Source organism: Maribacter orientalis (genome assembly GCF_900109345.1).
Classification (GTDB): Bacteria; Bacteroidota; Bacteroidia; order Flavobacteriales; family Flavobacteriaceae; genus Maribacter; species Maribacter orientalis.
In genome coordinates, this window is record NZ_FNZN01000002.1 from 576,715 (window position 1) to 634,385 (window position 57,671).

Here is a 57,671-nt window from a genome sequence, read left to right on the forward strand (position 1 = left end):
GTTCGTAAAAAAAACTGCAATACCAAACTGACAGAATCAAATAAAAATAAAGACTTGTTCGAACTCATACGAAGAGCTGTAGATTGGCTTAAAAAAAATCAATACAATACGGTCATAGTAAAGTGGGAAACAAAAGCATGGGGTGAAATTCCTGCTGATTTTGGTAGGAAATAAATTTGAGTTAAATTCTGATAATGATTATTCTTGAAAATTGTTTTCTTATTCATATTGCAAAACGCCCTTTTTGCTGTGCACTATTTTTGTTTTTGTTTTTTCTCAATTCAATAGGTCAAGAAAATTCGGTTTCAGACTCAATAAAAAATGAGATATTAGCAAAATATAATAGATTTGAAACAATTCCTGTAAAACCTCTCCTACAAGCTAAATTTGATTCCCTTTTAATAGAGTTAGGAATTGAGAAGAAAATTTCTTTTGCCACTACAAAGGAACCCTTATTTGAATACATTTGGATGGTTGCAAGTAATCAAAATGACTATAAATTGGTAACTATTCCAAATAAACCACCTTCTTTCATTTTCAATAAAACTGATTCTAATTTTAATGCATTGAATTTTTTACATGCTATTGGGCATCATGTAAACAATGATGGAGTTGGGAATACAATATACATAGAGGAAAAAGAATTAGCAGCAAATAGCTTTGCTGGTTATTTTATGAATAAAATGGGCTATAGTAAGAATACTTATACCTTATATCTTAAAAGCGACGAAAAACATATAGAACCAGCAATAGCACTTAATCATATAGACCAAAATCTGCTAAATTCTGCTTTTAAAGATGGTTGGGAAACATACGCAATAGAACAAAGTCTTTATGTCGATGAGAATAGCCTTGAAATTTATAAAGCCAATAAAAAGTATGTGGACTCGCTAATTCTTTTTGCAGAAAAAAATTTTGACACTGATTATTTAGTAAGTGCTAATCATTACTCTAAAGCGTATCAGTATAGCAACGGTAAAAAAATATCAACCTTATATAATGCATATGATCAATTTTTAAAAGCGAAAGAGCTTGATAAGGCGCTATTGTATGCCAATTTACTTTTTAAAAATGGTGCTAGGTTTTTAGACATCAAAAGCTATAAACAATTATTCAATGATATAGCAATGATCTATGAAATTAAAAGAGATTATGAAAATGCTCTAAAATTTCTAGACATTGCCCATACTTTAGATATTAAGAATACAAATCTATTAGATAGAAAGTCTTTAATTATCAGTAGGCAATCTAACCCAGAAGCACTAATCAACACATTAATCGAACGCATTAAAATTGGATCAGTATCAACAGATTTATATTACAAATTAGCTGGTGCATATAAAGCTAACAAACAACCATTAGAAGCAATAAAATACTACAAAAGGATTTTAGCGATGTCCCCAAGACATATAAATGCTAGATTAGAACTAGCCAAGCTTTATATTGAAGAAGGGGTTGACATAGTCAATATTCTAAATTCAACTGATTTGTCTAAAAACCCAAGTTTAGATATTAAAAAATCAATAAAAACTAAAAAAACCTTATGGGATAATGCAAAAAATGTTCTTAAAGAAGGGTTAAAAACAAATCCAAAAAACCCATACTTAAAACAAGAACTGAAAAATTTAAAAACCTTAAAACCAACAAAACCTATAACCTTACATTACAATTTATAGTAATGAATATATAAAAGAACCTTTTATTCAATATAGAAAAAGCCAATAATAGATATGCCAATATGATGTTTATTTCCTTTATCAAATCCGTATATTTGCAGCTTAAATTTTTTACATTTTTATGGACAAACTTTTAATAGTTGGAACTGTAGCTTTTGACGCCATTGAAACACCATTTGGTAAAACAGATAAGATATTGGGTGGTGCAGCGACCTTTATAGGATTGGCAGCTTCACAATTTGATGTAGATTCAGCCATTATCTCTGTGGTAGGTGATGATTTTCCCCAAGAATATTTAGATTTATTGACTGATAGAAAAATCGATATATCTGCCCTTGAAATTGTAAAAGGAGGTAAAACTTTTTTCTGGAAAGGGTTATATCATAATGATTTAAATACCAGAGACACCTTAGCAACAGAATTAAACGTACTGGCAGACTTCAAACCTGTAGTTCCAGAAAGTTACAATGATGCCGAGGTTGTCATGTTGGGTAATCTTCACCCAATTGTTCAATTAGATGTAATTAATCAACTAAAAAAGCGACCAAGAATTATCATCTTGGATACCATGAATTTTTGGATGGACAATGCTTTAAATGATTTAATGGAGGTTATTAAACAAATAGATGTTTTAACCATTAATGATGAGGAAGCCAGACAGTTGACTGGAGAGTACTCATTAGTTAAAGCTGCCCAAAAAATATTTACAATGGGCCCTAAATATGTAGTAATAAAAAAAGGAGAACATGGAGCTTTATTATTTCATGAAGACCAAATCTTTTTTGCCCCTGCACTTCCTTTAGAGGAGGTTTTTGACCCTACCGGAGCCGGTGACACATTCGCAGGAGGATTTGCGGGATATTTAGCTGCCAGTGAGGATAGTTCTTTTGAAAATATGAAGAAAGCTGTTATTCATGGGTCTAATTTAGCTTCGTTCAGTGTTGAAAAATTCGGCACGGAAAGAATGCTCCAATTAAATCATAAGGAAATTACAGAAAGACTGCATCAGTTTAAAAGATTGACCCAGTTTGATATTGAATTACAATAAACCCCTAGCCCCAAATTATTGGGGTTTTTTTAATACCAAAAAGTAATGAGTGACGCTATTAAGCATGAATGTGGTATTTCAGTAATACGGCTATTAAAGCCATTAGAGTATTACAAAGAAAAGTACGGAACAGCATTTTATGGTGTAAATAAAATGTATTTGATGATGGAAAAGCAGCACAATCGAGGTCAAGATGGTGCAGGTTTCGCAAGCATTAAATTAGATGTAAAAGCAGGCGAGCGATACATGAGCCGTGTTCGTTCTTGCCAACAGCAACCAATACAGGATATTTTTGCCCAAATCAATGATCGCATTAATAACGAGCTCAAAGAACATCCTGAATACGAAGATGATGTTGCATTGCAAAAAAAGTACATTCCTTATATAGGTGAATTACTTTTAGGACATGTACGGTATGGTACTTTTGGCAAGAACAGCATTGAAAGTGTTCACCCCTTTATAAGGCAGAACAATTGGATGCACCGTAACCTTATTGTTGCTGGTAACTTCAACATGACCAACGTACATGAATTGTTCGACAATTTAATTCAGTTAGGACAGCATCCTAAAGAAATGGCTGATACCGTCACTGTGATGGAGAAAATCGGTCACTTTTTAGATGATGCAGTTGCCAAACTATACAAACAAATAAAAAAAGAAGGTTATACAAAACAACAAGCGTCTCCTATCATTGCCGAGCGTTTAAAGGTTTATAAAATATTACGAAGAGCTGCAAAGAATTTTGATGGTGGCTATGCTATGGCTGGTTTGTTAGGTCATGGGGATGCTTTCGTATTACGAGATCCAAGCGGAATTAGACCAGCTTATTATTATAAAGATGATGAGGTTGTCGTAGTTGCATCAGAAAGACCTGCTATACAAACAGTATTCAACGTGCCTTATGAGGAGGTAAAAGAACTTGATCCAGGTGCAGCCATCATAATTAAGAAAAATGGAACTAGTTCTATTAAACAAATTCTTGAGCCAAAAGAACGAAAAGCATGTTCTTTTGAACGCATCTATTTCTCTAGAGGTAGTGACAAAGAAATTTATCAAGAGAGAAAAGCCTTAGGTAAATTAGTTTTTCCTCAAATTCTAGAAGCTATTGATGAAGATATCAAGAATACGGTATTTTCATATATCCCAAATACAGCAGAAACTTCTTTTTACGGAATGGTAAAAGAGGCACAAAACTATTTGAACAAGAAAAAAGAAGAACAAATACTAGAATTAGGACCAAAAATTACGGGCGAGCAATTACATGAAATATTAGAGGTTCGACCACGTATTGAAAAAGTTGCCATTAAGGATGCCAAACTACGAACCTTTATAACACAAGACAGCAGTAGAGACGATTTAGTTGCGCATGTTTATGACATATCATATGGTTCTGTAAATAAAGGTGACAATCTCGTAATCATAGATGATAGTATTGTTAGAGGCACGACCCTTAAAAAAAGTATTTTAAGAATATTAGACCGACTATCACCAAAGAAGATAGTCGTTGTTTCCTCTGCGCCTCAAATCAGGTACCCAGATTGTTATGGTATTGATATGGCCAAATTAGAAGACTTTATTGCATTCAAGGCAGCTTTAGCATTACATGAAGACCATAATTCAATGCACATTGTCGAAGAGATTTATAAAAAATGTTTGACTCAGGTACAGAGTAAGGACAAAGATGTAGTGAATTATGTAAAGGATTTCTATGCGCCATTTTCTGCGAAACAGATTTCAAAGAAAATAGGAGAGCTATTGAGTCCGGACGGTATTAATGCTGAAGTAACTATAATCTATCAGACAATTTCGAGCTTACACAAAGCTTGTCCTAAAAATTTAGGAGATTGGTATTTTACTGGAAACTACCCCACCCCGGGTGGAAATAGGGTTGTTAACAGAGCTTTCATAAATTTTTATGAAGGAAATAACGAACGAGCATATTAAATAAATCTTCGATGAAATACCTAAGTTTTACGCATTTCATCGTCAAAAAATGTATTTCACCGATAGAATAGTCGAATTGAACTAACCAGCTTTACTTTTAAACTTACCATAGCATAAGTAGGTTAAGTTCATGGTAAGATTTGGGGCAAAAAAGGTGGAGGTTTCTCCACCTTTTTTATTTTTTACATTTTCCTAAAAACAATACTCTTTCACATAATTACTCTTGTTTGTTCTCTTAAACGTTATTACAGGAAGTTTAACCATTACCTTTTATATTCATCATATACAGCCTTACTTTTGAAGAACCATAGCATAAGTAGGTTAAGTTCATGGTAAGATTTGGGGAAAAAGACGGGGCTATGCTCCGTCTTTTTATTTTGCACCTTATTTAGAAAAAAAATAATTGAACTTAGAGCAATAATAGTATTACAACCAATGTTCGGGGAGTTGAACGGAAAGCTTTCTCTAAAACCTAAACTACACATATATTTGAAGGACCATAGCATAAGTAGGTTAAGTTCATGGTAAGATTTGGGGAAAAGACGGGGCTATGCTCCGTCTTTTTATTTTACGCCTCCTTAGCTTCTCTTATCCAAAAAGAATATTCAATAAAAACCATATAGTATTACAACCGTTGTTCAGGAAGTTCAACGGAAACCTTGCATAAAAACATCAACTACCTATATATTAGCAGGACCATAGCATAAGTAGGTTAAGTTCATGGTAAGATTTGGGGAAAAAGACGGGGCTATGCTCCGTCTTTTTATTTTATACCAATCGGGTTATCTACCCACACATAAGCTATATTAATAACTACCTGAAATTCAACTTTTACTAAATTAAAGTTATTTTTTTCTTAAAATTTCTTTTTTTATTTACTCAATACCAGTAATTTAGTCTTGCCATAGCATAAGTAGGTTAAGTTTATGGTAAGATTTGGGACGAAAAGGGTGGAGACTTCTCCGCCCTTTTCTATTTTAAACCAAAAAAACCACTCAAGATTAATTCTTAAGTGGTTTCCTATAAAGACCGTAAGGTACTTTTCCTCTAAATACTATTTGTTACTTGCATAAAGTTTAGACACTTCATCCCAATTGATGATGTTGAAAAATGCTTCAATATAATCAGGTCTTCTATTTTGATAATGAAGGTAGTAAGCGTGTTCCCATACATCTATACCTAAAATTGGGTGACCACCACATCCTACGCCAGGCATAAGTGAGTTATCTTGGTTAGGTGTAGAACATACTTCTACTTTACCGCCTTTATGAACGCATAACCATGCCCAACCAGAACCAAATCTAGTTCCTGCTGCTGTAGTAAACTTATCTTTAAATGCATCAAAAGAACCAAAGGCACTATCAATAGCTGTAGCCAATTCGCCACTTGGCTTACCTCCGCCGTTTGGTGATAAAATTGTCCAGAATAAAGAGTGGTTGTAAAAACCACCACCGTTATTTCTAACAGCTGCATTATTCATATCTAAACCAGTTAAGATATCTTCAATTGATTTTCCTTCAAGATCAGTACCTTCTATAGCGGCATTTAACTTGGTAGTATATCCGTTATGATGTTTTGTATGATGTATTTCCATTGTCCTCGCATCTATATGTGGCTCAAGAGCATCATATGCGTAAGGCAATTTCGGTAGTTGAAAAGCCATAATTTGTTTGTTTTTAAATTAATATTAATTGTCTATCAAAGTTACGAGTTTTAACATATATATTCATCTAATAATTTGTTAAGAACTGTACAGGAATCCTTAATTTGCAGTAAAAATCAGTGTCTAGTAATTCTTTTACCATATATAATGCTTCAGCAGGATCTGGCAAAACCTATGCCCTTGCCAAAGTGTACTTGAAAATACTACTAGCATCTCCTCAAAATTTTAGAAAAATATTGGCTATAACGTTTACCAATAAAGCGGTGAATGAAATGAAGCATCGTATCTTAAATAGCCTTTACGAGTTTTCAATAACAACATCTTTAGAAGAAGCATCTCCTTTATTTAACGACCTAATTAATGAGACGCAGTTTACTTTTGAAGACCTACCTTCTTTAAGCAAACTTAGATTAAAACAAATATTACACAACTACGCATTTTTTGATATTTCTACTATTGATAAATTTACACATAGACTTATACGAACATTTGCGAAGGACTTAAAAATTCCACAAAATTTTGAAGTTATTCTTGACAAAGATTTATTATTACACGAAGCAGTAGAACGCGTTATTGGCAAAGCTGGAATAGAAGCAGAATACACTAAGATTCTTTTAGAATTTTCTAGAGAAAAAATCGCAGATGACAGAAGTTGGGATATAAGTTATGATTTGTTGAAAATTGGTAACTTATTATTTGACGAGAACAATTCAGCTCATATAATAGAGATACAATCTAAAACATTAGTAGATTTCTTAAACCTAAGGGATAAGAATAAAGAAACTATTAAAAACAATAAAAGACAAATAATAGAGCTTGCTAATGAAATTTTAAACCTGTTAAATTCTAATAACTTAGAATTTAAACATTTCAGTGGTAGTTATTTTCCAAAATTTATTCTAAAAATCTCAAAAGGTGAATTAATTTCAAATTTTTCAGCCGCATGGAATCAAAATTTTGAAACTACTAGTCCTTATAATAAATCAGCTCCAACAGAGATTAAATTAAATATTGATAATATACATGCCGAGCTGAGTAATTTATTTAACTCAATTAAGGACCTTATCAAAAGAACATCTTACTTACTAAATATCAATAGAAACATTGTCCCTTTCGCTCTTTTAAATGCCATTCAAAAAGAATTAAAAATAATTCAGGAAGAAAAAGATCAACTATCTATATCTGAATTCAACACCTTGATAGCAAAAGAGATTAAAGATCAGCCCGCACCTTTCATTTATGAAAGACTAGGTGAGAAGTATCGACACTATTTTATAGATGAATTTCAAGATACTTCTCAAATGCAATGGGAAAATCTTATCCCATTAATTGGTAATGCCATGGAAGGTGAAGATGAGTCGGGCAATATAGGGTCTCTATTTTTAGTAGGTGACCCTAAACAAGCTATCTACAGATGGCGTGGTGGTAAGGCAGAACAATTTCTCGAATTGGCAACACATCAAAATCATCCGTTTACTATAAAATCGGAGCTAGTAACGTTGCCCAAAAACTATAGAAGTAATGCCGAAATCATCAATTTCAACAATAATTTTTTTCAAAGCATAAGTCCGTTTTTAGAAAACACATTATATCAAGAGTTTTTTCAAAATGGTAATCAGCAAGAAGTAAACCAAAAAGAAGGCGGGTATGTCAACCTAACTTTATTAGAAGAAGAGAATGACGAGCAATATGCTTTAGAAACCTTAGCGGCTATTAGTAGATGTTTAGCACAAGGCTATACCTATAGTGATATTTGTATTATTATTAGAAAAAAGAAACACGGCTCAGTACTAGCTAATTTTCTAATGCAAAATGAAATTCCTGTTGTTTCTCCAGACTCTTTATTATTAAATGGGAGTCCTAAAGCTATTTTTCTGGTTCAGCTCATACGCTACATGGTTCAGCCAACTGAGCTAGAGATTCAATTTGAAATACTTAATTTTTTATCTGAAGAAAAAGAAGATAGACACGCATATATTTTTGAAAATTTAAACCACCTCGATACCCATTTACTAGAGGAATACGGCTTTGATTCCTCAAAATTGAGACAGGCTTCAGTTTTTGACGGACTCGCTTATGCCATTAAAATCTTTGATCTCATACCTAACTCAGACGCACATCTTTCTGCATTTATGGATTTGGTTTTTGATGTTGAGCAAAAATATGGTTCAGATATGCAATCGTTTTTGGACTATTGGGATAAAAAAGGGAATTCGTCAAGCATCAGTACCCCAGAGAATTTAGACTCTGTACAGATTATGACTATTCATAAATCTAAAGGATTAGAATTTCCTGTGGTCATATTCCCATATGCCAATTCAAATGTTTTTGAAGAAATTGACCCGAAGCTATGGCTACCGGTAGATAAAGAAGAATTTCTTGGGTTTTCAGAAGTATTGATAAATAAAAAACAAGAAGTAAAGGAGTATGGTGAGCTTGAATCACTGCTATACGAACTTGATCATCAAAAATTACAATTAGACGCCTTTAATCTTTTATATGTAGTACTCACAAGAGCGGTAAATGTATTATTCATTATAAGCTCAAATAATCTTGATAGAAAAGGTGATCATAACCCAAACTATTATTCAGGATTGTTTATTCATTTTCTAAAGAGTATAGGAATATACGAACAAGACAAATTAGAGTATGATTTTGGTGAATTGAAAAGTGTTGACAAAAAACCATCTTCAAGCATTATTCAAAATAATATACCTTATATATATACTAACAAAGATCGACCTGATTTTAAAATTGTAGCCTTAGCCGGAATTTTATGGGATGAAGGTTTAGATGTTGCCGTTAATCAAGGTAATGTGATTCATACTATTTTAGGGGCTATTTACACAACGGCCGATTTGGAAAGAGCTCTTCAAATGGCCATTCAAAAAGGATTCATCAAAGACCAGGAAAAGGAAGAAATAAAAAAAATCGTTAAAAAAGTTATTTACCATCAAGATTTAAATCATTTTTACGAAACCGGCATTGAAGTGTTGAACGAACGAGATTTATTAATGGCCAATGGAACCATTCAAAGACCAGACAGAGTGATTATTAAAGACAACCATGCCACTATAATTGATTATAAAACAGGTGATCGAAATACTAAATATCACAATCAACTGAATACCTATGCCGAGAGCTTTTCAAATATGGGATACATAATTGACCACAAAATCATTGTGTATATTAATACAGAAATACAATTAGAATATTTATAAGTAATTATGTACGGAAAAATAAAGGAACACTTACAGCAAGAAATCGAGTCTATTAAAAATGACGGTCTTTTTAAGGAAGAAAGAATAATCGTTTCACCACAAGATGCAGTTATTAAAATCAACACAGGGCAAGAAGTTATTAACTTTTGTGCGAATAACTATTTAGGGCTTTCATCTCACCCAGATGTTATACAAGCCGCTAAAGATACTATGGACACCCATGGTTTCGGAATGTCTTCAGTAAGATTTATTTGTGGAACACAGGATATTCACAAAACCCTCGAAAAAAAAATAGCGCATTTCTACGAAACAGAAGACACCATATTGTATGCGGCAGCGTTTGATGCTAATGCCGGTGTTTTTGAGCCATTACTATCCGCTGAAGATGCAATAATTTCGGACTCACTGAACCATGCTTCTATTATAGATGGTGTACGCTTATGTAAAGCTAAACGATATCGATATGCAAATAGCGATATGAAAGATCTTGAGGAGCAACTTAAAAAAGCGAATGAAGACGGAGCTAGATTTAAAATCATCGTAACTGACGGCGTATTCTCTATGGATGGTATTGTAGCCCCATTAGATAAAATATGTGATTTGGCGGATAAATACGATGCATTAGTGATGATAGATGAATGTCATGCGGCAGGTTTTATAGGTGATAAAGGAAGAGGCACCTTAGAAGAAAAAAATGTTATGGGTAGAATAGACATCATTACCGGTACCTTAGGTAAGGCCTTAGGCGGTGCAATGGGCGGTTACACTACTGGTAAAAAAGAAATTATAACTATACTGAGACAGCGTTCTAGACCTTATCTATTTTCAAACTCTTTGGCGCCAGCCATTGTTGGCGCATCTATAAAGGTGTTTGATATGCTAGAAAACGATACATCTCTGCGCGATAAACTTCAAGAAAATACAGAATACTTCAAAAAAGGTATCAAAGAAGCAGGTTTTGATATCGTAGATGGAGACTCTGCAATTGTCCCTGTAATGCTCTATGACGCAAAATTATCACAAGAAATGGCAAATAAGTTACTTGAAAGGGGCATTTATGTTATTGGTTTTTTCTATCCTGTAGTACCAAAAGGGAAAGCACGAATAAGAGTTCAACTATCAGCAGCCCATTCAAAGGAACATATAGACACCGCTATTAAAGCCTTTACAGAAGTTGGCAAAGAACTGAAAATCGTTTAAACGCGCTTTTTAATCTATTAAATGCGTTAAAAAAAATAGGAAATTGATTTTGTTAATAATATTTAACAAGTTACATTTGCACTTAATAAACACTTAAACTTAAAAATTTGAACATGAAACATCTTAGCAAATTATTGGTTGTTGCCCTACTTGTAGTAGGTATCAACAGCATACAAGCGCAAGACGAGAATAACCCTTGGCAAGTGCAATTCGGGGTTAATGCCGTTGACGTATATCCTACTGGGGATGTAAGTTCTTTCGGTAATGAATTCTTCAATGTGAACGATCACTGGAATATTTTACCTTCTATTTCTTACGTAGCAGTATCTAAAAGTGTAGGAGATGGCTTCTCTGTTGGAGCAAGAGGTTCTCTTAACAAAATCAGTAAATTAGGTGACGTTAGCGTTGATGATTTATCTTATTATGCTATAGATGGTACAATAAAATATGATTTCATCAAAAGAAATACTGTAATTGATCCTTTCGTTGAGATTGGTGGTGGTTATACTTGGGTTGACGAAATCGGAGCTGGAACTGCAAATGGAGGTCTTGGACTTAACATTTGGTTCTCAGAAAACATAGGTCTTACATTACAATCTACTTATAAGCATGCTTTTGAAGATTACGGTATAAAACATTTCCAACACTTAGCTGGTATTTCAGTTAAATTTGGCGGTACTGATACTGACGGTGATGGTATCTACGATAAAGATGATGCTTGTCCTGAAGTTGCTGGTCTTGAAGCATTCAACGGTTGTCCTGATGCTGATGGCGATGGAATCGAAGATAGTAAGGATGCTTGTCCTAACGAAGCTGGTTCTAAAGAAATGAACGGTTGTCCTGATGCAGATGGCGATGGTGTTGCTGATAAAGATGATGCTTGTCCTAACGAAGCTGGTCTTCCTGCTTTAGCTGGATGTCCTGATGCTGATGGCGACGGTGTTGCTGATAAAGATGATGCTTGTCCTTCTGAAGCTGGTCCTGCTGAAAACAAAGGTTGTCCTTGGGCTGATAAAGATGGTGACGGAGTACTTGACAAAGATGATCAATGTCCAGATGTTGCTGGTACAGTAGCTAACGCTGGTTGTCCTGAAGTAACTGCTGAAGTTCAAAAACAATTGAACGATTATGCTAGAACTATCTTATTTGATACAGGTAAATCTTCTATCAAAGCTGAGTCTACTTCAGTAATGGTTGATATTATCACTATTCTTAAAGAATATCCAAACGCTAAATTTACAGTTGAAGGTCATACTGATAGTGTAGGTAGCGAAAAATTAAATCAAAGTCTTTCTGAGTCAAGAGCTCTTTCTGTAAAAGAATTCTTAGTTGACAAAGGAATTGAGGAATTCAGATTATCTGCAGTTGGTTACGGTGAGTCTAAGCCTATCGCAACAAACAACACTAGAGCTGGAAGAACTCAAAACAGAAGGGTAGAAATTAACTTAGTAAAATAAGTTTAAAACAAACCTAAGTGTTTTAATAAATAAAAGCTCCGCAATATGCGGAGCTTTTCTATTTTTACACTATGCAGAGTTTTATACAAGATGTAGTAAATGACATATTAAGAAATAACCAGGACACAGGTAAAATTATCTTTATTTTGCCCAGTAAACGCGCTGGTGTATTTCTTAAAAAAATAGTATCCCGATCACTCGCGAAAACGGTACTTGCACCTGAAATTTACAGTATTGAAGATTTTATTGAAAAGGTCTCTAACCTTGTAACCGCAAATACGACCACCCAACTTTTTGAGCTCTATAATGCTTATTTAAATGTTGGTGATTACGAAAAAGAATCTTTCGATTCATTTCTAAAATGGGGACAAATTCTTTTGCAAGATTTTAATGAAGTAGATAGATATTTAGTTGACGCCTCTACCCTTTATAAAAATATAGAGGCAATACAAGAAGTCAATCATTGGTCTTTGAATCCTGAAAATTCCGAAATGATTGAAAATTACCTTCATTTCTGGAGGTATTTAGAAGATATCTATAACCAATTTAATTCCAATCTAATTAAACAAGGTCTAGGCCATCAAGGTCTCATTTATAAAACATCGGTATCGGAATTACCCAACTACCTTAAGACTATACATAAAAAACATATTTTCCTTGGTTTTAATGCTCTGAATACTGCAGAAAGTATTCTTATACAAACCATACTAGAAAAGACCGATGCCAGTATCTATTGGGACATCGACCCTTATTTCTTAAAAGATAATATTCACGATGCAGGTTATTTTATAAGAAACTATCAAAATACCTGGAAAGTTCTAAAAGGAAAAACCCTTAACGGACTAACCACCCACTATAATACTGAAAAGCATATTGAAATTATAGGTGTGCCCAAGAATATATCTCAGGTAAATTATGTAGGTAATTTACTTTACAAAATTCAAAATGAACATCCTGAATCTCTTAGTAATTCAGCAATAATATTGGGCAATGAAGAATTATTAAACCCTTTATTAAATTCAATTCCTTCTAATATTTCGGCTACCAATATTACTATGGGGCAAAAACTAGAATCGACACCATTAGCTAGTTTTTTCACTAACCTCATAGACTTTCATGAACAAAAAATAGAGAAAGGATGGTTTTACAAAAACCTATTAAACTTGCTCACGCATTCCTATGCCGTATTACTATTTGATGCTAATGAGGTGTCTGCCGAGGCATTAATAACCAAAATAAAATTAAATAATTGGTCTTATATCTCAAGTTCTCAAATTGAAGATTTAATACCAACAAATGCTACAGTATCATTATTGTTTAAGGAAACTAACAACAATCCGATCAACTTAATTGATAACTTCCTAGTACTTATTCAATCTATTAGAACAATAGAAATAGTAAAAAACAATACCCTATTACTAGAACAGCTTTATAAATTTTATACCATATTTAATCAGCTTAAAGATTTATGCGCAACTTTTTCTTATATCAACAATCTTAAAAGTTTCAAGCAGCTATTCAAGCAGCTACTAAGTACTGAAACATTAGACTTTCAAGGTAACCCAATAGAAGGAATTCAAATTATGGGAATGCTAGAAAGTAGATTGCTCGATTTTGAAACTATTATCATAACCTCAGTGAACGAAGGTGTTTTACCTTCTGGTAAATCTAACAATTCATTCATACCCTTTGACCTTAAAATTAAAAATGGTCTACCCACATATAAAGAAAAAGACGCTGTTTACACCTACCATTTTTACCGATTGTTACAGAGGGCTAAGAACGTATATATTTTATATAATACTGAACCTGATGCCTTAGAGGGTGGCGAAAAAAGCAGGCTGATTACACAACTACTTACGGATGAAAATAGAACGGATATTACAGAGTATATTGCTACCCCTCAAATACAATCTTTTACTAAAAAAAATGAAACGATTTTTAAAACCAAAAGCTTAGTTGCATTAATTCAAGAAAAGGCTAAAAAAGGATTTTCGCCAAGTTCTTTAAGCAACTACATTAGAAATCCAATAGATTTTTACAAACAAAACCTATTACATATTAACGATGTTTTACAAGTTGAGGAAACTCTTGCCCCAAATACTTTTGGCACCATCGTACATGACAGTTTAGAAGAACTTTATGCACCATTAGTTGGAATAAACCTTACTGTTGAGCTTTTAAATGGCATTAAAAAGAATATACCACAAATAGTATCACTTAACTTTGAAAAGACGTACAAAGAGGGAAATATCAGCTCTGGGAAAAACTATATTTCTTTTCATGTTATTCTTAAATACATACAAACCTTTATTGATGCCGAAATATCTGCATTGAATGACCATAGCATTAAAATAATAGCTTTGGAGCAGTCCTTATCCGTACCACTCCAAATAAGCGGATTGGATTTTCCTATCATCCTAAAAGGTAAACTAGACCGTATAGACGAATTTGATGGAATTACCCGTATCATTGATTATAAAACAGGAAAAGTAGAGAGACGTAATGTGGAAATTATGGATTGGGACATTCTTACCGAAGAATATCAGTATAGCAAAGCTTTTCAATTGCTATGTTATGGATTAATGTATTTTAAAACAAATCCAAAAGAAAATCTATCTATTCAGGCTGGAATTATCTCATTGAAAAATTTTGCTGAAGGCACGTTGCTTTTCGCTCAAAAAGAATCTGCCCGAGGAACCAAAAATCACATCATAAACAATGAGGTAATTTCTGATTTCGAGCAGATTCTTGGTCAGCTGATTACAGAAATCTGTAATGCTGATATTCCCTTTACCGAAAAAGAAGTGTAAAGTTATTTTTTATCCGGTCGAGAAGGCCTCACTTCTATCTTACTTGGTAAGGTTCTTTCGTTCATTTGTAATAGGTCAAGTACCAATTCACCAATATCTTCTGGTTGAATTTTCCATGCGTCTTTTTCATCCGGTTCATTGTGGTTAAAATGCGTGGCCACAGAACCTGGCATAATGGTAGATACCTTAATTCCATACTGTCTTAAATCTAACATCGCCGCTTGTGTAAAGCCCACAACCCCAAATTTAGAGGCATTGTAACCCGCCCCTTGCGCAAAGAAATTGGTACCTGCCAAACTAGCCAACGTAATGTAATACCCCTCAGTTTTCTTTAAAGCTTCTACAGAGGCTTTAAGCGTATGAAAAACACCGTTTAAGTTGGTATTTATCATTTGGTGCCATTCCTCATCTGTCATTTTATCAATCGGCGCAAAATTACCTACACCTGCATTTGCCAAAACAACATCTAATTGGCCCCATTTTTCGATAATTTTTGAAACGGCATTCTTTTCATCTGTCATCTTAGATACATCGGAAACAATTCCTAAAACAGCATCATTATTAAAATCCTTTAGCGCCTGATCTACACTTTTCTGCGATCTGCCACTAATGGCAACTCTCATACCCTGATTTAACAATGTTTGCGCTACTGCAAAACCAATACCCTTAGTGCCTCCTGTAATGTAGGCGACCTTATTTTTCAAATCTTTCATCGTTCAATTTTTAAAATTATCACAAGTTACCAATAATCTGATTTTATTGTTGTCTATATACATTAAGATTTAACGGTTTCAATTTGTTATATTTAACGGTTACTTAATCAACCTCAACAACATGAACAAAATACTTATTTGGTCTATTACCGTAGCCCTAGCTGGCTTTTTATTTGGATTTGATACCGTTGTAATTTCAGGAGCGGATAAACAACTGCAGGCCCTGTGGCAGAGTTCTGATTCATTTCATGGTTGGGTGGTGATTTCAAGTGCTTTGTGGGGTACCGTTTTGGGTGCTTTGTTTGCCGGTTTTCCTACCAATAAATTCGGTCGAAAAAATACCTTAATATGGATTGGTATTTTATTCAGCGTATCTGCCATCGGATCAGCGCTTGCCAATGACCCGATTACATTTGCTATTTTTAGATTTATTGGTGGTATTGGCGTTGGTGTTTCTACTATTGCAGCTCCTGCATATATTTCTGAAATTTCACCTGCGGACAAACGAGGCAAACTCGTCGGTTTCTATCAATTCAGTTTGGTATTCGGTATTCTTATCGCCTTCCTATCTAATTATATGCTTAGCGGATTAGGGGAAAACGCATGGCGGTGGATGGTTGGTGTAGAAGGCATACCTGCCGTTATATATACCTTGTTCGTACTTACCGTACCAAAAAGTCCAAGATGGTTGATAACTCAGGGCAGAATTGATGAAGCTAAAAAGGTATTGAGATTAATTGACCCAGATCAAGATGTGGATGCTGTGGTCGATATAATCCAACAAGACGATAAAAACAACGTAAAAGGAGAGTCTATTTTTATGAAGAAATATCGCTTTCCGCTTATGCTAGCTTTTCTTATTGCTTTTTTTAATCAGGTTTCCGGTATTAACGCATTTTTATATTATGCACCCCGTATTTTTGAAGAAGCGGGCTTGGGTGAAAGTACCGCATTATTAAGCAGCGTGGGCATTGGCGTTACGAATATGCTTTTTACTTTGTTAGGCATTAACCTCATCGACAAATTAGGGCGAAAGCAATTAATGTATATTGGCTCCGTGGGGTATATTGTGTCGTTATCACTTGTAGCATGCGCATTCTTTTTTCAGTGGGAAGGTATGGCAGTGCCTATCTTCTTGTTCATATTTATTGCTGCCCATGCTATTGGACAAGGAAGTGTTATTTGGGTATTTATATCTGAAATATTCCCTAACCACTTACGTGGAAGCGGGCAAGCATTTGGTTGCTCCGTACACTGGATCTTGGCGGCAGCTATCCCAGCGGCAGTTCCCTTTTTATTCTCCACTATTGGCGCAGGTACCGTTTTCCTGTTTTTTGCAGTTATGATGGTTTTACAGCTCTTATGGGTGCATTTTATAATGCCAGAAACCAAAGGGGTATCGTTAGAGGAATTGAGTAAAAAATTGATAAAGTAGTAATACTAAAAGCTAAAGTCCTTTAAAATGTTAGGGAGAAGTATGTTTAAGAACCAGTCAACAAGATAAAACTAATTGTCAATATCAAATTACTGGAAAATGTAAAAAATTCTATTGAAATAATAATGCAGCTACTTTAAATCTGGTAAAGCAAATGCCATCACAGAACCTGACGGATTCTCATTGGTACCACCAACGGAAAGGGCAATGTATTGTTTACCATCTACCGAATATGAACACACATTAGCATTATTTGCGGCAGGCAATTCTGTTTCCCAAACCAACTTCCCCGTTTTCTTGTTAAAGGCCCATAATTTTTTATCGGCTGCGCCACTAATAAACACTAAACCCCCAGCGGTTACCATAGGGCCAGACCTCGCCATTAATCCAGTATCTGGAGCACCTTTTTCCTGTAATTTTTCATCATTGCCCAATGGTATTTGCCATTCATATTCACCTGTAGAAAGGTTTAGCGCATTTAAGGTATTCCATGGGGCTTTTAGGGCAGGGTTGCCACTAGGGTCGCTCCACGTTCTATAGGCTGTACTATTCATGTAGCGCACGGGTACTTCTTCACTTTTTATATCTTGTGGCACTTCTATTAAGGGCTCTTCTTTGTCATACAAAAATGCCATAACCCCCCTTTCTTCACGTGGGGTGAGCACCCCTTTAAAACCTGGCATTTGTCCGCCACCTTGGCGAATTTTTAAAAGTGTTTCATGTTCTTCTACCTTTCCCTTTAAGCCTGAAAGTGCAGGAAAAGTTGGGGGAACACCTTCCATTTCGGTTCCGTGACAGGTGGCACAGTATTTTTTATAGGCGGCACGACCATACTCATAACGTGTACTATTATCTGCTGCAAAATGTGCATTGGCATCTACAATGGTCTGTATTTCTGGTAGGTTATTTCCTCTTATGTATAAATACGATGAATTTGGGTCAAAGGCGGCACCGCCCCAATTGACTCCTCCGCGCGTAGCAGGTATCGATAAGGTTCCTTTTAAATCTGGCGGAGTGAACAAACCTTCATACCTGACCGACCTAAATGTTTTTAAAATAGAATCGTAATCTTGTTCTGTAAAATAATTGAGGTCTTCTTCGGTCATGGACTGCTTTACAAAAGGCTTAGGTTTGGTGGGGAATGGTTGTGTTTTGTATGCTATTTCTCCCGGAAGGTGAGACTCTGGAACCTCACGTTCTTCTACAGGAAAAATAGGTTCGCCTGTATCACGGTTCAGCACAAAAATGAATCCGTGTTTGGTCGCTTGGGCCACGGCATCTATTTCTTTTCCATCTTGCTTTAACGTTACAAGATTTGGCGGACAGGGCAGATCATAATCCCAAATATCATGATGCACCGTTTGAAAATGCCATTTATACTGCCCTGTGGCAGCATCTAATGCCAATACGCTATTACCATAGAGATTAGCGCCTTCCCTATCGGCACCATAAAAATCAAAAGTTGGCGAGCCTAATGCCAGAAACACCATTCCGCGTTCGCTATCAATGCTCATACCTGCCCAGCAATTGGCTCCACCGGCATATTTATACGCATCGGGAGGCCATGTTTCGTATCCTGGTTCTCCCGGATGGGGAATGGTATGAAATGTCCAAGCCAATTCACCGGTTTTTATGTTGTAAGCGCGAATATCCCCTGGCGGAGAACCATAAAAATCAGGTAATCTTGAACCAACGATAATTAGGTCCTTATAGATGCTACCAGGTGTGGTAAGTGCCACGGAGATTTTGTTTGGGTCATCACGTACACCTACATTAAGATTTACTTTTCCATTTTCCCCAAACGTAGTTATCAATTTTCCTGTGGTGGCATCGATCGCCATTAAAAAATTACGTGCCGAATATAGAATACGTTTGTCATCACCATTTTCCCAATAGGTTACTCCTCTACTGGTGGCACTTGGTTCTCCTTTTTCCAAAGGATTGAACGACCATATCTTTTCACCTGTTTTTGCATTAATGGCATAAACCGTTTGCTTAGCAGAATTGGCGTATAGAATTCCATCAACAATAATCGGGTTGCTTTGACTAGTAACTGGGTCAGCACCATCGGGTAAATCAGTGGTTTGAAATGTCCATACATTTTGTAATTGGTTTACATTCGAAGCATTTATTTGCGATAAAGGGGAATAACTTGAACTTGCCGCATCGCCTTGGTAAGTCATCCAAGTTCTGCCTTGCTTTATTTTTTCTTTGGAATTGGTACAACCCACCGACCCCAATAATCCTATTAGTAAAAGTATACCAATGTAACCATTGCATTGTTTCATATAATGTGGTCATCAAGATGTTGGTTTATAGCGTTTAATTTTATTTAAACTAGCTATTGTTCGAAGGATTGTTTAGAAATGGTTGGTGATAATATCGTTCTCCGGTTGCTTTATACATTGCATTGGCGACCGCGGCAAATGTGGGTGGAAAAGAAGGTTCTCCCAACCCCGTTGGGTCTATATCACTTTTTACAAAATGAATGTCAATCTCCTTTGGTGCTTCGGTCATACGTATCATTCGATAGCTATCGAAATTACTTTTTTGGGGTACACCTTCCTTAAAGGTCTGTTCACCATATAAGGCATTTCCAATGCCATCTACAATGCCTCCTTCACACAAATTGATAGCAGCATCAGGATTTATTACAATCCCACAATCAATGGCACAGGTAACTTTTTTAATAACCGGTTTGTCATTTTCCCATTTCATATCCAATACTTGAGCGGCATATGAATTATGACAGAAATACGCTGATACTCCTCTAGATAGTCCTTCAAAGTTCTCATCCCAATTCGATTTTTCCTTCACTAATTTTAAAACTCCTGCATAACGTTCGGCATCATAATCATTTCGTTCTCCAACGGGATTGTTTTTTGCTTGTTCTAACAACTCCAATCTAAAATCGATAGGATCTTTTCCTGTGGCTTCTGCCACTTCATCTAAAAAAGACTGTTCTGCACTTGCCATAAAATTAGAGCGTGGTGCTCTAAAAGAACCTATAGTAATGTTAGAATTTATTTCCCAGCTTTCTGCCAAATAATTAGCAACGGCTCCAGCAGGAAATCTATCTGCATACAAAGGACTCTCAGGTATTCCTCCTGCGTTTACATGAAACGCGGTAATATTATGATCTGCATCGAGCGCAGCCCTATACTTTACTTGATAAGCGGCCCGATAAATACCACCGGTCATGTCATCTTCACGTGAATAGACCAATTTTATGGGTGCTTTCACCTTTTGTGAAATTATTGCCGCTTCAATTAACCAATGTGCATAAGACCTACGTCCATAGCCACCACCCAAACGGGTCATTTGAATGTCTATGTTTTCAATGGGCATACCCAATCGTTCCGAAATGGCGTGCTCTGTAAGTTCTGGTTTTTGTAACGGTCCTTTAAGTTCTGCTTTGTCTGCCGTAACATTAGCGAAAAAGTTCATAGGCTCCATGCAGTTGTGAGCCAAAAATGGTGCTGTGTAGATGCGTTCAACAATTTTAGTGGCATTTCTAAAAGCCCTTTCCGGATTACCGTCTTTACGAACTTCCTTTGCTTTTTTAGATGTCATAGCAGCCATCATAGCCTTATGTTCTTCTGAGTTTTCTAACCCAGCAGGAATAGTCAATATTTGTTTAGGTCCACTATAGGGCTGCCTTTCCTCTGTATAGGTTTCAAAAGGTTCCCACTCAATTTTAATAGCTTTTTTGGCATTCATTATCTGCCAAGTTGTATCGCCTACAATGACAACAACTTCTAAAAAAGTACACGTATCAAAATGCTGTCTTTCATAATCATCTTCAAGCACCTTTATCGGAAAAACATCGCGAATACCAGGCATCGATTTTATTGCTGCATCATCTACAGATTTAAATTTTAAACCAAATGCTGGTGGATGAACAATCATTGCTGTTAGCATACCTTCTTCGTAGGTATCAATACTAAAAAGAGGTTTGCCTGTTACTATATTAAGGCCGTCTACATTCTTTTTAGAAGTACCAATAATTTTAAAATCATTGATTTCTTTCAGTTCTACTTCTTCTGGAACGGGAATTTTTGCGGCCGCTGATGCAATTTCACCATAACCCATAGATCGGTCACTTGAACCATGTTTTAAAATACCCGTTTCCGTAGTAATTTCAGATGCCGGTACTTGCCACTTTTCGGCCGCAGCAGCCATTAGCATATGCCTTGCCGATGCCCCTGCCATTCTTAAGCCTTCCCAACCTCTACGTATGGCTTGGCTTCCACCTAAAAACTGAAAGTTAAAGGAGTCAGTATCTAATGATGCTTGTTCAACAATAACATGTTCCCAATCTACATCCAATTCATCGGCCACGATCATGGGCATGGAAGTCTTTACGTTTTGGCCACCTTCCGGATTTGGGGACATGATGGTTACCTTGCCATTCTCGCCAATTTTCAGATAAGCATTGATCTCAAACCATTCTTTTGGCAATTCATCGGCAACCATGTTCGACGCTTGGTCAGGTTTACAAGAATTCAAAAAACTAAATCCCAGCACAAGACCTCCTCCTGCCAAACTAGTGTTTTTTATAAACGACCTTCTCCCTATTTTCGTTTTTACTACCGACATCTAAATTGTATTTGTTTTATCCTATCAATGGTGGCTTATCTGTAATAAATGGTTGATGGTAATGTCTTTGTCCCGTAGCTTTATAAAGTGCATTTGCCAAGGCCCCCATAATTGGTGGAAAAGGTGGTTCACCCATTCCTGTTGGGTCAATTTCGCTTTGAACGAAATGTGTCTCTATTGATTTTGGCGCCTCTTTATGTCTAATTAATCGATAACGATCAAAATTGCTTTGTTCGGGCATTCCATCTTTAAAAGTTAGACCACTGTACATGGCATGACCAATTCCGTCAATCACCCCTCCCTCGGATAAATTGGAGGCAGCATCTGGGTTCACTACGATACCACAATCTATTGCAGCGGTAACCTTTTGAACGACTGGCTTATTGTTCTCCATAACTATATCCAATACCTGGGCCACATAACTTTGATGACAGAAATAGGCAGAAACACCTCTATGTACACCAGATTCGGTTTGTTTCCAATTCGATTTTTCACGTACCAATTCTAAAACCCCGGCGTAACGGGCAGCATCATAGTCGTTAGATTCTTTTTCTCCCACAGGATTTTCCTCTGCACGTTTCAATAACTCTAATCTAAAATCGATTGGATCCTTGCCCATTTCCTCAGCCACCTCATCTAAAAAGGATTGTTCTGCACCTGCGATGAAATTAGACCGTGGCGCTCGAAATGCCCCAGTTGTAATATTCGAATCAACAGTAAAATCTTCAGCCAAATAGTTATCAATAGCACCGGCAGGAAAACGATTTGCAAAAAGTGGACTTTCTGGTATGCCCCCTGCTTTTACATGAAAAGCTGTTAACTTATTATCTGCATCGAAGGCAGCCCTATACGTGGCATAATATGCAGGGCGATAAATACCTTGGGTCATATCATCTTCACGGCTATACACCAATTTTACCGGTGCACTCATGCGTTTAGAAATGGCAGCAACCTCTACCATAAAATGACCATATAACCTTCGCCCAAAACCACCACCTTGGCGTGTCATTTGAATATCTATTTTTTCTAATGGAAGTCCTAAAACTTCTGAAACGGCAGACTCCATCCATTCCGGAGTTTGGGTGGGACCGAGTAACTCTGCATGATCCTCTGTAACATGGGCAAAGAAATTCATGGGTTCCATGGTATTATGCGCCAAGAAAGGACAACTATAGCTACGCTCAATTATTTTAGCGGCACTTTTAAAAGCAGCTTCAGGGTTACCATCTTTACGTGCTACTTTGGCATTGAGACCTGTCAATTCTTTTAATTTAGCAGTGTGACTCTCTGAATTTTCCATGCCAGCAGGGAAGGTAACTTTCATGTCGTTACCGAACATGGTCATGGTATCAGTAATATCCGCATTGTTTTCCCACTCTATTTTCAAGGCCTTTTTAGCTTGAAATACTTGCCAAGTACTGTCACCAACAACTACGACCAATTCATTAAAAGCCGTAAAATGGAAAGCCATTTTTTTGTAGTCGTCATCATATAGTTTTATGGAAAAAACATCACGTATACCCGGCATTTGTTTAGCGGCCTCCGCATCAAATGACTTCAACTTCATGCCAAAGGCCGGCGGGTGTACCAACGATGCTATCAACATGCCCTCTCGCTGAACATCTAATCCAAATAAAGGTTTGCCTGTAACTATCTTTTTACCATCTACATTTTTTCGGGATGTACCGATTATGGAGAAATCCGATATTTTCTTCAATTCTACTTCTTCAGGTACTTCTATTTTAGAAGCTGCCGATGCCATTTCACCATAGCCAGCAGAATTTCCACTTGCTTCATGTGAAAGAATCCCAGCTACTGCAGTAATTTCTTCAACCGGTACTTGCCAAGCCTTAGCAGCTGCTTCTTTTAGCATTTGGCGAGCTGTAGCGCCTGCCATTCGAAGATTTTCCCAAGAACTACTGATTGACCTACTACCACCTGCAACCTGCCAACTATAAAGGCTGGTATTAAGAGGAGCTTGTTCAACTACGACATTTTTCCAATCAACCTCCAATTCATCTGCCACGATCATAGGCATAGATGTCTTAACATTTTGGCCAATTTCAGGATTCGGCGACATAATCGTAACCACCCCGTTATCGCCTATTTTTAAATATCCATTGATTTCATACCACTCTTTCGGCATTTCTATTTCTATTGCCAGTGCCTCGGCAACTTTTGGTTTACAAGAATTTAACCAACTGAATCCAAGTACAAGCCCTCCACCGGCAAGGCTGCTATTCTTTATAAAAGCGCGTCTTCCTAATTTTGTTTTTATATGAGTCATAGCTATTATGTATTTTGGTTTATATTGGCTGCCATTTTAACGGCTTTTTTAATTCTAGTATAGGTACCACAACGACAAATATTTCCGTTCATGGCCCCTTCAATCTCTTCATCGGAAGGATTCGGATTTTTCTTTAAAAATGCCGAAGCGGTCATTATCTGTCCGGCTTGGCAATAACCACATTGAGGCACATCAATCTCTAACCATGCTTTTTGCACAGGATGGTCCCCATTTTCTGAAAGTCCTTCAATGGTCGTTATATCTTGCTCACCCACAGCAGAAATAGGTAATTGACATGAACGTACCGCATTCTCACCCAAGTGAACGGTACATGCACCGCATTGTGCAATACCGCAGCCGAATTTTGTGCCTACCAATTTAATGTGGTCGCGTAAGACCCACAGCATCGGAGTAGTTGGGTCGACCTCAATTTCGTGAGTTTTTCCGTTAATTTTTAGATTGAAGTTTGCCATGATATTTTAGTTTAAATAAAGACTGATTTAAGTTACAAATTTTATAGGGTTTATAATTTTAAAACCCATTGTATGTTGTTAATTTTTATATAGTTTTTGAATTTTCATTCCGGCTATATATCCTCCTGAAATTTTTTCCATTTTTTCTTTACCCATCACTTCCATAAATCAGTTTCAATGTCTTTTTCTATCAAAATCAGAATATATATATATATATATATATATGGAATTAACTTATTTTCTTACCAAATATTGATACTAGACAAATTACCCTACCAACGATGGTTTATCCGTTATAAAAGGTTGTCTATAATGTCTTCTACCTGTAGCTTTGTACAATGCATTTGCCAAAGCTCCGAATATCGGCGGAAATGGAGGCTCACCCAATCCAGTTGGGTCCGTATCATTCTCAACGAAATGTACATCAATGGTTTCTGGTGCCTCTTTAAATCGGATCATTCGGTAAGTGTCAAAGTTTTTATGGTCTGGAACACCATTTGTAAAGGACATTTCCCCGAACATGGCGTTACCTATGCCATCTACAATGCCACCTTCGGCCATATTGGTTGCGAAATCGGGATTTATGACAATACCACAGTCGATTGCAGCCGTTACTTTTTCCATTTTTGGCATTTCACTGTCCATAGACAATTCCAAGACTTGTGCTACATAACTGTTATGGCAAAAATAGGCGGAAACCCCTCTATGGATTCCTGGCTTTTCACTTTGCTTCCAACCTGATTTTTCCTTTACCAACTCAAGTACACCGGCATAACGTTCCGCTTCATAGTCATTGTTTTCGCCTACGGGGTTTTTCGCGGCCCTATCGAGCAACTCTAACCTAAAATCAATAGGGTCTTTTCCCATGGTCTCTGCTAGCTCATCTAAAAAGGATTGTTCTGCACCGGCAATAAAGTTGGAACGGGGTGCCCTAAAGGCACCAATGGTAATATTAGATTCCAAAGCCCATCCTTCGGCCAAATAATTATCGATTGCCCCAGCAGGAAAACGGTTCGCCGCGACTGGATGCTCCGGTATTCCACCACCACGTACATGAAAACCGATTAGGTTATTGTCCTTGTCTAAGGCAGCCCGGTAGGTTGCGGTATAGGTAGGTCTGTAAATACCATAGGTCATATCATCTTCACGAGTATAAACCAACTTTACCGGAGCCTTTATTTCTTGAGAGATTACAGCTGCCTCTACAAGATGGTGACCGTATGCCCTTTGGCCAAAACCGCCCCCCATTCGGGTCAGGTTTATATGAATGTTTTCTTCCGGAAGTCCCAACCTAGCTGCCAAAGTACCAGAAATAAGCTCAGGAGCCTGAGTCGGTGCATAGAGCACTGCTTCTTTCTCGGTCACATGTGCAAAGCAATTGACGGGTTCCATACAGTTATGGGCCAAATAGGGAGCTGTATAGGTTCGCTCTAGAACCTTGTCAGCATTTAGGAACGCCTCTTCCGGATTACCGTCCCTTCTTAGAACATTCCCTTTTTTCAAGGACATTTCCTTCATTTTTTCATTATGTTCCTCGGTACTTTCAAGTCCGGCTGGTACTTTAATCGTGGTTTTACCTCGAAAACCGGCCATCACAAATTCGGAATCCGAAATTTCTTCCCATTCCATTCGTAGCGCTTTTTTTGCCTGCATTACTTCCCATGTACTGTTTCCTACTACTACCGCTATTTTGGTATGGGTAGTGGTGTCAAAAAAGTTACGCTCATAATCATCCTGTAAGGTTTGTATGGTAAATACATCCTTTATTCCTGGCATAGATTTAGCAACCGAGTCATCTACAGATTTAATCTTCATACCAAAAGGTGGAAGTGCTATCATTGCGACCAACATCCCTTCCTCTTGCAAGTCCATGGTAAAGAGTGGTTTTCCAGTGACAATATTTTTGGTGTCTACATTTTTTTTTGAAACACCGACTATTTTAAAGTCACTCACCGCTTTTAAAGGTACTTCTTGCTCCTCGGGTATGGTAATGTCCTTGGCTAAGGATGCCAATTCACCGTAACCTATTTCCTGCCCAGTGGTTTTATGATAAACAGTTCCGTTATTTGTGGTTAATTCATTCACAGGAACATTCCATTGCTGTGCAGCGGCCATTAATAACATTTGACGGGCCGTGGCGCCAGCTACCCGAAGTCCAGGCCATCCCGTGCGAATCCCTTGACTACCTCCGGTAAATTGCCTATCAAATTTTTCAGGATGGAAATTAGCCTGCTCTATCAAGACCATTTTCCAATCTACATCCAATTCCTCGGCCAATATCATGGGTAGGGAAGTTTTTACATTGGAACCGAATTCCGGATTAGGTGCCATCAAAGTCACCACACCATTTTCTCCAATTTTAATATAGCTGTTGAATTCTGACCATTCCTTGGGCATTTTCAGAGCCAACTCCATTTCCTTTTCAGGTACTGCCTTGGGCTTGCAAGAATTCAACCAACTGAAACCAATGATCAAACCTCCACTGGCCAGGCCTGTATTCTTAAGAAATGCTCTTCTTCCTATCTGTGTTTTTACGTGTGTCATGGATTCAGTTTTTTAGGATAATTCACTATTTGCGGCCATTTTCACGGCTTTCTTAATTCTTGTATAGGTACCACAACGACAAATATTTCCGTTCATGGCTCCTTCAATCTCTTCATCGGAAGGATTCGGATTTTTCTTTAATAATGCCGAAGCAGTCATTATCTGTCCAGCTTGGCAATAACCACATTGAGGCACATCTATCTCTAACCATGCTTTTTGCACAGGATGATCCCCATTTTCTGAAAGCCCTTCAATAGTGGTTATATCTTGATCACCCACAGCAGAAATAGGTAATTGACATGAACGTACCGCATTGTCGCCCAAGTGTACGGTACATGCACCACATTGTGCAATACCGCAGCCGAATTTAGTGCCTACCATGTTAAAATGATCTCGTAAGACCCATAGCATCGGAGTAGTTGGGTCGACCTCTATGCTTTTAGTAGTTCCGTTAATTTTTAAAGTAAATGTTTCCATGATCATATAATATTCAAGGTTTGTATCAAGTTAATAATTTATTTAGTTGGGTCGATTATAAAACTGGTCTATTTGAGAAAAAAAACAATGTTAAATCTCTTATTATCAGCTAATCAACCACCCCTAACTTAATTTTAGATAGCCAAGATTTGATAGCAACCTTGGCCTCTTTTTCATTTTCTCCCTTAATCGCCAAAAAAATACCGTCCCTTTCTTTTCCTCCTTTTATTGAAAAGCCTTCTAAAATTTTACTCTTCGGGCATAATATTTCAATGGTGTCGAAACTACTGCCAACACCATAACCTGCATTGGTATTGAACGGAATCACCGTTTTCCCCTCGAGATTATTTTCAGTTAAAAAACTCTTTAAAGGAGGGGGAAGCTGCATACCCCAAGTAGGAAAACCAATAAATATGGTTTCGTACTTTTTCATATCGACCTTAGTCTTTAACGGTGGTAAAAACCCGGTTTCATTTTCTTCGGCCACCTGTTTTACAATAGCCCGATAATTTTCAGGATATGGATTTTCAAGCTCTAAGGGAACTAAATCGCCACCTACTTCTTGGTGAATAATCTCTGCCAAAGCTTTGGTATTGTTAGTTCGGGATAAATAAACCACAAGAACTTTATCCGATTCCTGTAATCGCATCTCCTTCTTTGTTTCAGATGAGAAACAAGAACTAAAGAATGTTAATAAAATTAAAAGCTTGGTCATAAATTTCTCTCCTATTTTATTGGTCTACCAATGCAGTCTCTGGCGCTCTTACACCCACCAAAGGAATTTTTTCTAAGGCAGTTCTAAACTCAATTTTCTCGGCATCTGTAAATGAAATATTAAGCGCTCCTTGGTTTTGTTTTACGTGATGTAATTTTGTTGTTCCGGGTATTGGAACTATAAATGGTTTTTGACTCAATAACCACGCTAAAGAAATTTGTGCAGGGGTGGCATCTTTTCTTCTACCCCATTCACGAACGAGATTCAAAACTTCCATATGTGCCTTAATAGCCTCTGAGGTAAAATAAGGAACCGCTGCAAAACGGGAGTCTTCGGAAAAACGACTGTATTCATTGAATTTATCACCTAAAAAACCTCTGCACACAGGCCCCCATGGCACAAAACCTATACCAAGTTCCTCGCAAGTATCGATTACCTCGTTTTCTAAGGCACGTTGTATTATTGAATATTCACTTTGCAAGGCCGAAACTTTTTGTACCGCATGGGCCTTTCTGATAGTTGAAGGTGATACTTCCGACAACCCAAAATGAAGTGCTTTACCTTCTTTGATCAAATCCTTTACCGTACCTGCTACATCCTCAATGGGAACATTTGGATCTAGACGATGTAGATACAACAAATCGATGCGATCCGTGCGTAGTCTTTTTAGCATGCCTTCAACAGCGTTTCTTATATTTTCAGGTCTACTATTTCTTCCTCCACGACTTCCAGTCGATAACTCGAACCCAAATTTGCTGGCAATGACCACTTTGTCCCTGATGGGTTGGAGAGCCTCACCTACCAATTCCTCGTCGGTAAATGGGCCATAAACTTCTGCCGTATCAAAAAAAGTTACGCCTAAATCTACAGCACCGCGTATTACCGGAATCATGTCTTTTTTATCGCGAGGAGGATTGTAACTACCACTCTTCATACCCATGCATCCTAAACCTATAGGGGAAACTTCAAGGCTACCCAACATGCGTTTACCGCCAATTACAGCTGGGTTATTAATAAGTTTTTTGGTTGAATCATTTATTTCACTGCCAAAAGCGAATGGAGTCGCTGCCATACCTGCTCCTAAAAGTGCTGATTTTGATATGAATCCCCTTCTGTTGATTTGTTTGCTCGTTTCTTTAGGTTGCTCTGACATGGTATGCTACTTTTTCGTTTTACTTTCTTTTTAATTTTTATTCTAAGTGCTTTTGTAAAAAAGCAATAACCTTGGTGCGTATCTCATCCACATCAAACATTTCCCCAAAATGAGGAGCATCCTTCACCATGATCAATTCGTTTTCTACGCCCTTTATCGTCAACCACGCACTTAAGAGTTGGGACTGTCTTGGGGAAACTAACTCATCTTTTTCACCATGAATAATCAAAAAAGGCGGGTCGTTCCCATCAACGTAGCTAGCGGGACTGGCGGCCTTGGCCAAATCAGGACGATCAAGGGGAGCTGACCCGATCAACAGTCCTTCAGGTGATTTTGGGTCATTGGCCCCCGGAAATAATAAGAGTTCTGCCGGACCGTAAAAATCGACTACCGCCTGAAACTGAAAAGAGGTATTGGTATCTGTCATAAAAAAGTCAGGGATAGTATCATTCTTTGACAATCCCATCATGGAGGCTAAATGCCCTCCTGCAGAAAATCCCATGACGGCCATTCGGTCTGTATCAAAACCATAAGTATCCGCATTATCCACCAAAAAGGAAACGGCACGATTGCAATCTTGTATTTGTGCAGGAAAAATAGCTTGAGTAGCAAAGCGATAATCTATGGATGCTAAAGCGTATCCTTTGTCCAAAATTTCCGCCACTGTTTTTTTCATGTAGCCTATATCGGAATACTTGTCATTTACCAGCCATCCGCCACCATGAACAAAGATGACCAAAGGTATTTTGCCTGTTACTTTTGAAGGTAAGTAAATATCGAGCAGGTGTTTTTGAAGGGTATCGTTATTGTAGTTGATATTACCATGAAGTTCCGTTCCCTCTGGAAAAATATCCAATACCCGGTTCGTTTGTGAATATCCCTGAAAAAGGGCCAAAAAAAGGACCATTAAAAATGATAATCTCTTGTTTTGTGCTCTCATACCCTTGTCTTTGTGTGATTTTAGATTTCCAAATTTCTTCTTGATACGGATTAAATGCCCCTTGCCTGTATTTTGTGTCTTGAATTTAGGGATTTTTCAATCACATCCAATCTTGCTTTCCTTGGATCGGGTTTCCCAATTGTAGAACCGTCCCTTTCTATATCAAGAATCTCATTTTCTTCGGCAATGAAAACCGGCCATTCAGGTAAATCTTCGCCATTAGGGTTACCGGTCTTTGCGAAATTCACCCAATAGGCATTCATCATTTCAGCAACCTTTTTGTCTTCTGGTGTCGTTTCTGGGTTGCCCCATCGGGCATTGAGATTGTTAAATACATAACCGACTTCTGAACCGTGTCCTGCACCAAATGGCATACGCTCTTTTAAAGGGTCAGGTACAAAACCAAAATGGTACACATATGTAGCTTGATTCTCATTAGTAAATGCCCTGGCGGTAAAACGCCCAGGCTCACCCCATACCCAATCTGAATTAAACTTTGTAATTACCTCGGTAAATTCGTTAGTACCGTCAGGATCATAGGCCGTTTTCACTTCCTCAATAAAATCACCAAAAAGCGAAAATAGTTCTTCTTTGGTTTTACTTGTGCTTACAAAAGGACCGCCAATCTCTGCACTATTAGACCCAATGATCAGGGGTATTTTTGCTTGTCGGCCAGCGTTATAGGCGCTCTCTGCAGTTTCCACGACCAATGTTCCATCTAGAATGGGTCCAGAATAAATGCGAGGGCCACCTACACCATTTGTTTCCTGTCCTCCGTCCACGATCTCCTCAACACTCAGCGCACGTAGTTTGGCCAGCGCAGCTGCATCTGTTCCTTCAATTCCATGTTTTTTAGCAAAGTTGATGCCTATGGTTTCTGCTGAAACCGTATAGAAACTGTCGGCATTTTCTTCACGAATGGGCCTTCCGGTAAGAACACCGTCCCGGCCACCTCCCGATTGACTAATTCCCTTGTGAAAAAGACCTTTCGCATCTGGTATAGTCATCAATGAATGTACAGATACACCACCGGCAGAAAAACCAAAAATGGTTACATTATTTGAGTCACCACCAAAAGCTTCCACATTTTTCTGTACCCACTTAAGCGCCGCAATCTGGTCCATATAAGCATAACTTCCTTTATGTTCTTCTGGATGCTCCGCACTTAAAGCAGGAAATGCAAAATGGCCCAAACGACCCAAACGATAATTAATTGTAATTAAAATCACGTCTTTTTTGGCAAACTCATTTCCTGCAATACCGGGGCCAGAACCACTACCACCTACAAATCCTCCCCCATGTATCCAAACCATCACAGGTAATTTTGATTGCTTAGAGATGTTAGACGGTTTCCATATGTTTAGGTAAAGACAATCTTCAGATGAACCATCGACTATTGTGCCCGGCGAACCTCCCCAACCAGACTGTGCACAATTTGGTCCATAATTGCTTGCATCACGTTCTCCTTTCCATGGTATAACTGGTTGCGGCGCGCGCCAACGATAATCGCCAACGGGAGGAGCCGCAAAAGGAATTCCTTTAAAACTAGTTACCAAGCCTTCATTGACGCCAACAAGAATCCCTGATTCTGTTTTAACTTTATGAAAATTATTTTGTTGTGCCGTAATGCTAAAGCCCAACAAAAGAGTTAAGCCAAATAGAAATTTCTTCATGTAGCTGTTTTATTTTATTTACCTATAATTGATTTCGTTTTATTCTCGTATCATAAGTTTGCTAAAAGTCAAGTCGGCCAATTTCCAGTTGTCGTTTTCTTTTACATAGACTTCTGTGACCATAAAAGGGTTACTAACTTCATTCTCACCAACGACCGCCAATAATGTTATTTGATTCCAAAGGATTACAGTGTTCTCATTCAAAACTTCTACCATTACCTCATGAACATCTGCCTTTTTGTAGTGTATAAATCCACCCCTAATAATATCCACTTCTCGGTCTTTGCCCCAAGTACCGCCCATATGGACAAACTTGGCTTTATTATGAAAAAGCACTTCAAGGCTATCGGCATTTTTATCGGCCATCCATTGCCATTTTTGGGTAGAAAGGTCCTTTATTTCCTGCTCAATATCAGTAGATTGCGCAATTCCCAAATGTGTGCCCATAAGACAGATTAACAAACCAAATATTTTACTTTTCATATTTTTTATGTTCTAATTTTTAATGTTCTATTTCATGGGTGTCGCGAACACTGCTAAAAGTCAAGTCTAATAACTTCCAATCACCACCTTCCTTCTTATAAAATTCGGTAACGGTAAATTCGTTAGATACATCGTTGCCTCTTACATGGGCAGTTAAGGTTATCCGGTTCCAGAGTATGGCAGTATCGTCTCCAAATGTCTCCACTGCTACATCATGTACATCGGCATTTTTGTACCAAATACTTCCCGTTTTTATAATTTCCAATTCCCTGTCTTTTTTCCATGAACCGCTCATGTGCACAAATTTTGATTTGTCATGGAAAAGGGTTGCCAATTCATCTACATTTTTATCGGCCATCCATTGCCATTTTTGCTTGGAAAGTTCCTTGATTTCTTCTTCAATGCTGGTACTTTGCGCGAAAGATGAAGTGCTAATTACTGTTAATAGAATACCAAATACTAGATTTTTCATTTTTAAAGTGTTTAAATGTTACTACTGAATAACTTTATTTATAATAATGTTTACTTTTTAACTCATCATAGACAAGCTGCTCAAACCTATTAAATATTTAAGATAGTTGAGCTACCCTTATCACTGAATAACCTACCACTTTTACTGATTTTTAAATGCTATATGGTTTGTTCACAAAACTTTAACTAAATTGGAAAAAATGTGAAGGGTTATGTCTACGATAAAAGATTTGGTTAAGGTAGATGATTATTGTTCCAAGTTTAATCTGTCAACGTTGCACCCATTGGTCAGCGTACATGATCTCTCAGAAGGAACTTGGGGGGGAAGTGAACATGCCGAAGCCGTACGGTATCATTTTTACGGTATTTTTTTAAAACAAGGGGAAGGCTGTATTTTAAAATATGGTCGTCAGAACTATGATTACCAAGATGGGACTTTGGTATTTCTAGGACCAGGGCAATTGGTGAATGTAGGACACATCGACAAGAATTTTAAACCATCTGGCCATGCGCTTTTGTTTCATCCCGATTTGCTTTGGGGTACCCACTTGGCAAAAACAATGACCAATTATACCTTTTTTTCTTATCTATTCCATGAAGCACTTCATGTCTCAAAAAAAGAGCGACAATTGGTGTTAGATTTATTTGATAAAATACGAACAGAACTATCTCAAGGAATTGATAAGCATAGTAAAGAACTGGTTGTTGCCAATATCGAACTATTTTTAAAATACTGTATGCGATTCTACGATCGGCAGTTCATAACTAGGGAAAAGGAAAATCTAGGCGTTATTCAACGGTTCGAAATTTCTTTGAATTCCTATATACAAAAAGGAAAAGCTAGGGTGTTAGGAACCCCTTCAGTAAGCTATTTTGCGGAGGAACAAAATTTGTCTTCCAATTATTTCGGTGATCTGGTCAAAAAGGAAACCGGAAAAAGTGCCAATGAACATATTCAGGACAAGTTGATTGAAATAGCCAAACAAAAAATCTTTGATCCCGATAACTCTTTGAGTGAAATTGCCTATGAACTAGGTTTTAAGTACCCACAGCATTTTACGCGGCTCTTTAAGAAAAAAGTTGGGAAAACTCCAAATGAGTTTCGCTTACTGAATTAAATCTACTTAAAGCCCCGTGGACTTTTCCATTTGTTCGGTATAACGTTCACCCATTATTTGTATCTGCTTTGAGGCGGACTTAATTTCCTGTAGTTCCTGTGCGGAGAGTTCAACTGAGATAGCGTCAAGGTTTTCTTCTAATCTATGTGTTTTCGTGGTTCCAGGGATGGGTACGATCCAAGGCTTTTGCGCCAAGACCCAAGCCAATGCAATTTGTGCAGGAGTGGCATTTTTACGTTCGGCAAAATTATACAACAGTTCTAATAAACTTTGGTTGGCCTTACGTGCTTCTTCTGTATATCTGGGAAGCATATTTCTGATGTCCCCTTCGGCAAAAGTGGTTTTCGTATCTATTTTACCTGAGTAGGGATTTGTTTACGCCTTATTACGCTAGATGGAGCAATGGCGAAGTGGATATGGTTGGATTGAGTGATACTACTTTGAAACCTATTTGGGCCCTCGAAATTAAATGGTCTGATCGATATTTTGAAAAACCCAAAGAATTAAAAAGTTTAATCAAATTTTGCCAGGAAAATAGTATTAAAACACCAATTGTTACGTCTATAAGTAAAGAAAGGGAAGTGGAATATGCAGATGTTCTCTTTCAATTTTTACCTTCATCGGCTTATGAATATATAGTCGGGAAAAATACGCTTGGCATGAAAATAAAAAATAAACATACCAAAACACTAAGCTTTTTTAAAGTTCAAATAAAGGATATTTTACTATTTGCATAATTTTCAAATTATCGTTATTTTGCATCAATAATATTAATAATGGTTCATTATGGCGGTAATTAGAAAATCAATTACATTTACAGAACAACAAGAGGCTTACGTAAAGAGCTTAATCGAGCAAGGTTTTTACACAAACGATAGTGAATATGTCAGAGATATTATACGGAAGGATCAGGAAAGAAGAAAACGTATTGTAGATTTGAACGAGGCTCTCATCGAGGGAATGGAAAGCGGACCATCTGATGCCAATATAGATAGTATTTGGGAAGAAGCCATAAATGAGCATAATGCCGGAGAATAATTATATTATTAGTGTTAAGGCAAAAAGCGATATAAAGTCCATTGCCAAATACACGATAAAAGAATTCGGAGTGAATCAATCTTTTAAATATGCATATGGTCTCAAAAGTATTTTACAGGAATTAGCAAATAACCCTGAATTAGGTAAGCGTTATGTTGCCGTTAAAAACAAGATGCTACTACGTTATAGATACAAGTCGCATGTAGTGTTCTATTATACCGAAAGCAATGAAATTTTTATAGTTAGAATACTTGGAGGTAAGATGGACTTCCAGATGCACCTGAAGTGAATTTTAAGTAAAAGGATGAGTTAGGACACTATGTCGTAATTCGGTAATGTCAATTTAAAGAATGCAAGACTTAAAAAAAGAACTAATTGACTTAAAAAAATATGGCGAGTCAGTTTTTGAGGATAAAACCAACTTTGAAAAGTGGTTAAAGACAAAGTCAAAAGCTTTAGGTGGGATAACCCCTGAATCACTTTTAAACAGTGCAAGAGGCATACAGAAGGTTATGGATGCATTGGGAAGAATTGAACACGGTATCTTGGCTTAAAGTTCAATAAAAGGATATAAAGGACATGACAATTTTGTTATTTTTTTGATTCCTTACCTTTAGGCTAAAATAGGATGAATAGGGGAACTATTATATTGTACGACGATAAGCCCAGTATAGAAATACGCTTGGACAATGACACTATTTGGTTGAATCAAAGACAAATGGCAGAATTGTTCGATAAGGATAGTGATACAATAGGTCTCATTTAAAAAATATTTTCAAAACCAAGGAATTGGATAAAAAAGTAACTATCGAGAAATACTCGGTAGTTCAAAAAGAAGGAAATAGGAATGTTAGACGTACTGTTTTATTTTACAGTTTAGATGCTATAATTTCGGTTGGTTATCGAGTAAATTCAAAACAGGGAACCCAATTTAGAATTTGGGCCAACAGTATTTTAAGAGAATACTTGGTCAAAGGTTATGCCGTCAATGAGAAAAGATTGGCCCAAAAAGAAGAGGAAATCGAAATACTTATAAATGGTATTTCGATATTGGGAAGGGCGATAGAAGATAGGTCAAGCAATGAAAACAATGAATGGTTAAGACAGTTTTCCCAAGGATTGAAATTACTTGATGACTACGACCACGAAAGCCTTGACACGAAAGGACTAACAAAAAAAGAGTCCATTTTCCCTAGTCTGCAGGATTATCAAGTGCTCGTCCGACAGATGTCAGCTGAATTTGATTCTGATATTTTTGGAAGGGAAAAGGATAAAAATTTTCAACGCTCCCTAGCTCAAATTACCAAAGGTTTCGGAACAGAGGATTTTTACCCTACCATAGAAGAAAAAGCTGCTACATTATTATATCTGATCACTAAAAATCATTCTTTTGTCGATGGTAATAATCGAATAGCTACAGCTTGTTTTCTTAAATTTCTAAATGAAAACAACATGCTTGATTCCAAAAATGGTAAACCAATAATCAGTAATGATACCTTGGCAAGTTTAACGCTATTCATTGCTTCGAGTAAGACAGAAGAAATGCAAACGGTAAAAGATTAGTGATTAGTGTTCTAAACAGGAACAGATGATTATATCTTCAAAATAAAAATAAGTTAGTACTCGATATCGTAATTCACAAAGTTCAAATAAAGGATAATTAGCATTGAGTCAATGAGTAATGAATTTTTAATCGAGAAAAGCTATTTCTTTAAAACCCCCGTTCTTGGCCTCTTTTAGTAGTTTCGTTAATTAACCTTTTGTGGAACTTAGATTCCTTAATCTAATATTGAAGTTAAAGCACCCCATGAATGTAGATTCTTTTTCAAAAAATATTCTGTAAACGGTGAAGAAGTTTTAAAATGGACCAATTTGTATCAAATAATACCCATCTTAATTAAAAACTAGTTTTGCGTGCAAATGAAAAAAGCTTCAAAAGTCAAAACTCTTGAAGCCTTATATTTACTGGTGGAGAATACCGGATTCGAACCGGTGACCTCTTGCCTGCCAGTCTTGAAATTATAATTTTTGAAAAAAAATACTCGTATATTATTGATATTCAATTATTTATAATTTTATTTAAAATCATTTGATTTCGTTTGATTTCAAACAAAGCAAAACATTAGCTTGCACATTAACAACTGTTTTAAAGAAGGAGAATTAGATAAAGCTTCAGTTGTCAAGGAATCCTTAACAACTGCTTCTGATGGTAAAAGATATAAAACAAAAAAAATACAATTTAAATGTCATAATATCGTAACCTATCGAACGAAATGATATGAAAAGGGATATCCCCTTTGCTAAAGTGCGGATAGGCCAGTTCTGTAATCTCAAAATCTTTGAAGTCATAAATGATTCCACTAAAGCTCCATTCCCTAAAATGCTTCAATAAAGGATAGACCACACTTTCTGTTTTACCCCTCCCTGCCGCACCAATTATAGCTATCCCACGATGAATATTTTCAAGATATAATTTTCCTTTAGAGAATAGTAAAAATACCTTGTATTTTCCTTTTATAGTGGCGTTTTGATTTTTTGGAAAGAATACAAAAAAAGGATATTAATGAAAAACAAAGGCAGCCCTATTAAAAGTAGCGCCAAGATAAACTGCCGTAAGCTACTGCTTTTATACCAGGCACCTAACAATCAGAAAATCAGCCAAACCAAATTGAAATAAAATCCATATTTAAATATCCGGTCTACCATAAAACATATTCCACTTCCAAAAAGTAGTAAAACGATGAGCAATCCATTGTTCAATTCTTCCATAACAATCCTTTTAAATTCCAATTGAACACGCTTCAATAGCTCTTTTTATTCCTCTTCGCAATTGATGAAAAGTTTTAAGGGCCAACTGCGCTTTATTAGTTGGTATCGAATGGATAATCAATCTTGTTTTTGATAGTAATTTCAAAGCCAATGCCTTTTCATTAGTAGGCAGATTTACCAATAGCACTTTGAATAAAACAGGGTCTTTGGTGAATACTTTTTTTGCAGTATACGTTTCAGCAAAGTTTCGATTGTACCCAAAGAGTTTATCAAACAACTGTTCAGATTTTTCATAGAATCCATCTCTATTAAAACCACGTTGCACCTTTTGACCGTGCATTTGAACTTCGGAAGCTTAATATTTTGATCCTGAGGAAAGGCTAAACGAATTGGTCACATCCTTCCTGCTTACGATGATGTGAATATGGGATAGGTTACCCTCTTTTTTCATGCCAGCAACAATCATTTTACCATTTATTTTATGGGGAGCGTTTTCTTTCAGTGGTTCTATTTCCTTTTCTATTTTCTTGATGGTATCTAGGACACGTACCCAATAAGATGCTATATATTTTAGTTCCTTTCTTAAGCATACACGATATTAATTTTGATGCTGAAAGTGTAGCGCCATACAATTAACTAGCGTTATAACCTCTACAGCAAATATTAAAATAAGAGCCTTTAAAGGTGCTGATATACCGAATCCTCGAAGGTAGAAAATGCCAATTTCGTCCAATATTTGGTAACCGGTACATGTCTGTATTCCGACCTGTCTACCAATTTTCTAATCGGATCATTCGAATCTTGTCGCTCAGCTACTTTGTCGAGTTGTTCTTTTGACATACCCTACTAAAAGTTCACACTATGACCCATAGTGTGGTCTATATAATTTGTATAGTATCCTTTACATTTTGCTTTACCCACCCAAGGCATTGTGCAAAATTTTTGAATATATGTTCTTCCGGTATCAGGTTTGGGATAATGTTTACCCGTTCCATCATATACCTAGGCTGTTTCAAAACATCCACTAAAAGAACGTTAATGTTCGATTTCTTCAGGTCTAGCAATACATCTTCAAGCGTATACAGACCGGACTGATCTAAGTACTGCATTTGACCCATTCTGATAATTACAGTACGTGCCGTTCTTGGAATTTGATTGGCCAAATTTTGAAATTCGCTGGTAGAACCAAAGAATAGAGGACCTTTAAGATGTTTGATAAAGACTTCTTCTTTTAGGTTTTCGGGAAAATTCGCTTCGTCGGCCCAGCCTTTTTCCCGTTTTAAGGTTTTCACATCGGAGCGTTCGGCCGTAAGGTCGCCCATTTTTTTCATGAACATTAATGAGGCAATGATTAGACCCACCCCTACGGCATACACTAGGTTCCAAACGGATGATAGTATCATAACTACCAACATAATTATTACCTCTGAACTAAATTTGAAAGGACCTAACTTGGCGTCCTTGGGCATAAAAGGAATAGCCTTTAAGCCCTTATAATCCATGACACCGATTCCCACTGTAATCAAGATGCCAGCAAGAACTGCGGCAGGAATTTGAGAGGCTATGGGGCCCAATGCCAATAGAATAATAAGCAGAAGAATGCCGGCGATCATACCGGATAGTTTTGTTTTTCCTCCCGCATTTATATTTACAACGGTACGAATGGTTGCACCGGCTCCGGGAATACCCCCAAAAACTGCCGCTATGCTGTTCCCTATTCCTTGCCCGATCAACTCCTTATTTGGACGGTGCTTTGTTTTGGTCATGTTATCAGCAACAACGGATGTCAACAGCGAATCAATGGCTCCTAACAATGCGAGGGTCAAGGCAGTAAATATATACGGGGTAATTGAGCTTAGCTGAAATTGGGTGAAAATTTTTAGGTTGGGTAAAGGAAAGCCACCTGGAATCTGTTCTATAGGGCGATAATCCAACCCAACACCATAAGCTACTCCAGAAACTATAAGCAGGGCAACCAAGGCACTAGGTATTGATGAGGTAATTTTCTTAAAACCATAAATGATAATAATTGTGGATAAGGCTAGAATCAATTCCAGCCAATCGATGTGCTGTAAAGCTCTTGGAAGTACTTTAATAGCACCTATAACTCCCGAAGCCTCTTTATTGGCCAAGGTCTTGGCTTCCTTTAAAATAACTTCATCAGTTACTTCATTTGCTCTGACAATTGTTTCTTGAAAATCCTCTAGTACCAAAATACCTTCCCCGGTCTCCTCCCTAAGGATGTCACCCAAAATTATCTCTTCGGCCTCAGGTTTGAACCCTTCAACAAAATTGATATCCTCTTTGGGATAGTAACCAATGGAAGGGAGAATTTGGGTCACCAGGATAATGATCCCGATTGCCGTCATAAAACCGGAAACCACTGGATAGGGGATATACCGTATATATCTTCCGATTCCCATAAGACCGAGGCCGATCTGCATAAGTCCAGCCAGAATAAAAACCAATAAAATAGCGGGCATTGCTTTCTCTAAGCTACCATCGTTTACCGCAACAATACCTGCAATGACTACCATGCTTACGGCTGTCATTGGAGCGGTAGGGCCTGAAATCTGTGTGTTCGTACCCCCAAAAAGTGCGGCAAAAAAACTAATAAAAATAGCACCATATAGCCCTGCACTTGGCCCCATTCCGGAACTTACACCAAAAGCCAATGCCAAGGGCAGCGCTACGATACCTGCTGTTATGCCGCCAAATACGTCGCCTTTTAAATTAGTAAAAATTTTCTTCATCATTAATTTGCTTATTATTAAGAATTTAAGTCCTGGATTTACCAGATGTAAAAAATATTTTTGGCGAAAAGGTTAAATCCTTTAATACAATTTATTATGATTCCAATCCTCTTTAAAGTAGAATGGACAACACCTTAAGGAATCTTTTTTTGCAAGTTGAATCGTTTTCTGAATTGAGCACCGATAATAGTATATTACTGCGTGTCCACTTCCGACAAAATTTTTGAGAATACCCTTGTTTTTATTGTTCTGTAGTTTTTGAGATGGTCGATATAAACGTTTCGATTTTTTTCGTGATGATGCAAGTAATACGCATCGCATGCTACCGTATCACACTCTATCGCCTTACCCAATGAGCTCTCATAGCGATGGAGCGTAGCCAAATGCAAGGTATTATCACTTCTCAAGGACAATAATTGTTGGTAAAGCTCCCTATTATGTAACATTCGGTCTCCGATATTGAGCAGATATTCCAATTCTTCGTTTACATAAGAAAGGGCTTCGGCCCAATTTACGACCTCCGCTTTGTCCTTCTTGGCCATAATACTGGCATCCGATTCATGTGCATAAATTTTTTTTGTCCCGTTCATAATACCATATCTAGATTTATGTGTTTTTTTTCATGATTTATTTTTTCTATGGTCAGTTCCTTTACACCGTTCGGAAACTCCCAAATAATTGTATCACCCTCGGCATAGCCGATGACGGCGGCTCCCATAGGGGTTGTAATTGAAATTTTATCCTCCTTTATATTACTTTCGGTAGGGAGTACCAACTGAAATGTTTTATGCCATCCTTCCTTTGAACCGATTGTAATTACAGAATTAAAGCGGACCACATCGGCCGGCATTTTTGCATCTTCTACGATCTTGGCGGATTCTAGCTCACCCAATAATTTCTTTACGGACTTTCGCAGTGTCTCGTCCTTATAATATCCCGATAGATTCATCAACCTTTTCAGGAGCACATACTCTTTCTTCTCTATTATTAAATTTCCATGCTTCATTACCTATCTATTTAATTTAAAATCCGATCTGAAAACCAGTTTCAAAATTTATTCGTTGCAATTATGGAAATATTCCCCTTTGTACATAAGCTTCTTCCAAACGCTGTATCGCTATTATAAAGGCGGCCGTACGCATATCCACTTTTTTTTCTTTAGACACTTCCATGACTTTGGTAAAGGATTCTTTCATCTTTTTTTCCAACTTTGTCAATACCTCTTCCAATTGCCATATCTCACCATTCCGGTTCTGTAGCCACTCAAAATAACTACCTATGACCCCGCCAGAATTGCAAAGAATATCCGGGATAATATCAATACCTTTTTCAAGTAGAATCTTTTCCGCTTCCACATCTGTAGGTCCGTTTGCTCCTTCCGCAATAAGATAGGCCCTTATTTTAGATGCATTTTCTGCGGTTATTTGGTTACCCAGTGCAGCTGGAATACAGATATCACAATCCAAACCAAAAAAATCTGAATTTTCGATTCCTATCGACCCTTTAAAATTTTGAATACTTCCATTGTTCCCTTTTGTATATTCCAAGAGGTTCTCTACAGAAATACCATTTTCATTATATATAGTCCCGAACGCATCTTGAACACCGGTTAGAAGGGCACCTTCTTTTTCCATAAAATGGGCGGCCCAATATCCAACATTACCAAACCCTTGGACAATGAACTTTTTACCTTTTAGAGAAATATTATTACTATTCGCCCAGAATTTAATGGTAAGGAAAACACCGTAGCCTGTGGCACGGTCCCGTCCCTCGGAACCACCTGCACCAATAGGTTTTCCCGTTACTACGTGCATATTTGTAGAACGTTCTGCTGGAGATTTTGTGGACATGTAAGTGTCCAATATCCAGGCCATGGTCTGTGGGTTGGTGTTTACATCGGGCGCTGGTATATCTAGTTCCGGACCAATGTTATCACCTAAAGCATAGGTGAACCTTCTTGTAATACGTTCCAATTCTGCCTTTGAATATTTTGATGGATCAAGTTGAATTCCCCCTTTGGCTCCACCATAGGGTAAACCTGCCAATGAGGTTTTCCACGTCATCCACATTGCCAATGCCCGTGCGGCATCGATATCTACGGTAGGGTGATAGCGTAAACCTCCTTTGTAGGGCCCTAATGCGTTATTATGTTGAACGCGGTATCCGGTAAATATTGTTACTTCACCATTGTCCATACGAACAGGAAAATGTACCACGAACTCATTGTTGGTTACCTCTAAAATTTTTCTGATGTTGCCGTTAAGGTTTATGATATTTGCGGCATTATCGAACTGGCGCATCACATTTTCCAGCATACCTTGTTTACGTTGCTTCAATGGCATTGCTAATTTTGTTGTCATTTTTATAGTATTACGATTATATTCTGTTCATTTTGAAAATGTTCTTCACTTGTTATTTCAAGGGATACTAGAGTCAATGGAAAATAATCTTTGTCCAACTCATGTACGTACTCGCTACAGGAGTAAATATTTTGATGATTTCTTGTCAACGAACAGTGGAGCATATTGCGACAAGTGCTGCATATACTTAGTTTATAATTTTTCATCCGTTTTATTCTGTATACGTTAATTAGGGGAGGGCTCGTTAGGATGTGCGTGAAGCAGCTTCATCGGATTAAATATCAATACCAGCATAGTGATTCCAATAACCACCATAAATGCAACTTCAAGTTTGGAAAGTAGAATGTTCATTCCCAAGGATTTGTTCGATAATTGGGTCATTAATTCACTTTCCTCTAACTGGATATTCGCGAGGCCATCTAGACTTGACCTCATTTCTTCCAGCTTTTTACCAGCGGCTACGGTATAAGTTGACAGTTCATTACCTGATGTTTCCGTAATCCGATTTTCAATTTCCTGCAATTTTGAAAACTGATTTTTAAGCTTGTTAAGTAAGTTGAATTCTTTAGGGGTCAATTGTGTGGCTTCAAAATCTACCAACAGCTTCTGTACTTTTTGATTCTCAGTTGCTATCGGTGCATTGTTTTCGTTTGAGATAATCCGTAATTCCTTACCGTGAAATATAGTGGTCAACTGATAAATAAAATTCTGTACCACGACCCGGTCCTTATAGACCGAATTGACTGTAGTTTGAATCGTAGAAAAGTGCCTTTGGTCCAATCTATTTGTGCCCAGCACCAGCAAAAATGCCACTACCAGAACCAACCCTATTTGTATACGTTGTGGAATTGTAAGTTTTGTGAACATGGGCTCTATTTTTTTAAGGCTATTTGTCTATTTTGAGTAGTCTTTCCATTTTCATAAACCCACCTGGCCTTGTCTTTTAGTTGAGCAAAACAAATTCTTAAAGACCAAGCGGGTTTCATCAACCAATTAATTTTTACAGTACCTCCAACTCACCGGAAGCCAAAGCCTTTTCAAAATCAGCCGATACCACGGTGTGACTACCAAAGAAACGGTTTCCATCGGTTCGCTTAATTTTTACTTGGGTCGTACCGTCTTTCTTTTCCTTTATGGCGGTTACGACCACTTTTTCTCCTTCCGCGCGCTTATAATTTGCGATACCACCTCTTTTGATAATGAAGTTGGCTCTGGGAAAATTAATGTGTTTGTACGTGTTCGTCTCAGGTTTACCGATTTCTAGGATATCACCTACTTTAACGTCGGTCACTTCTTGGTTAACGGTGCTCTGGGCACTCAACATGCTTACTGAGAATAATAGGGCAATTACATATTTGATCATAATTGTTTATTTAGGGTTAATGAATTAGTATATCCTTTTGGCAAAGATTCTTTGATGATATCTTCTGAGATATCAATTTTTATTTTCTTTTTAAGTTGTTTTACTTTTTCAACGGTTAGTGACAAAACACTTCCAGGAAGGCCGAATTGGATTTTATCCCCTTTGGATAACCCAATTAGCGATGCACCCAAACTGCTTATCACCGAAACTTTATTTCTCTTTAAATTTTCTTCACTCGGTGCCACAATCTGAAAGGTTTCTTTCCATTTAGATCCGCACTTAACAATGATCTTGGAGTATAATTGGATAATCTCGGCCGGTAGGTGCTCTTCTTCCAGGATAATGGAATTACTCATTTTCGTTTCCAGTATCTCCAAAACATTCTTATGGGAATAGTCCTCCATTGCACAATCCATTTGCAGATACTGTTTTATAATCACAAAATCTTTTTTGCAGAAAACAAGACTACCGTACTTCATCTTTCTTCATTTTTAGATTTGACTTCACTATCCGTGCTTCCTGTTTTAATTTCATCATTGATGCACCCCTTTTTATTAAGGGATATTCTAGTGCTTTGAATCGATGCTAAAAACAGTAACATATACTATTGTTTGTGTCCGTTCCATTAAAGGCAAATGGCATGCCCTAAAACTTATTAGCGCATGCCAAAATATATAACATATTGAAAATCAGCTATAAATATTTTAAAATATGGGTTTGGAAGTTTTGGAAAGTGGGGACAATTTCCTCAGGTGGGGAAATATCCCCCATTTTTTTAGTTTAATTTATCGCGTAAGGTCTTACGGTCTATCTGTAGAATTTTGGCCGCTTTGGTCTTGTTACCTTTTGTGTGCTCCAATACACGTTGTACGTATTCTTTTTCCATAGCTTTTAGTGTAAGGAAACCGTTCTGGGGAAACTCAATCTGAAATTTTAAAAAATCTGGTAGGTCTTTCACATCAATCAGTCCATCGGACATGATTACAGCCCGCTGAACAATATTTTCAAGTTCCCTTATATTGCCTGGCCAATGATAGCGTTCTAAAACCTGTAACGCTTCCAGTGACATACGTAGCAATCGGTCCTTGTATTCAACACCATATTTTCTTAAGAACTTTTCGACCAATAAAGGAATATCCGATTTGCGTTCTCTTAGTGGCGGTACCGTAATCTCAACAACAGTGAGTCGATAATAAAGGTCTTCTCGAAAGTTTTTATTTTTGATGTCCTCTAATAAATCTGCATTTGTCGCTGCGATAATCCGAATATCTACTTTTTCGGCTTTTTGAGAACCTACCTTAGTTATTTCTTTCTCTTGTAACGCTCGAAGTAATTTGGTCTGAACTGCAAGCGATGCGGTCCCGATCTCATCCAAAAAAAGCGTTCCGCCCTGCGCCGCTTGAAAGAAGCCGTTGCGATTTTCGTTCGCTCCTGTAAATGCACCTTTCATATATCCAAAAAGTTCGGCCTCTTGTAAGTTTTCTGGAATGGCACCGCAGTTTACCGCAATAAAGGGGGCGCGCGAGAACTTTCCGGAATAGTGAATGGACCGAGCTACTAGTTCTTTTCCTGTACCACTTTCTCCCTTTATAATGACCGTAGCTTTATTATCTTTTACTCTTTCTATGATGTTGGTCACCGCGCTAAATGCTTCGGACGCACCGACCATTTCAGTTTGGTTGTTGTTTACCACATGCGGAAGAATTGGTTTTTTCTTTTGACTTTGCGGACCTTGCTTAAACGCTTTTTCAATGCTCTTTTTTAATTCGTCCTTTGTGAAAGGTTTGCTTAGATAATCTATTACCCCAGATTTCATGACTTCCAAGGCCCCATCAACGGAAGGATATCCCGTAACGACTAGTTTCGGCATTTCAGGATAGTGCTCATTGGCAAACTTTACTAATTGTAGTCCATCTACCTCGGGCATTTGTATATCCGTTATCAACAAATCAATATAGGTGTCTTTAAGGATATATAAGGCTTCTTTTACGGAGACGGCTTTGTAGGTGTGATAATCCATTGACTTCAAGTGCCTTTGTAAAAGCTCTAGAATATCAATGTCGTCATCTACAATTAGAATGTTCTCTTTCTGTAAAGCCATACTTATAATTTAGGAAAATCAACGGTAAAGATAGTCCCTTTAGGCACATTCGGTTTATGAGAAATAGTTCCTTTATGACTGCTGATGATACCGTGAACAACACTTAGCCCCAAACCTGAACCTTCACCAATGGGTTTGGTGGTAAAAAAAGGTTCAAAGACTTTATCTTCATTTTCAGTTGTAATGCCTTTGCCTTCGTCCGAAATGCGGATTCGGATTTTTTTTCTTTTTTCGATTACGTTTACATCAATGGACCCAGCAATAGGGGAATAATAGGCCGCGTTCATAATTAGGTTGAAAAGTACTTGCGTCAATTGCACGGTATCCGCTCGAAGTTCCATCACCTCGTTACTGAACGATTTGGTAAGTTTTATTTTCTTTTCACGAAGTGAAGGTCCGAGCAACTTTAGTACATTCTCTATAATAGGCTTCAAGTCGAAGGAATTCATTTCCTGCGGCATTTCACAGGCGAAGAACATCAGTTTTTTTACGATTTCGCGACTAAAAATGGCATTATCCATAATTTTTTCAAGGTCACGGACATTTTTTTCCTTGCTGACCTTTTCTTTCAATAATTCGGCAAAGCCGAGAATGTTCGCCAGTGGCGTATTCAATTCATGGGCGATTCCAGCCGTGATTTCTCCAAGAATGTGTAACCGATCCGTACGTTCCATTTTCCTTCTTGTAGCAGCTTCGCTGTCACGGATTTGTTTACGCTCCAGAAGATTCCCGACCGCAAGGCTAATATTATCGAGCAAGGTCTGCTCTTCCTTTAGGAAATCATTTTGATTGTATTTCTCTTTTGGATAACCGACTGTAATCCGACCATCCATCTTATTGAAAATCTTGATTTCAGAGGTTAGTATGACCCTATCCAAATCGTAATCATCCGTCTCTACCTCGTAACCGTTGGTAATTAAATGTGCCTCGGTATCATCATTAAACTGCCACCCCCTCTTTAAACAGTAAAGAATTGCCTCTAATGAATTTCTAAGCTGTTCGTAATCAGAATTAACAATGATTGACGTTACCTCGTATAGACAGGTCAGTTCTTTTACACGTTCTTTAAGTTTTATTTCTGCTGCTGTCATTGTATAAAGGTCTTAATTATTGGTATGAAATAAAAATATATTGGTGACTAGAGATATGTTTGATGTGCAACAAAAAATATTAATAACTCTTTTTTTAAAGTTATCAGGTTTAAAAAAGAGAATATTTAAAGGTTCCGGAAAATCGGCCGTTTAACAGTACAAATTTAAAAAGAGAAATAGTATTTATTTGATAGTCTCATTCGTGATCTCTTTAAATTTTCTCGTTAATTAACCTTTTGTGGAACTTAGATTCCTTAATCTAATATTGAAGTTAAAGCACCCCATGAATGTAGATTCTTTTTCAAAAAATATTCTGTAAACGGTGAAGAAGTTTTAAAATGGACCAATTTGTATCAAATAATACCCATCTTAATTAAAAACTAGTTTTGCGTGCAAATGAAAAAAGCTTCAAAAGTCAAAACTCTTGAAGCCTTATATTTACTGGTGGAGAATACCGGATTCGAACCGGTGACCTCTTGCCTGCCAGGCAAGCGCTCTAGCCAACTGAGCTAATCCCCCGCTTTTTAGAGTGGACCAAAGGAAATACATTTTAACAACGTATCAAAGCACTACTTAATCTTTCTTTACACTAAGCACCAATACGGGTACAGGAGCATAAAACTCCGATTTAGAAATGGTACTTTTCTCCCACAACTTCTTGAAAAAGCCACGTTTTCTTCTAAAAACACATAATAAATCTGGGTGTTGCCCTTGAAAATGTTCCAAAACGCCATGATAGGTAGTTGGGTTCTCTGTAAATTTCAGTTGAGAACTTATATCCATTAATGCCGTATTGATTTTTAAATCATCATCTGTATATCCAGGTGTCTTCACCATTAAAAGATTTACCTTCGACTTATGCTTGTTCTTAATTTCAATTAATGGATCAAGAATTCTCTTCCTCTTTAAAATACCTGATTTAAAGGCTACCAAAATATTTTTAAATGGCTTATATACCGTTCCTTTAGGTACGATCAATGTTGGAATATTAGTTCTTTTAATAATTGCACCCGAGGTTTGCCCTAAATAATACGCTTCTTGAATATCATTACTTCTTGGCGCCAAAATAATTAGATCAAGACCTATTTCTTTATCAATTTCCCTTAGTCCGTCCTTTAGCTCACCATTAAAGCTTGCAATTTTTATAGACACCTCTTTTGTATTGACTTTTTCAATAATTTCTTTCAATCGTTCTTTTCCACTGTCGGCGATTTTTTGAGTTACATTGGTTAGCGTACCCGTTTTTCCGGTTACGTTGAAAACCTCCATTACATAAATTTTCGCACCAAAGGCTTCTGCAAAGTCTACTGCATATTGTAACGTTTCTGTCGCATTTGTGGAGGTCCCTATTGGAACAAGAATATTCATCATGATAAAAATTGTTGATTATTACTCTAAATTTACGATTTATATAAATCGCTTTTATGATTCAACTGGCAAAGATATCGCAAATACCTGAAATATTAACCATGACCGATGCTTGCAGATTAGCCATGGAAGCAAATGGTATTTACCAATGGACAACAGAATATCCGTCTAAAAAAGCATTTGAAAATGATATTGAACGCAATGAGCTTTATGTACTTCTACATGATAATGAAATAGTAGGATGCATTGTCATTTCCCTTTTTATGGACGAGGAGTATCGTTCGGTAGACTGGCTGACAGAAAACTCCAAAAATTATTACATTCATCGTTTAGGGGTACATCCTAAATACCAAGGACAAGGTTGTGCCCAACGCTTAATGGATTTCGGTGAAAACTTTGCTAGAGAACATAATGCCCACTCCGTTAGGTTAGATACCTTTAGCCAAAATAAGAGAAATCAGAAATTTTACGAGCAACGTGGCTATACTAGACTGGGAGATATCTTTTTTCCAAAGCAAAGCGAACATCCTTTCCATTGTTATGAACTCGTATTATAGAAACACACTTTTTTGAAGACTTCCGTTAATTTTAAATCTATAAACGCCCTTGCTATTCCTGCAACAATTGCCGGTATCGCTGAACCCTTGTTGTCTATAACAGATACGGCTATTGTAGGCAACATTCCCGTTGACGGATTGGAATCTTTGGCAGCCGCAGGTATTGTTGGTTCATTTCTTTCTATGCTTATCTGGATTCTTGGACAAACCCGTAGTGCCATATCTGCCATAATATCTCAGTATTTAGGTGCTGGAAAGTTGGATGAAGTCAAAACCTTACCCGCGCAAGCTATTTATCTCAACATTGCATTGAGCATTGTTATATTACTATCTACCATTTTTGTAATTCAAGAAATCTTTGAGCTTTTAAATGCTAAAGGAAAAATTCTTCAGTATTGCATCAGTTATTACTCCATAAGGGTATGGGGTTTTCCTTTAACTCTCTTCGTTTTCGCTGTTATGGGAATTTTTAGAGGTTTACAGAATACCTATTGGCCCATGGTAATTGCCATTACCGGAGCATTACTTAATGTAGTTTTCGATTTCGCATTCGTATATGGCATTGAAGGTATACTTAAACCTATGTATTTAGAAGGCGCAGCTTGGGCGAGTCTACTTGCTCAAGCAATTATGGCGTTAATGGCTTTCTACCTGCTCTTGACTAAAACAGATATTAGTTTGAAACTCAAATTTCCTTTACATCCAGAATTGGGGAGATTAGTTATTATGAGCCTAAATCTTTTTGTTAGGGCTATTGCATTGAATACAGCCTTAATATTAGCAGTAAGGGAGGCGGCAGCATTAGGCGATAAATATATTGGCGCGCATACCATCGCCATAAATCTTTGGCTATTTTCCGCATTTTTTATTGATGGTTATGGCGCAGCTGGCAATATTATGGGGGGTCGATTATTGGGTGAAAAAAATTATGACGGACTATGGTTATTGTCCAAAAAGATTACCACTTATGGACTATATGTAAGTATGTTTATCATGGTAATGGCCACCATTTTCTACAAACCTCTGGGTAGTCTATTTTCTAACGAAAGTGTAGTGCTATCTGCTTTTTACAGTATCTTTTATATCATAATACTTGGCTTACCTACCAATAGTATCGCTTTTGTTCTAGACGGTGTGTTTAAAGGTCTTGGTGAAATGAAGTATTTACGAAATACCTTACTGGTTGCTACTTTTTTAGGTTTTGTACCTATGCTTTTAATTGGAAAATATTTAAACTGGGGACTTACTGGGATTTGGCTGTCATTTACCGTTTGGATGCTAATAAGAGGTGGAGCGTTAGTGTGGAAGTTTAGAAGAAAGTTTAAACCTTTATTGCAAAATCAGTAATTTTGAACTAAACAAAATGCTATGGTTACATCAAGAAAAAATGGAAGTTTATACACACGAATAGATGGTCAAGTAGCACATGTAGAATTTGGCCACCCAGCAAGCAATTCGTTTGTTACGGATTTATTGCTACGACTTACAGACACTTTAAATGAGTTATCTGAAAATTCGGGTGTATCGGTTATTCTTTTAAAATCTGAAGGTGAAAAAGCATTTTGTGCAGGCGCTTCTTTCGATGAGCTGTTAGCCGTTTCGAACATAGAAGAGGGCAAAGCCTTTTTTAGCGGTTTTGCCCATGTCATAAACGCTATGCGCAAATGTAAAAAGGTAATCGTAGGTCGTGTTCATGGTAAAACAGTTGGCGGTGGCGTTGGTCTTGCTGCTGCTTGTGACTATGTATATTCTAATGTTGAAGCATCTATTAAACTTTCTGAACTAAGTATTGGTATTGCTCCATTGGTCATTGCACCTGCTGTTGAACGAAAAATAGGCACTGCTGCATTAGCAGAATTGTCACTTGCCCCTACCGAATGGAAGAGTGCTTACTGGGCACAAGAAAAAGGCTTGTTTTCAAAAGTTTATGAATCTGCACAAGAGATGGATAAAGAATTAGACTTCTTTATTCATAAACTCGCTAGTTATAATCTTGATGCATTAACTGAATGGAAGAAAGTTTTGTGGGAAGGTACCGACCATTGGGATGTATTATTGACAGATCGTGCAGCCATAACGGGGAAATTAGCCCTTTCTGACTTTACGTGCAATGCCTTGTCAAAATTCAAAAAATAAACAATAACTGAAACAGCTGTTCGTTTTGTTTCTAAATCATAATTATGGAATTCTTTCAAATGTTAAACGGTAATCTCGTTTTCCCTATTCTTGCCCTTTTCGTTTTAGTAATCTATTTTGTAAATAAAGTACGCGCAAAAAGAAAGTATAAAAGGTAAATACGAATCGAAAGCAACTGATATGTATTCACGTATCTACTTAAAAAAGCACTAACATGTTTCCTAACGTTACACTGGTAATTCTATCGATATTTCTGGTTGCGTGTAATGACAAAGATGAGCTTACGCAGATAGATTGTTCATTGACCATTTGCACAGAAGTTTTTGTAACCATTACAGTTAGCGTTAAAAATGCATCTGGTGAAGCCATACGGTTTGACAGCTATGAAGTAATTGATGTTGATTCTGGCAAAAACCTGACCGATAATTTCAACGAAGAAGAAAATCAGTATTTAAAAGAGCAAGGTCTTTACCCCATTCTTAGTGATACCTATAGAGTTAAATATCAAAATTCAACGGCAACAGTAACTTTCAAGGGTTATATTTCTAACGAAGAGGTCATAAACGAAGAATTTGTTGTGAGTGCAGATTGTTGCCATGTTAGCTTAATCTCAGGTAATACTGAAATTATTTTAGATTAATTTCTAACGAATAAATCCTTTTAAACTTTCCCTACCTTTGCCATATAATCACAGGCTATGAGCAACATTCGTATTACCAAACAATTCAATTTTGAAACAGGTCATGCACTTTATGGTTATGACGGTAAATGTAGAAATGTACACGGTCATAGCTATAAGCTATCCGTAACGGTTATTGGTAAGCCTATTACAGATACAAGTCACGTTAAATTGGGGATGGTGATAGATTTCGGCGATTTAAAAAAAATAGTGAAAGAAGATATCGTAGATATTTTTGATCACGCCACCGTATTCAATAAAAATACACCTCACGTAGAACTCGCTAAAGAATTGACAGATAGAGGGCACAATGTAATTTTAGCAGCCTACCAGCCTACAAGTGAAAATATGGTTATCGATTTTGCCGCTAAAATAAAGGCCAGACTTCCAAAAGACATTTCGTTGTTCTCACTTAAGCTACAAGAAACCGATAGTTCTTTTGCAGAGTGGTATGCCAGTGATAATTAATTTCATCAAAATTTAACGAAAACACCCTTTTCATCCATAATTTCAAAATTCAATAATACTTGGGGGTCCTCATATGCTGGGGGTCTGTGAAGTCGAGAATGAATATGTAATTCACTTTTTGAATATTGCTATGAATTCAGTACTAAACAGACAATGTACATTTGTAATTTCAGAAGGGGACGATAAGCGAGGTATAGATACCGCCCCTATATTTGACACAGCCAAATATAGCCCTGAACAAGTAACCTTTAGTGTAGGGATTATAAAATGAAATTCGATGAGAGATCTATTTCAGGTACATATTATTAATACCGTAATTGGTAATACGTTAATCTGCATATTTAACCACTAGCCCTCTAGATAGGTCTGCGAGCTTATAAGTGAGCCTTTTGGAATTAGGGTTGCCAAAAAAATTTTCGTATTGGATTGAACGAATTTAATATCCTTGAACCATTTATGGTTTCAAAAAGCATTCTATTCGAAAAATCCACACTTCCTTTTAAGTTGAGTTCTGTGGCTATCATCGATTATTTAGAGTCAATTACTGGTGCGTATATAAAGCCGGTCGAGTTTAACGGACCAAATGCTTCTGGTTTAAATGAAAATGGATATGGCGATTACCTTTCAATCAAAGTCGTTCGTATTGAAAAGAAATTAAGAATAGCTATAAAATATTTAGATTGGTATACCATCTTTGTACGCGAAACAGTTTTTATATATTTATATTCGAATGATGAACATTGAACTTCCGAAAAGGAAAAAAGTATATTTTGCTAGCGACAACCACCTAGGCGCACCTACTATGAAAGAAAGTAAGCAGCGTGAGCTTAAATTCGTTCGTTGGTTAGATACGATCAAGTTAGATGCAGGAGTGCTATTTCTGATGGGCGATCTGTTCGATTTTTGGTTCGAATACAAAACAGTAATTCCAAAAGGATTTACGAGAACCTTAGGAAAGCTTGCCGAGCTATCCGATGCGGGAATAGAAATCCATTATTTTGTAGGTAATCATGATCTTTGGATGAATGGTTATTTTGAAGAGGAATTGAATATACCGGTATATCATAAACCCCAGCAATATAACATTAATGGCACTTCCTTTTTCATAGGCCATGGTGATGGGTTAGGCCCTGATGACAAAGGATATAAACGGATGAAGAAAGTATTTACGAATCCTGTAGCTAAATGGTTCTTTAAATGGCTACACCCAGATATCGGGGTACGATTGGCTAAGTATTTATCTGTAAGTAACAAATTGATTAGCGGTGATGATGATGCTAAATTCTTGGGAAATGATAAAGAATGGCTTGTGCAGTACGCACATAGAAAATTAGAACAACAACACTATGATCATTTTATTTTTGGTCATAGACATCTTCCATTAGAAATACCATTGAAAGAAAATTCAAAATACACCAACCTTGGAGATTGGATCAATTATTATACCTATGCCGAGTTTGATGGCGAATATCTTTCTTTGAAAGAATTCAAATAATTATTTTATTTTTACTTGACTATCAGCTAAACTTTATGTAATCTTTTTCTTACAACATAAATTAATACGTTCACAACAATAGTTTTATAAAACTAGTACTTCATTATATCTTTACAGTGTTGTTAAGTTTAAATGTTGAGCTCAAATCTTTTCATTACCTACAAATTCCCTTACTTGATGACTCAAATCTTAAGTGTTACCTACATTAAAGTACAGCCCCTATTTTAGGGGCTTTTTTTAATAATATATCTAACTTTCATGCTCTTCAACATCTTTCTGCAAATCTAGTTTTCTAAAACCAGGGGAGACAATTGCCGTAAGACCAACAGTTAGTAAAGTCATGGTTCCTCCAAATACAACTGCCGTTACCGTTCCCATCAACTTAGCGGTTACTCCACTTTCAAAAGCTCCTAATTCATTAGACGAGCCAACGAACATTGAGTTTACTGAGGCCACACGACCCCGCATATTATCCGGAGTCTTTAATTGTAATATGGTCTGTCGTATGATCATAGATACACCATCTACGGCGCCACTTAAAAACAAAGCAATTACAGATAACCAGAAATAAGTAGATAGGCCAAAGACAATCATACAAATACCAAAACCAAACACTGCAAATAATAATTTCTTACCTGCATTTTTATGAAGCGGAAAACGTGTGGAACCTAGCATGGTAATAGCTGCACCCACTGCAGGTGCCGCTCTTAAAACACCAAAGCCTTCTGAGCCTACATGTAGAATATCTTGTGCGAAAATAGGCAATAAAGCTACTGCGCCACCAAATAATACCGCAATCATGTCTAGGGTTAATGCTCCTAAAATAGCACGTGTTTTAAAAACAAAATTTAGTCCTTCTTTTAAACTTTGAAAAACCGGTTCCCCTATTTTAGGATTTAGTATTGCCTTTTTCGAAATATTGGAAAGTGCCATTAACGCTACTAATGAAAATCCGAATATGACACACATTGACCAGTGTACTCCTATAAAACTAATAGAAAAACCAGCTAAAGCCGGACCAAGTACCGATGCCATTTGCCAAGTTGTACTACTCCACGTAGCAGCATTTGGGTATATCTTTTTTGGAACAATTAAAGCTATTAATGAGAAAATAGTCGGCCCTAAAAATGCCCGAACCAAACCACCTAAAAAGACTAAACCATAGATTCCATAAAGAATAACTTTAGTTTCATAAGTTTCTAAAACAGAAGGTAGACTTAACATGAATAGTCCAAAACTTATCACAGAAAAGCCCAAAATGCACTTCATTAACAAATTTCGTTTTTCTTTCTGATCTACAATATGCCCAGCAAAAAGCGCCATACCCACAGCAGGTATTACCTCCATTAATCCAATAATACCTAATGATAAAGGGTCTTTGGTAATAGTATACACTTGCCATTCTATGACAATAAATTGCATAGACCAAGCAAAAACCATGGCAAAACGAACTAAAAGAAAAATATTGAATTCCTTAAATCTTAAGGCAGCATAAGGATCATTTCCGCTCATATGATAATCGCTAAATAAGCATCAAAGATATTTAATTAATTAGGTGGCATTTCACAATCATAGAACTAATTAGCGCTTAAAAAAATGTAAAACTTGAGATAACTGGTTGAAGTTATTAATTGATGCCAAACTCATCAAAATAGGAATCTAACTCCAATTTAAATAGCGTACCATTTATTAAATCTCTTATTTCAATGACTTCTTGAAAACTCACTGCAAAGGTTATTTGATGGGCGGGTGAATTTAAAAGTAATGATCTACATTCCCCTTTAACTTTACAGTCTTTACATAAATTACCCTTACCACTCTGCAAAGTATCATTTATACATTTTGAAAAATATTGAAGTTCTTCGGGCGTTAGCAGCAAACCAATATCTCTAAAAATCAATTGAACTTTATTCGATTTTTGAGGTTCATCATGTTTCCATTGAAATGCTATTCCAAAATCATTTTGGTAAATCGGACTAATCTCATTCATAACTATCTAACTATTTCATATAAATATATGAATCTTATTTAGAATAATTATAAATAACGCATTTAAATTGTAATTTCTATTTGATTTCCCTCGGGGTCTAAAATGACACTTTCGTAATATCCATCACCTATGGTACGTGGTTCCCCTTCAATAGTGAATCCATCAGCTCTAAGTTGCTCGGTCAGTGCATTTACCTTTTCTCTTGTACACCTACCGAAATGGCAAAATGAACTAGTCCGTTATCTATAACTTCATTATTGGAACGCGTATTGATTACCGACTTATGCATTAATTCTAGCCTTGAACCTTGTGTAAAACTCAAAAAATAGGAAGAAATATTCTTATTCAGATTGTAGTATTTATCGCCTGATACTGCCATAAAATGGGATTTATAACATTCACGCATTTCTTCTAAATTGCTCACCTAAATAGCAATATGTTCTATTTTTATTTAATATCCTTTAGTTTCAATTGAAGACTAACCGTTCCTTGCCATTCATTCTCATCTAGTGAAAAGACAGCATTAAATGGCTTTCTGCTTGTTACCATAGGTAGTTTATCGCCCATATTAAAACCGATTCCATCAATTTTATAACTGTCTTGCTGCACTACGGAAATCTTTAAATGAGCTTCATTGGCTCCTACCCCTTTTGCATAACCCGTATCTTTTATGTTTTCTGCCATAAATACAGGTGACATATTACCAGGACCAAATGGTGCGAACTGTTTCAATATTCGCATTAATTTAGGCGTAAGGTCTTGTAACGTTATGATCGTATCAATCGTAATTTCTGGGGTGAGTAGCTGTGGCTCTATTGTCTCTTTAACTACTTTTTCAAACTGATGTTTAAAATTATGATATTGCTCTTCTAGCAAGGTAAGACCAGCAGCATATTTATGTCCGCCAAATTGTTCGATATAATCAGAGCAACCTTCCAATGCATTGTACACATCAAAACCTTTTACAGACCGTGCCGAAGCTGCTAATTTATTGCCGCTTTTGGTAAATACCAAAGTAGGTCGATAATAGGTTTCGATTAATCTTGAAGCCACTATGCCAATAACCCCTTTATGCCAAGAGTCTTTATATACAACCGATGTAAAGCCCTCTTCCTCATCGTTCTCTTTAATCTGAACTAAAGCTTCTTCGGTAATTGCTTTATCAAGCCCCTTTCTATCGGTATTGAACTTTTCTATTTCCGAAGCGAATCTTACTGCTTGAGCCATGTTGTTTTCCGTCAATAGATTTACGGCATGTTGACCATGTTTCATTCTACCGGCAGCATTGATTCTGGGTGCAATTATAAACACTACATCGGTAATGGTAAGTTCTTTTTTATTTAACTGGTCTATAATTGCCTTAAAACCAATTCTAGATTGCTGATTGATAACCTGTAGGC

55 protein-coding genes, 1 tRNA gene and 1 pseudogene (2 of these 57 only partly in view) are annotated in these 57,671 nt (G+C 37.0%); 24 read left to right on the forward strand and 33 right to left on the reverse strand.

Going from position 1 to position 57,671, the window contains the following annotated elements; translation table 11 throughout:
* The 4 genes from BMY56_RS06200 to BMY56_RS06215 form a co-directional block, all read left to right on the forward strand.
* Positions 1-174, forward strand: the 3' end of a protein-coding gene (locus BMY56_RS06200; protein ID WP_091621402.1) for a ribonuclease H1 domain-containing protein. The gene continues 462 nt to the left of window position 1, outside the view; 174 of the gene's 636 nt are visible here — the last part of the coding sequence; the start codon falls outside the window, past its left edge; its stop codon occupies positions 172-174.
* 20 nt (positions 175-194) lie between these two features.
* On the forward strand, positions 195-1,676 hold the full coding sequence (locus BMY56_RS06205) for a tetratricopeptide repeat protein (RefSeq protein WP_091621405.1): 1,482 nt from the start codon (positions 195-197) through the stop codon (positions 1,674-1,676).
* Positions 1,677-1,797: 121 nt separating this feature from the next.
* Positions 1,798-2,724, forward strand: a complete 927-nt coding sequence (locus tag BMY56_RS06210) for a PfkB family carbohydrate kinase (RefSeq protein WP_091621407.1) — start codon at positions 1,798-1,800, stop codon at positions 2,722-2,724.
* A 45-nt stretch (positions 2,725-2,769) separates the two neighbouring features.
* Positions 2,770-4,668 carry an amidophosphoribosyltransferase gene (locus tag BMY56_RS06215; RefSeq protein WP_091621410.1) on the forward strand — a complete coding sequence of 633 codons (1,899 nt, stop codon included), beginning with the start codon at positions 2,770-2,772 and terminating at the stop codon, positions 4,666-4,668.
* 1,054 nt (positions 4,669-5,722) lie between these two features.
* Here the strand turns inward: BMY56_RS06215 and BMY56_RS06220 are convergent.
* Positions 5,723-6,331: a superoxide dismutase gene (locus tag BMY56_RS06220; protein WP_091621413.1), complete on the reverse strand. Its 609-nt coding sequence runs from the start codon at positions 6,329-6,331 to the stop codon at positions 5,723-5,725.
* 119 nt (positions 6,332-6,450) lie between these two features.
* On the opposite strand from BMY56_RS06220, the gene BMY56_RS06225 reads away from it, so the two are divergent.
* From BMY56_RS06225 to BMY56_RS06240, 4 genes are all read left to right on the forward strand, one after another.
* Positions 6,451-9,552 (forward strand): UvrD-helicase domain-containing protein, encoded by a 3,102-nt coding sequence (locus BMY56_RS06225; RefSeq protein ID WP_091621415.1) that lies wholly within the window; start codon positions 6,451-6,453, stop codon positions 9,550-9,552.
* 6 nt (positions 9,553-9,558) lie between these two features.
* Positions 9,559-10,752 carry a glycine C-acetyltransferase gene (gene kbl / locus BMY56_RS06230; protein ID WP_091621418.1) on the forward strand — a complete coding sequence of 398 codons (1,194 nt, stop codon included), beginning with the start codon at positions 9,559-9,561 and terminating at the stop codon, positions 10,750-10,752.
* Between the two features lie 113 nt (positions 10,753-10,865).
* Positions 10,866-12,209, forward strand: a complete 1,344-nt coding sequence (locus tag BMY56_RS06235) for an OmpA family protein (protein WP_091621420.1) — start codon at positions 10,866-10,868, stop codon at positions 12,207-12,209.
* A gap of 71 nt (positions 12,210-12,280) precedes the next feature.
* Positions 12,281-15,022, forward strand: a complete 2,742-nt coding sequence (locus BMY56_RS06240) for a PD-(D/E)XK nuclease family protein (protein WP_091621423.1) — start codon at positions 12,281-12,283, stop codon at positions 15,020-15,022.
* A 2-nt stretch (positions 15,023-15,024) separates the two neighbouring features.
* Here BMY56_RS06240 and BMY56_RS06245 read toward each other — a convergent pair whose 3' ends face one another.
* Positions 15,025-15,735 (reverse strand): SDR family oxidoreductase, encoded by a 711-nt coding sequence (locus tag BMY56_RS06245; RefSeq protein WP_091621426.1) that lies wholly within the window; start codon positions 15,733-15,735, stop codon positions 15,025-15,027.
* A 121-nt stretch (positions 15,736-15,856) separates the two neighbouring features.
* Here BMY56_RS06245 and BMY56_RS06250 point away from each other — a divergent pair, with 121 nt between their 5' ends.
* The gene (locus BMY56_RS06250; protein ID WP_091621429.1) at positions 15,857-17,170 is read left to right on the forward strand and encodes a sugar porter family MFS transporter; all 1,314 of its coding nucleotides are present in this window, start codon (positions 15,857-15,859) and stop codon (positions 17,168-17,170) included.
* 131 nt (positions 17,171-17,301) lie between these two features.
* On the opposite strand, the gene BMY56_RS06255 is transcribed toward BMY56_RS06250, so the two are convergent.
* The 12 genes from BMY56_RS06255 to BMY56_RS06310 all read right to left on the reverse strand — a co-directional run bounded on the left by BMY56_RS06255 (position 17,302) and on the right by BMY56_RS06310 (position 32,986).
* Complete coding sequence (locus tag BMY56_RS06255; RefSeq protein WP_091621432.1) at positions 17,302-19,458, reverse strand: outer membrane protein assembly factor BamB family protein; 2,157 nt, start codon at positions 19,456-19,458, stop codon at positions 17,302-17,304.
* Positions 19,459-19,507: 49 nt separating this feature from the next.
* Positions 19,508-21,769 carry a xanthine dehydrogenase family protein molybdopterin-binding subunit gene (locus BMY56_RS06260; protein ID WP_091621434.1) on the reverse strand — a complete coding sequence of 754 codons (2,262 nt, stop codon included), beginning with the start codon at positions 21,767-21,769 and terminating at the stop codon, positions 19,508-19,510.
* A gap of 16 nt (positions 21,770-21,785) precedes the next feature.
* The gene (locus tag BMY56_RS06265; protein WP_091621436.1) at positions 21,786-24,056 is read right to left on the reverse strand and encodes a xanthine dehydrogenase family protein molybdopterin-binding subunit; all 2,271 of its coding nucleotides are present in this window, start codon (positions 24,054-24,056) and stop codon (positions 21,786-21,788) included.
* A gap of 5 nt (positions 24,057-24,061) precedes the next feature.
* Positions 24,062-24,529: a (2Fe-2S)-binding protein gene (locus tag BMY56_RS06270; protein ID WP_091621438.1), complete on the reverse strand. Its 468-nt coding sequence runs from the start codon at positions 24,527-24,529 to the stop codon at positions 24,062-24,064.
* 267 nt (positions 24,530-24,796) lie between these two features.
* A complete protein-coding gene (locus BMY56_RS06275) occupies positions 24,797-27,073 on the reverse strand; it encodes a xanthine dehydrogenase family protein molybdopterin-binding subunit (protein ID WP_091621441.1) in 2,277 nt (758 codons plus the stop codon).
* Between the two features lie 12 nt (positions 27,074-27,085).
* The gene (locus BMY56_RS06280; RefSeq protein WP_091621444.1) at positions 27,086-27,550 is read right to left on the reverse strand and encodes a (2Fe-2S)-binding protein; all 465 of its coding nucleotides are present in this window, start codon (positions 27,548-27,550) and stop codon (positions 27,086-27,088) included.
* A 109-nt stretch (positions 27,551-27,659) separates the two neighbouring features.
* Positions 27,660-28,265, reverse strand: coding sequence for a flavodoxin family protein (locus tag BMY56_RS06285; protein ID WP_091621447.1), 606 nt, complete (start codon positions 28,263-28,265; stop codon positions 27,660-27,662).
* Positions 28,266-28,281: 16 nt separating this feature from the next.
* Positions 28,282-29,418, reverse strand: a complete 1,137-nt coding sequence (locus tag BMY56_RS06290; protein ID WP_218144552.1) for an aldo/keto reductase — start codon at positions 29,416-29,418, stop codon at positions 28,282-28,284.
* A 37-nt stretch (positions 29,419-29,455) separates the two neighbouring features.
* Positions 29,456-30,358, reverse strand: a complete 903-nt coding sequence (locus tag BMY56_RS06295; protein ID WP_245737153.1) for an alpha/beta hydrolase — start codon at positions 30,356-30,358, stop codon at positions 29,456-29,458.
* Between the two features lie 50 nt (positions 30,359-30,408).
* The gene (locus BMY56_RS06300; RefSeq protein WP_091621450.1) at positions 30,409-32,031 is read right to left on the reverse strand and encodes a carboxylesterase/lipase family protein; all 1,623 of its coding nucleotides are present in this window, start codon (positions 32,029-32,031) and stop codon (positions 30,409-30,411) included.
* 39 nt (positions 32,032-32,070) lie between these two features.
* A complete protein-coding gene (locus BMY56_RS06305; protein ID WP_091621454.1) occupies positions 32,071-32,514 on the reverse strand; it encodes a nuclear transport factor 2 family protein in 444 nt (147 codons plus the stop codon).
* Between the two features lie 19 nt (positions 32,515-32,533).
* On the reverse strand, positions 32,534-32,986 hold the full coding sequence (locus BMY56_RS06310) for a nuclear transport factor 2 family protein (protein WP_091621457.1): 453 nt from the start codon (positions 32,984-32,986) through the stop codon (positions 32,534-32,536).
* A 211-nt stretch (positions 32,987-33,197) separates the two neighbouring features.
* Between BMY56_RS06310 and BMY56_RS06315 the strand changes: the two genes are divergently transcribed.
* Positions 33,198-34,103, forward strand: coding sequence for a helix-turn-helix domain-containing protein (locus tag BMY56_RS06315; protein WP_091621460.1), 906 nt, complete (start codon positions 33,198-33,200; stop codon positions 34,101-34,103).
* A gap of 6 nt (positions 34,104-34,109) precedes the next feature.
* Here BMY56_RS06315 and BMY56_RS06320 read toward each other — a convergent pair whose 3' ends face one another.
* The gene (locus BMY56_RS06320) at positions 34,110-34,415 is read right to left on the reverse strand and encodes an aldo/keto reductase (RefSeq protein ID WP_091621463.1); all 306 of its coding nucleotides are present in this window, start codon (positions 34,413-34,415) and stop codon (positions 34,110-34,112) included.
* Positions 34,416-34,474: 59 nt separating this feature from the next.
* Here BMY56_RS06320 and BMY56_RS06325 point away from each other — a divergent pair, with 59 nt between their 5' ends.
* The 6 genes from BMY56_RS06325 (at position 34,475) to rhuM (ending at position 36,704) form a co-directional block, all read left to right on the forward strand.
* Positions 34,475-34,840: a hypothetical protein gene (locus tag BMY56_RS06325; protein WP_091621465.1), complete on the forward strand. Its 366-nt coding sequence runs from the start codon at positions 34,475-34,477 to the stop codon at positions 34,838-34,840.
* Positions 34,841-34,889: 49 nt separating this feature from the next.
* The gene (locus tag BMY56_RS06330) at positions 34,890-35,141 is read left to right on the forward strand and encodes a type II toxin-antitoxin system ParD family antitoxin (protein ID WP_091621467.1); all 252 of its coding nucleotides are present in this window, start codon (positions 34,890-34,892) and stop codon (positions 35,139-35,141) included.
* On the forward strand, positions 35,128-35,430 hold the full coding sequence (locus BMY56_RS06335; protein ID WP_177170925.1) for a type II toxin-antitoxin system RelE/ParE family toxin: 303 nt from the start codon (positions 35,128-35,130) through the stop codon (positions 35,428-35,430). The genes BMY56_RS06330 and BMY56_RS06335 overlap by 14 nt, the downstream gene beginning before the upstream one ends.
* A gap of 61 nt (positions 35,431-35,491) precedes the next feature.
* Positions 35,492-35,695 (forward strand): MbcA/ParS/Xre antitoxin family protein, encoded by a 204-nt coding sequence (locus BMY56_RS06340; RefSeq protein ID WP_091621473.1) that lies wholly within the window; start codon positions 35,492-35,494, stop codon positions 35,693-35,695.
* A gap of 74 nt (positions 35,696-35,769) precedes the next feature.
* Positions 35,770-35,907, forward strand: coding sequence for a virulence RhuM family protein (locus BMY56_RS18815; protein WP_245737154.1), 138 nt, complete (start codon positions 35,770-35,772; stop codon positions 35,905-35,907).
* Between the two features lie 23 nt (positions 35,908-35,930).
* Positions 35,931-36,704 (forward strand): type II toxin-antitoxin system death-on-curing family toxin, encoded by a 774-nt coding sequence (gene rhuM, locus BMY56_RS06345; protein ID WP_245737155.1) that lies wholly within the window; start codon positions 35,931-35,933, stop codon positions 36,702-36,704.
* A 1,216-nt stretch (positions 36,705-37,920) separates the two neighbouring features.
* Here the strand turns inward: rhuM and BMY56_RS06355 are convergent.
* From BMY56_RS06355 to BMY56_RS06410, 13 genes and pseudogenes are all read right to left on the reverse strand, one after another.
* Positions 37,921-38,475, reverse strand: a pseudogene (locus BMY56_RS06355) (DUF5712 family protein).
* A 113-nt stretch (positions 38,476-38,588) separates the two neighbouring features.
* Positions 38,589-38,750 (reverse strand): hypothetical protein, encoded by a 162-nt coding sequence (locus BMY56_RS18590; protein ID WP_177170926.1) that lies wholly within the window; start codon positions 38,748-38,750, stop codon positions 38,589-38,591.
* 38 nt (positions 38,751-38,788) lie between these two features.
* Positions 38,789-40,663, reverse strand: coding sequence for a SulP family inorganic anion transporter (locus tag BMY56_RS06360; protein ID WP_091621872.1), 1,875 nt, complete (start codon positions 40,661-40,663; stop codon positions 38,789-38,791).
* 194 nt (positions 40,664-40,857) lie between these two features.
* Complete coding sequence (locus BMY56_RS06365) at positions 40,858-41,253, reverse strand: hypothetical protein (protein ID WP_091621478.1); 396 nt, start codon at positions 41,251-41,253, stop codon at positions 40,858-40,860.
* The gene (locus BMY56_RS06370) at positions 41,250-41,669 is read right to left on the reverse strand and encodes a GreA/GreB family elongation factor (protein ID WP_091621481.1); all 420 of its coding nucleotides are present in this window, start codon (positions 41,667-41,669) and stop codon (positions 41,250-41,252) included. Before BMY56_RS06370 ends, BMY56_RS06365 begins: the two co-directional genes overlap by 4 nt.
* A gap of 61 nt (positions 41,670-41,730) precedes the next feature.
* Entirely contained in the window at positions 41,731-43,023 is a 1,293-nt protein-coding gene (locus BMY56_RS06375) for a Glu/Leu/Phe/Val family dehydrogenase (RefSeq protein WP_091621483.1), read from the reverse strand.
* Between the two features lie 225 nt (positions 43,024-43,248).
* Positions 43,249-43,890, reverse strand: a complete 642-nt coding sequence (locus BMY56_RS06380; protein ID WP_091621486.1) for an MCP four helix bundle domain-containing protein — start codon at positions 43,888-43,890, stop codon at positions 43,249-43,251.
* A gap of 133 nt (positions 43,891-44,023) precedes the next feature.
* Entirely contained in the window at positions 44,024-44,386 is a 363-nt protein-coding gene (locus BMY56_RS06385) for a hypothetical protein (RefSeq protein ID WP_091621488.1), read from the reverse strand.
* Positions 44,383-44,865, reverse strand: coding sequence for a GreA/GreB family elongation factor (locus BMY56_RS06390; protein ID WP_091621491.1), 483 nt, complete (start codon positions 44,863-44,865; stop codon positions 44,383-44,385). Before BMY56_RS06390 ends, BMY56_RS06385 begins: the two co-directional genes overlap by 4 nt.
* Positions 44,866-45,161: 296 nt before the next feature.
* Positions 45,162-46,487: a sigma-54-dependent transcriptional regulator gene (locus BMY56_RS06395; RefSeq protein WP_091621494.1), complete on the reverse strand. Its 1,326-nt coding sequence runs from the start codon at positions 46,485-46,487 to the stop codon at positions 45,162-45,164.
* Between the two features lie 2 nt (positions 46,488-46,489).
* The gene (locus BMY56_RS06400) at positions 46,490-47,578 is read right to left on the reverse strand and encodes a sensor histidine kinase (RefSeq protein ID WP_091621497.1); all 1,089 of its coding nucleotides are present in this window, start codon (positions 47,576-47,578) and stop codon (positions 46,490-46,492) included.
* 442 nt (positions 47,579-48,020) lie between these two features.
* A tRNA-Ala gene (locus BMY56_RS06405) sits at positions 48,021-48,097 on the reverse strand.
* Positions 48,098-48,151: 54 nt separating this feature from the next.
* Complete coding sequence (locus BMY56_RS06410) at positions 48,152-48,949, reverse strand: universal stress protein (RefSeq protein WP_091621500.1); 798 nt, start codon at positions 48,947-48,949, stop codon at positions 48,152-48,154.
* 53 nt (positions 48,950-49,002) lie between these two features.
* Between BMY56_RS06410 and BMY56_RS06415 the strand changes: the two genes are divergently transcribed.
* The 8 genes from BMY56_RS06415 to BMY56_RS06450 all read left to right on the forward strand — a co-directional run bounded on the left by BMY56_RS06415 (position 49,003) and on the right by BMY56_RS06450 (position 54,281).
* Positions 49,003-49,503 carry a GNAT family N-acetyltransferase gene (locus BMY56_RS06415; protein WP_091621502.1) on the forward strand — a complete coding sequence of 167 codons (501 nt, stop codon included), beginning with the start codon at positions 49,003-49,005 and terminating at the stop codon, positions 49,501-49,503.
* Between the two features lie 12 nt (positions 49,504-49,515).
* Positions 49,516-50,850: an MATE family efflux transporter gene (locus BMY56_RS06420; protein WP_091621505.1), complete on the forward strand. Its 1,335-nt coding sequence runs from the start codon at positions 49,516-49,518 to the stop codon at positions 50,848-50,850.
* A 21-nt stretch (positions 50,851-50,871) separates the two neighbouring features.
* Positions 50,872-51,639 carry an enoyl-CoA hydratase/isomerase family protein gene (locus BMY56_RS06425; RefSeq protein WP_091621508.1) on the forward strand — a complete coding sequence of 256 codons (768 nt, stop codon included), beginning with the start codon at positions 50,872-50,874 and terminating at the stop codon, positions 51,637-51,639.
* A gap of 214 nt (positions 51,640-51,853) precedes the next feature.
* On the forward strand, positions 51,854-52,279 hold the full coding sequence (locus BMY56_RS06430) for a hypothetical protein (RefSeq protein WP_091621511.1): 426 nt from the start codon (positions 51,854-51,856) through the stop codon (positions 52,277-52,279).
* A 57-nt stretch (positions 52,280-52,336) separates the two neighbouring features.
* Complete coding sequence (locus tag BMY56_RS06435) at positions 52,337-52,786, forward strand: 6-pyruvoyl trahydropterin synthase family protein (protein WP_091621515.1); 450 nt, start codon at positions 52,337-52,339, stop codon at positions 52,784-52,786.
* A 130-nt stretch (positions 52,787-52,916) separates the two neighbouring features.
* Complete coding sequence (locus tag BMY56_RS18595; protein WP_177170927.1) at positions 52,917-53,057, forward strand: hypothetical protein; 141 nt, start codon at positions 52,917-52,919, stop codon at positions 53,055-53,057.
* Between the two features lie 155 nt (positions 53,058-53,212).
* Entirely contained in the window at positions 53,213-53,530 is a 318-nt protein-coding gene (locus BMY56_RS06445) for a hypothetical protein (RefSeq protein ID WP_218144553.1), read from the forward strand.
* Entirely contained in the window at positions 53,517-54,281 is a 765-nt protein-coding gene (locus BMY56_RS06450; protein WP_091621523.1) for a UDP-2,3-diacylglucosamine diphosphatase, read from the forward strand. The genes BMY56_RS06445 and BMY56_RS06450 overlap by 14 nt, the downstream gene beginning before the upstream one ends.
* A 249-nt stretch (positions 54,282-54,530) precedes the next feature.
* Here BMY56_RS06450 and BMY56_RS06455 read toward each other — a convergent pair whose 3' ends face one another.
* From BMY56_RS06455 to recJ, 5 genes are all read right to left on the reverse strand, one after another.
* Entirely contained in the window at positions 54,531-55,793 is a 1,263-nt protein-coding gene (locus BMY56_RS06455) for an MFS transporter (protein ID WP_091621526.1), read from the reverse strand.
* Between the two features lie 115 nt (positions 55,794-55,908).
* The gene (locus BMY56_RS06460) at positions 55,909-56,271 is read right to left on the reverse strand and encodes a hypothetical protein (protein ID WP_091621529.1); all 363 of its coding nucleotides are present in this window, start codon (positions 56,269-56,271) and stop codon (positions 55,909-55,911) included.
* A gap of 62 nt (positions 56,272-56,333) precedes the next feature.
* Positions 56,334-56,456: a VOC family protein gene (locus BMY56_RS19120; protein ID WP_394332495.1), complete on the reverse strand. Its 123-nt coding sequence runs from the start codon at positions 56,454-56,456 to the stop codon at positions 56,334-56,336.
* 5 nt (positions 56,457-56,461) lie between these two features.
* Positions 56,462-56,650, reverse strand: coding sequence for a VOC family protein (locus BMY56_RS18820; RefSeq protein ID WP_245737156.1), 189 nt, complete (start codon positions 56,648-56,650; stop codon positions 56,462-56,464).
* 68 nt (positions 56,651-56,718) lie between these two features.
* On the reverse strand, positions 56,719-57,671 hold the 3' portion of the coding sequence (recJ, locus tag BMY56_RS06470; RefSeq protein ID WP_091621532.1) for a single-stranded-DNA-specific exonuclease RecJ. 736 nt of this gene lie beyond the right edge of the window; 953 of the gene's 1,689 nt are visible here — the last part of the coding sequence; its start codon lies off the right edge, out of view; it ends in the stop codon at positions 56,719-56,721.

Coding starts and splice junctions, on each gene's coding strand:
- BMY56_RS06205 (WP_091621405.1), top strand. CDS start 195: ATGATTATTCTTGAAAATTGTTTTCTTATTCATATTGCAAAACGCCCT.
- BMY56_RS06210 (WP_091621407.1), top strand. CDS start 1,798: ATGGACAAACTTTTAATAGTTGGAACTGTAGCTTTTGACGCCATTGAA.
- BMY56_RS06215 (WP_091621410.1), top strand. CDS start 2,770: ATGAGTGACGCTATTAAGCATGAATGTGGTATTTCAGTAATACGGCTA.
- BMY56_RS06220 (WP_091621413.1), bottom strand. CDS start 6,331: ATGGCTTTTCAACTACCGAAATTGCCTTACGCATATGATGCTCTTGAG.
- kbl (WP_091621418.1), top strand. CDS start 9,559: ATGTACGGAAAAATAAAGGAACACTTACAGCAAGAAATCGAGTCTATT.
- BMY56_RS06235 (WP_091621420.1), top strand. CDS start 10,866: ATGAAACATCTTAGCAAATTATTGGTTGTTGCCCTACTTGTAGTAGGT.
- BMY56_RS06240 (WP_091621423.1), top strand. CDS start 12,281: ATGCAGAGTTTTATACAAGATGTAGTAAATGACATATTAAGAAATAAC.
- BMY56_RS06245 (WP_091621426.1), bottom strand. CDS start 15,735: ATGAAAGATTTGAAAAATAAGGTCGCCTACATTACAGGAGGCACTAAG.
- BMY56_RS06250 (WP_091621429.1), top strand. CDS start 15,857: ATGAACAAAATACTTATTTGGTCTATTACCGTAGCCCTAGCTGGCTTT.
- BMY56_RS06255 (WP_091621432.1), bottom strand. CDS start 19,458: ATGAAACAATGCAATGGTTACATTGGTATACTTTTACTAATAGGATTA.
- BMY56_RS06260 (WP_091621434.1), bottom strand. CDS start 21,769: ATGTCGGTAGTAAAAACGAAAATAGGGAGAAGGTCGTTTATAAAAAAC.
- BMY56_RS06265 (WP_091621436.1), bottom strand. CDS start 24,056: ATGACTCATATAAAAACAAAATTAGGAAGACGCGCTTTTATAAAGAAT.
- BMY56_RS06270 (WP_091621438.1), bottom strand. CDS start 24,529: ATGGCAAACTTCAATCTAAAAATTAACGGAAAAACTCACGAAATTGAG.
- BMY56_RS06275 (WP_091621441.1), bottom strand. CDS start 27,073: ATGACACACGTAAAAACACAGATAGGAAGAAGAGCATTTCTTAAGAAT.
- BMY56_RS06280 (WP_091621444.1), bottom strand. CDS start 27,550: ATGGAAACATTTACTTTAAAAATTAACGGAACTACTAAAAGCATAGAG.
- BMY56_RS06285 (WP_091621447.1), bottom strand. CDS start 28,265: ATGACCAAGCTTTTAATTTTATTAACATTCTTTAGTTCTTGTTTCTCA.
- BMY56_RS06290 (WP_218144552.1), bottom strand. CDS start 29,418: ATGTCAGAGCAACCTAAAGAAACGAGCAAACAAATCAACAGAAGGGGA.
- BMY56_RS06295 (WP_245737153.1), bottom strand. CDS start 30,358: ATGAGAGCACAAAACAAGAGATTATCATTTTTAATGGTCCTTTTTTTG.
- BMY56_RS06300 (WP_091621450.1), bottom strand. CDS start 32,031: ATGAAGAAATTTCTATTTGGCTTAACTCTTTTGTTGGGCTTTAGCATT.
- BMY56_RS06305 (WP_091621454.1), bottom strand. CDS start 32,514: ATGAAAAGTAAAATATTTGGTTTGTTAATCTGTCTTATGGGCACACAT.
- BMY56_RS06310 (WP_091621457.1), bottom strand. CDS start 32,986: ATGAAAAATCTAGTATTTGGTATTCTATTAACAGTAATTAGCACTTCA.
- BMY56_RS06315 (WP_091621460.1), top strand. CDS start 33,198: ATGTCTACGATAAAAGATTTGGTTAAGGTAGATGATTATTGTTCCAAG.
- BMY56_RS06320 (WP_091621463.1), bottom strand. CDS start 34,415: ATGCTTCCCAGATATACAGAAGAAGCACGTAAGGCCAACCAAAGTTTA.
- BMY56_RS06330 (WP_091621467.1), top strand. CDS start 34,890: ATGGCGGTAATTAGAAAATCAATTACATTTACAGAACAACAAGAGGCT.
- BMY56_RS06335 (WP_177170925.1), top strand. CDS start 35,128: ATGCCGGAGAATAATTATATTATTAGTGTTAAGGCAAAAAGCGATATA.
- BMY56_RS06340 (WP_091621473.1), top strand. CDS start 35,492: ATGCAAGACTTAAAAAAAGAACTAATTGACTTAAAAAAATATGGCGAG.
- BMY56_RS18815 (WP_245737154.1), top strand. CDS start 35,770: ATGAATAGGGGAACTATTATATTGTACGACGATAAGCCCAGTATAGAA.
- BMY56_RS18590 (WP_177170926.1), bottom strand. CDS start 38,750: ATGTCAAAAGAACAACTCGACAAAGTAGCTGAGCGACAAGATTCGAAT.
- BMY56_RS06360 (WP_091621872.1), bottom strand. CDS start 40,663: ATGAAGAAAATTTTTACTAATTTAAAAGGCGACGTATTTGGCGGCATA.
- BMY56_RS06365 (WP_091621478.1), bottom strand. CDS start 41,253: ATGAACGGGACAAAAAAAATTTATGCACATGAATCGGATGCCAGTATT.
- BMY56_RS06370 (WP_091621481.1), bottom strand. CDS start 41,669: ATGAAGCATGGAAATTTAATAATAGAGAAGAAAGAGTATGTGCTCCTG.
- BMY56_RS06375 (WP_091621483.1), bottom strand. CDS start 43,023: ATGACAACAAAATTAGCAATGCCATTGAAGCAACGTAAACAAGGTATG.
- BMY56_RS06380 (WP_091621486.1), bottom strand. CDS start 43,890: ATGTTCACAAAACTTACAATTCCACAACGTATACAAATAGGGTTGGTT.
- BMY56_RS06385 (WP_091621488.1), bottom strand. CDS start 44,386: ATGATCAAATATGTAATTGCCCTATTATTCTCAGTAAGCATGTTGAGT.
- BMY56_RS06390 (WP_091621491.1), bottom strand. CDS start 44,865: ATGAAGTACGGTAGTCTTGTTTTCTGCAAAAAAGATTTTGTGATTATA.
- BMY56_RS06395 (WP_091621494.1), bottom strand. CDS start 46,487: ATGGCTTTACAGAAAGAGAACATTCTAATTGTAGATGACGACATTGAT.
- BMY56_RS06400 (WP_091621497.1), bottom strand. CDS start 47,578: ATGACAGCAGCAGAAATAAAACTTAAAGAACGTGTAAAAGAACTGACC.
- BMY56_RS06410 (WP_091621500.1), bottom strand. CDS start 48,949: ATGATGAATATTCTTGTTCCAATAGGGACCTCCACAAATGCGACAGAA.
- BMY56_RS06415 (WP_091621502.1), top strand. CDS start 49,003: ATGATTCAACTGGCAAAGATATCGCAAATACCTGAAATATTAACCATG.
- BMY56_RS06425 (WP_091621508.1), top strand. CDS start 50,872: ATGGTTACATCAAGAAAAAATGGAAGTTTATACACACGAATAGATGGT.
- BMY56_RS06430 (WP_091621511.1), top strand. CDS start 51,854: ATGTTTCCTAACGTTACACTGGTAATTCTATCGATATTTCTGGTTGCG.
- BMY56_RS06435 (WP_091621515.1), top strand. CDS start 52,337: ATGAGCAACATTCGTATTACCAAACAATTCAATTTTGAAACAGGTCAT.
- BMY56_RS18595 (WP_177170927.1), top strand. CDS start 52,917: ATGAATTCAGTACTAAACAGACAATGTACATTTGTAATTTCAGAAGGG.
- BMY56_RS06450 (WP_091621523.1), top strand. CDS start 53,517: ATGATGAACATTGAACTTCCGAAAAGGAAAAAAGTATATTTTGCTAGC.
- BMY56_RS06455 (WP_091621526.1), bottom strand. CDS start 55,793: ATGAGCGGAAATGATCCTTATGCTGCCTTAAGATTTAAGGAATTCAAT.
- BMY56_RS06460 (WP_091621529.1), bottom strand. CDS start 56,271: ATGAATGAGATTAGTCCGATTTACCAAAATGATTTTGGAATAGCATTT.
- BMY56_RS18820 (WP_245737156.1), bottom strand. CDS start 56,650: ATGGCAGTATCAGGCGATAAATACTACAATCTGAATAAGAATATTTCT.